53 protein-coding genes (2 of these 53 cut by a window edge) are annotated in these 57,245 nt (G+C 74.2%); 29 read left to right on the top strand and 24 right to left on the bottom strand.

Features of this window, described 5'->3' with window-relative positions:
* From QOZ88_RS03620 to QOZ88_RS03595, 6 genes are all read right to left on the bottom strand, one after another.
* Positions 1-1,094: the 5' portion of an ABC transporter substrate-binding protein gene (locus QOZ88_RS03620; RefSeq protein WP_305998426.1), read on the bottom strand. It extends 19 nt beyond the left edge of the window; 1,094 of the gene's 1,113 nt are visible here — the first part of the coding sequence; its start codon is at positions 1,092-1,094; the stop codon falls past the left edge of the window.
* Positions 1,095-1,595: a periplasmic substrate-binding domain-containing protein gene (locus tag QOZ88_RS03615; RefSeq protein ID WP_244523843.1), complete on the bottom strand. Its 501-nt coding sequence runs from the start codon at positions 1,593-1,595 to the stop codon at positions 1,095-1,097.
* Positions 1,592-1,714: a hypothetical protein gene (locus tag QOZ88_RS03610; protein ID WP_305998425.1), complete on the bottom strand. Its 123-nt coding sequence runs from the start codon at positions 1,712-1,714 to the stop codon at positions 1,592-1,594. Before QOZ88_RS03610 ends, QOZ88_RS03615 begins: the two co-directional genes overlap by 4 nt.
* A gap of 293 nt (positions 1,715-2,007) precedes the next feature.
* A complete protein-coding gene (locus QOZ88_RS03605) occupies positions 2,008-2,169 on the bottom strand; it encodes a zinc ribbon-containing protein (RefSeq protein WP_091929701.1) in 162 nt (53 codons plus the stop codon).
* A 110-nt stretch (positions 2,170-2,279) separates the two neighbouring features.
* Entirely contained in the window at positions 2,280-2,627 is a 348-nt protein-coding gene (locus QOZ88_RS03600) for a DUF1622 domain-containing protein (RefSeq protein WP_305998424.1), read from the bottom strand.
* The gene (locus tag QOZ88_RS03595) at positions 2,624-3,022 is read right to left on the bottom strand and encodes a DUF1622 domain-containing protein (protein ID WP_305998423.1); all 399 of its coding nucleotides are present in this window, start codon (positions 3,020-3,022) and stop codon (positions 2,624-2,626) included. Before QOZ88_RS03595 ends, QOZ88_RS03600 begins: the two co-directional genes overlap by 4 nt.
* Positions 3,023-3,082: 60 nt before the next feature.
* Here QOZ88_RS03595 and QOZ88_RS03590 point away from each other — a divergent pair, with 60 nt between their 5' ends.
* On the top strand, positions 3,083-3,547 hold the full coding sequence (locus tag QOZ88_RS03590) for an SRPBCC family protein (RefSeq protein ID WP_305998422.1): 465 nt from the start codon (positions 3,083-3,085) through the stop codon (positions 3,545-3,547).
* Between the two features lie 226 nt (positions 3,548-3,773).
* Here QOZ88_RS03590 and QOZ88_RS03585 read toward each other — a convergent pair whose 3' ends face one another.
* Positions 3,774-3,941, bottom strand: coding sequence for a hypothetical protein (locus QOZ88_RS03585; protein ID WP_305998421.1), 168 nt, complete (start codon positions 3,939-3,941; stop codon positions 3,774-3,776).
* Here QOZ88_RS03585 and QOZ88_RS03580 point away from each other — a divergent pair.
* The 4 genes from QOZ88_RS03580 (at position 3,940) to QOZ88_RS03565 (ending at position 7,505) form a co-directional block, all read left to right on the top strand.
* On the top strand, positions 3,940-4,812 hold the full coding sequence (locus tag QOZ88_RS03580) for an alpha/beta hydrolase (protein ID WP_305998420.1): 873 nt from the start codon (positions 3,940-3,942) through the stop codon (positions 4,810-4,812). The two genes, QOZ88_RS03585 and QOZ88_RS03580, sit on opposite strands and share 2 nt — an antisense overlap.
* A gap of 97 nt (positions 4,813-4,909) precedes the next feature.
* On the top strand, positions 4,910-5,539 hold the full coding sequence (locus tag QOZ88_RS03575; protein WP_305998419.1) for an AAA family ATPase: 630 nt from the start codon (positions 4,910-4,912) through the stop codon (positions 5,537-5,539).
* A 50-nt stretch (positions 5,540-5,589) separates the two neighbouring features.
* A complete protein-coding gene (locus QOZ88_RS03570) occupies positions 5,590-6,618 on the top strand; it encodes an LLM class flavin-dependent oxidoreductase (RefSeq protein ID WP_305998418.1) in 1,029 nt (342 codons plus the stop codon).
* A gap of 53 nt (positions 6,619-6,671) precedes the next feature.
* The gene (locus QOZ88_RS03565) at positions 6,672-7,505 is read left to right on the top strand and encodes an HpcH/HpaI aldolase/citrate lyase family protein (protein WP_305998417.1); all 834 of its coding nucleotides are present in this window, start codon (positions 6,672-6,674) and stop codon (positions 7,503-7,505) included.
* A 23-nt stretch (positions 7,506-7,528) separates the two neighbouring features.
* Here QOZ88_RS03565 and QOZ88_RS03560 read toward each other — a convergent pair whose 3' ends face one another.
* Together QOZ88_RS03560 and QOZ88_RS03555 are read right to left on the bottom strand one after the other, a co-directional pair.
* Entirely contained in the window at positions 7,529-9,127 is a 1,599-nt protein-coding gene (locus QOZ88_RS03560; RefSeq protein WP_305998416.1) for a tetratricopeptide repeat-containing diguanylate cyclase, read from the bottom strand.
* Positions 9,128-9,197: 70 nt separating this feature from the next.
* The gene (locus QOZ88_RS03555) at positions 9,198-10,832 is read right to left on the bottom strand and encodes a glycoside hydrolase family 13 protein (RefSeq protein ID WP_305998415.1); all 1,635 of its coding nucleotides are present in this window, start codon (positions 10,830-10,832) and stop codon (positions 9,198-9,200) included.
* A gap of 156 nt (positions 10,833-10,988) precedes the next feature.
* On the opposite strand from QOZ88_RS03555, the gene QOZ88_RS03550 reads away from it, so the two are divergent.
* The 5 genes from QOZ88_RS03550 to QOZ88_RS03530 all read left to right on the top strand — a co-directional run bounded on the left by QOZ88_RS03550 (position 10,989) and on the right by QOZ88_RS03530 (position 18,351).
* Entirely contained in the window at positions 10,989-12,218 is a 1,230-nt protein-coding gene (locus tag QOZ88_RS03550) for a saccharopine dehydrogenase family protein (RefSeq protein ID WP_305998414.1), read from the top strand.
* Between the two features lie 51 nt (positions 12,219-12,269).
* Positions 12,270-12,851, top strand: coding sequence for a DNA-directed RNA polymerase subunit alpha C-terminal domain-containing protein (locus QOZ88_RS03545; protein ID WP_305998413.1), 582 nt, complete (start codon positions 12,270-12,272; stop codon positions 12,849-12,851).
* A gap of 12 nt (positions 12,852-12,863) precedes the next feature.
* Positions 12,864-14,480 carry a bifunctional 3'-5' exonuclease/DNA polymerase gene (locus tag QOZ88_RS03540; protein ID WP_305998412.1) on the top strand — a complete coding sequence of 539 codons (1,617 nt, stop codon included), beginning with the start codon at positions 12,864-12,866 and terminating at the stop codon, positions 14,478-14,480.
* A 556-nt stretch (positions 14,481-15,036) separates the two neighbouring features.
* Positions 15,037-15,915, top strand: coding sequence for a hypothetical protein (locus QOZ88_RS03535; protein ID WP_305998411.1), 879 nt, complete (start codon positions 15,037-15,039; stop codon positions 15,913-15,915).
* Positions 15,916-16,476: 561 nt separating this feature from the next.
* Positions 16,477-18,351: a protein kinase domain-containing protein gene (locus QOZ88_RS03530; RefSeq protein ID WP_305998410.1), complete on the top strand. Its 1,875-nt coding sequence runs from the start codon at positions 16,477-16,479 to the stop codon at positions 18,349-18,351.
* 6 nt (positions 18,352-18,357) lie between these two features.
* On the opposite strand, the gene QOZ88_RS03525 is transcribed toward QOZ88_RS03530, so the two are convergent.
* Genes QOZ88_RS03525 through QOZ88_RS03515 form a run of 3 tightly spaced genes read right to left on the bottom strand, consistent with a single transcriptional unit; the run spans position 18,358 to position 20,436 of the window.
* The gene (locus QOZ88_RS03525) at positions 18,358-18,513 is read right to left on the bottom strand and encodes a hypothetical protein (protein WP_170852522.1); all 156 of its coding nucleotides are present in this window, start codon (positions 18,511-18,513) and stop codon (positions 18,358-18,360) included.
* Positions 18,514-18,560: 47 nt separating this feature from the next.
* Entirely contained in the window at positions 18,561-20,024 is a 1,464-nt protein-coding gene (locus tag QOZ88_RS03520) for a protein adenylyltransferase SelO (RefSeq protein WP_305998409.1), read from the bottom strand.
* A gap of 43 nt (positions 20,025-20,067) precedes the next feature.
* Positions 20,068-20,436, bottom strand: a complete 369-nt coding sequence (locus tag QOZ88_RS03515) for a WhiB family transcriptional regulator (RefSeq protein ID WP_454970306.1) — start codon at positions 20,434-20,436, stop codon at positions 20,068-20,070.
* Between the two features lie 209 nt (positions 20,437-20,645).
* Between QOZ88_RS03515 and QOZ88_RS03510 the strand changes: the two genes are divergently transcribed.
* On the top strand, positions 20,646-21,521 hold the full coding sequence (locus QOZ88_RS03510; protein WP_305998408.1) for a mechanosensitive ion channel family protein: 876 nt from the start codon (positions 20,646-20,648) through the stop codon (positions 21,519-21,521).
* On the opposite strand, the gene QOZ88_RS03505 is transcribed toward QOZ88_RS03510, so the two are convergent.
* From QOZ88_RS03505 to QOZ88_RS03490, 4 genes are all read right to left on the bottom strand, one after another.
* Positions 21,522-23,423 carry a helicase-related protein gene (locus QOZ88_RS03505; RefSeq protein WP_305998407.1) on the bottom strand — a complete coding sequence of 634 codons (1,902 nt, stop codon included), beginning with the start codon at positions 23,421-23,423 and terminating at the stop codon, positions 21,522-21,524.
* 189 nt (positions 23,424-23,612) lie between these two features.
* A complete protein-coding gene (locus QOZ88_RS03500; protein ID WP_319946869.1) occupies positions 23,613-24,935 on the bottom strand; it encodes a DUF222 domain-containing protein in 1,323 nt (440 codons plus the stop codon).
* Between the two features lie 407 nt (positions 24,936-25,342).
* Positions 25,343-27,538 carry an MMPL family transporter gene (locus QOZ88_RS03495; protein WP_305998406.1) on the bottom strand — a complete coding sequence of 732 codons (2,196 nt, stop codon included), beginning with the start codon at positions 27,536-27,538 and terminating at the stop codon, positions 25,343-25,345.
* Positions 27,539-27,544: 6 nt separating this feature from the next.
* Entirely contained in the window at positions 27,545-28,144 is a 600-nt protein-coding gene (locus QOZ88_RS03490) for a TetR/AcrR family transcriptional regulator (RefSeq protein ID WP_305998405.1), read from the bottom strand.
* A gap of 314 nt (positions 28,145-28,458) precedes the next feature.
* Here QOZ88_RS03490 and QOZ88_RS03485 point away from each other — a divergent pair, with 314 nt between their 5' ends.
* From QOZ88_RS03485 to hypE, 14 genes are all read left to right on the top strand, one after another.
* Entirely contained in the window at positions 28,459-28,788 is a 330-nt protein-coding gene (locus tag QOZ88_RS03485; RefSeq protein ID WP_305998404.1) for a hydrogenase maturation nickel metallochaperone HypA/HybF, read from the top strand.
* A gap of 1 nt (position 28,789) precedes the next feature.
* Positions 28,790-29,557 carry a hydrogenase nickel incorporation protein HypB gene (hypB, locus tag QOZ88_RS03480; protein ID WP_305998403.1) on the top strand — a complete coding sequence of 256 codons (768 nt, stop codon included), beginning with the start codon at positions 28,790-28,792 and terminating at the stop codon, positions 29,555-29,557.
* A gap of 168 nt (positions 29,558-29,725) precedes the next feature.
* Positions 29,726-31,228 (top strand): hypothetical protein, encoded by a 1,503-nt coding sequence (locus QOZ88_RS03475; RefSeq protein WP_305998402.1) that lies wholly within the window; start codon positions 29,726-29,728, stop codon positions 31,226-31,228.
* Positions 31,225-31,773, top strand: coding sequence for a hydrogenase maturation protease (locus QOZ88_RS03470; protein ID WP_305998401.1), 549 nt, complete (start codon positions 31,225-31,227; stop codon positions 31,771-31,773). The genes QOZ88_RS03475 and QOZ88_RS03470 overlap by 4 nt, the downstream gene beginning before the upstream one ends.
* Positions 31,774-31,806: 33 nt before the next feature.
* Entirely contained in the window at positions 31,807-32,352 is a 546-nt protein-coding gene (locus QOZ88_RS03465; RefSeq protein ID WP_305998400.1) for a hemerythrin domain-containing protein, read from the top strand.
* A gap of 46 nt (positions 32,353-32,398) precedes the next feature.
* The gene (locus tag QOZ88_RS03460; protein WP_305998399.1) at positions 32,399-33,463 is read left to right on the top strand and encodes an NADH-quinone oxidoreductase subunit B family protein; all 1,065 of its coding nucleotides are present in this window, start codon (positions 32,399-32,401) and stop codon (positions 33,461-33,463) included.
* 43 nt (positions 33,464-33,506) lie between these two features.
* Positions 33,507-35,303: a nickel-dependent hydrogenase large subunit gene (locus QOZ88_RS03455; protein ID WP_305998398.1), complete on the top strand. Its 1,797-nt coding sequence runs from the start codon at positions 33,507-33,509 to the stop codon at positions 35,301-35,303.
* Complete coding sequence (locus tag QOZ88_RS03450; RefSeq protein ID WP_305998397.1) at positions 35,296-35,991, top strand: hypothetical protein; 696 nt, start codon at positions 35,296-35,298, stop codon at positions 35,989-35,991. Before QOZ88_RS03455 ends, QOZ88_RS03450 begins: the two co-directional genes overlap by 8 nt.
* Positions 35,988-36,593 (top strand): DUF5947 family protein, encoded by a 606-nt coding sequence (locus QOZ88_RS03445; protein ID WP_305998396.1) that lies wholly within the window; start codon positions 35,988-35,990, stop codon positions 36,591-36,593. Before QOZ88_RS03450 ends, QOZ88_RS03445 begins: the two co-directional genes overlap by 4 nt.
* A 12-nt stretch (positions 36,594-36,605) precedes the next feature.
* Complete coding sequence (locus QOZ88_RS03440; RefSeq protein WP_091929507.1) at positions 36,606-36,830, top strand: hypothetical protein; 225 nt, start codon at positions 36,606-36,608, stop codon at positions 36,828-36,830.
* A gap of 152 nt (positions 36,831-36,982) precedes the next feature.
* Positions 36,983-39,418, top strand: coding sequence for a carbamoyltransferase HypF (gene hypF / locus QOZ88_RS03435; protein ID WP_305998395.1), 2,436 nt, complete (start codon positions 36,983-36,985; stop codon positions 39,416-39,418).
* Positions 39,419-39,423: 5 nt separating this feature from the next.
* Positions 39,424-39,726 carry a HypC/HybG/HupF family hydrogenase formation chaperone gene (locus tag QOZ88_RS03430; RefSeq protein WP_305998394.1) on the top strand — a complete coding sequence of 101 codons (303 nt, stop codon included), beginning with the start codon at positions 39,424-39,426 and terminating at the stop codon, positions 39,724-39,726.
* On the top strand, positions 39,723-40,829 hold the full coding sequence (gene hypD / locus QOZ88_RS03425) for a hydrogenase formation protein HypD (RefSeq protein WP_305998393.1): 1,107 nt from the start codon (positions 39,723-39,725) through the stop codon (positions 40,827-40,829). The genes QOZ88_RS03430 and hypD overlap by 4 nt, the downstream gene beginning before the upstream one ends.
* A complete protein-coding gene (gene hypE / locus QOZ88_RS03420) occupies positions 40,822-41,889 on the top strand; it encodes a hydrogenase expression/formation protein HypE (protein WP_305998392.1) in 1,068 nt (355 codons plus the stop codon). Before hypD ends, hypE begins: the two co-directional genes overlap by 8 nt.
* Before the next feature lie 205 nt (positions 41,890-42,094).
* Here the strand turns inward: hypE and QOZ88_RS03415 are convergent, their stop codons facing one another.
* The 6 genes from QOZ88_RS03415 to QOZ88_RS03390 form a co-directional block, all read right to left on the bottom strand.
* Positions 42,095-42,544 carry a PPC domain-containing DNA-binding protein gene (locus QOZ88_RS03415; RefSeq protein ID WP_305998391.1) on the bottom strand — a complete coding sequence of 150 codons (450 nt, stop codon included), beginning with the start codon at positions 42,542-42,544 and terminating at the stop codon, positions 42,095-42,097.
* Positions 42,545-42,611: 67 nt separating this feature from the next.
* On the bottom strand, positions 42,612-43,724 hold the full coding sequence (locus tag QOZ88_RS03410) for an enolase C-terminal domain-like protein (protein WP_305998390.1): 1,113 nt from the start codon (positions 43,722-43,724) through the stop codon (positions 42,612-42,614).
* Positions 43,721-46,816, bottom strand: coding sequence for an FAD-binding and (Fe-S)-binding domain-containing protein (locus tag QOZ88_RS03405; RefSeq protein WP_305998389.1), 3,096 nt, complete (start codon positions 46,814-46,816; stop codon positions 43,721-43,723). Before QOZ88_RS03405 ends, QOZ88_RS03410 begins: the two co-directional genes overlap by 4 nt.
* A gap of 10 nt (positions 46,817-46,826) precedes the next feature.
* Positions 46,827-48,623 (bottom strand): thiamine pyrophosphate-requiring protein, encoded by a 1,797-nt coding sequence (locus tag QOZ88_RS03400; RefSeq protein ID WP_305998388.1) that lies wholly within the window; start codon positions 48,621-48,623, stop codon positions 46,827-46,829.
* A gap of 108 nt (positions 48,624-48,731) precedes the next feature.
* Positions 48,732-50,552, bottom strand: a complete 1,821-nt coding sequence (locus tag QOZ88_RS03395) for a glycoside hydrolase family 15 protein (protein WP_305998387.1) — start codon at positions 50,550-50,552, stop codon at positions 48,732-48,734.
* A gap of 19 nt (positions 50,553-50,571) precedes the next feature.
* Positions 50,572-51,600, bottom strand: a complete 1,029-nt coding sequence (locus tag QOZ88_RS03390; RefSeq protein WP_305998386.1) for an SDR family oxidoreductase — start codon at positions 51,598-51,600, stop codon at positions 50,572-50,574.
* Between the two features lie 351 nt (positions 51,601-51,951).
* Here QOZ88_RS03390 and coxB point away from each other — a divergent pair, with 351 nt between their 5' ends.
* Genes coxB through QOZ88_RS03370 form a run of 4 tightly spaced genes read left to right on the top strand, consistent with a single transcriptional unit; the run spans position 51,952 to position 56,505 of the window.
* Complete coding sequence (gene coxB, locus QOZ88_RS03385; protein ID WP_305998385.1) at positions 51,952-52,578, top strand: cytochrome c oxidase subunit II; 627 nt, start codon at positions 51,952-51,954, stop codon at positions 52,576-52,578.
* The gene (locus QOZ88_RS03380; protein ID WP_305998384.1) at positions 52,575-55,130 is read left to right on the top strand and encodes a cbb3-type cytochrome c oxidase subunit I; all 2,556 of its coding nucleotides are present in this window, start codon (positions 52,575-52,577) and stop codon (positions 55,128-55,130) included. The genes coxB and QOZ88_RS03380 overlap by 4 nt, the downstream gene beginning before the upstream one ends.
* A complete protein-coding gene (locus tag QOZ88_RS03375; protein WP_305998383.1) occupies positions 55,127-55,597 on the top strand; it encodes a hypothetical protein in 471 nt (156 codons plus the stop codon). The genes QOZ88_RS03380 and QOZ88_RS03375 overlap by 4 nt, the downstream gene beginning before the upstream one ends.
* A complete protein-coding gene (locus QOZ88_RS03370; RefSeq protein WP_305998382.1) occupies positions 55,588-56,505 on the top strand; it encodes a cytochrome c oxidase assembly protein in 918 nt (305 codons plus the stop codon). The genes QOZ88_RS03375 and QOZ88_RS03370 overlap by 10 nt, the downstream gene beginning before the upstream one ends.
* Here the strand turns inward: QOZ88_RS03370 and QOZ88_RS03365 are convergent.
* Both QOZ88_RS03365 and QOZ88_RS03360 read right to left on the bottom strand, forming a co-directional pair.
* Positions 56,471-56,941 (bottom strand): heme-degrading domain-containing protein, encoded by a 471-nt coding sequence (locus QOZ88_RS03365; protein WP_091929516.1) that lies wholly within the window; start codon positions 56,939-56,941, stop codon positions 56,471-56,473. The genes QOZ88_RS03370 and QOZ88_RS03365 overlap by 35 nt on opposite strands.
* A gap of 9 nt (positions 56,942-56,950) precedes the next feature.
* Positions 56,951-57,245, bottom strand: partial view of a putative quinol monooxygenase gene (locus QOZ88_RS03360; RefSeq protein WP_305998381.1) — the 3' portion only. Its footprint extends 53 nt past the window's final position; 295 of the gene's 348 nt are visible here — the last part of the coding sequence; its start codon lies off the right edge, out of view; its stop codon occupies positions 56,951-56,953.

Raw genomic sequence — 57,245 nt, 5'->3', positions numbered from 1 at the left:
CTCCGGCGGACGGACGTGTCGGCCAGCTCGAACGTCGTCGCGTACGGCGTGAAGTGCACGCGCTCGTTGACCGCGTAGAGCACCTGCGGCGCGACGAGGAACAACGCGAGCGCCTGGTCGGTCACGTACCGGTCCAGTCGGTTGGCCGCCAGCACCTGCCGCACCTGCGAGCGCTGCGCGGTCAGGCGCCCGAACAGCCGCTCGAACTCCGGGTCGACCGGCCCGGCGCGGAACTCGCCGGACCGGCCGGCGAACGCCCGGTGCAGCTCCAGCGGGGGGACATCGACGGACTGCGACCCCTGCTCGAGCAGCAGGACGTCCCAGTCGCGGGGCAGCTTGGCCGCCTGCCGGCGCCGGGCATCGCGCTGCTCCTCGGCACTGCGCAGCACCCGGACCTCGACCGCGAGACCCAGCACCGTGTGCCACTGGGCGGCGACCGCGTGGGCCACCGCCTCGCAGTCCGCCATGGCGGCCAGCCGCAGCGGGCGCCGTGCACCGCCCGACTCCTGCCACAGCCGGGCCGCCCGGGACGGGTCGTACGGGTACGGCCGCAGCCGCCCGGGCGCCCGGTGCAGGGTGGTGAGCGCCGTCGGCGGGGTGAGACCGGCCAGCGGCCGGGCGTGCCCGCCGAACAGGTCGTGCACCAGCGCGGCGCGGTCGACGGCCAGGTTGAGCGCGCGCCGGGCACGGACGTCGGCCAGCGGCAGGCCGTCGGCGCCGCGGTCGATCGCCCCGGCCAGCGCCCGCACGGCGTTCACGGCCACCAGCCGGGCGTGCCGTGAACGGCGGACACGGACGGCCTCCCGGTGCGGGACCTCGGTGACGATGTCGACCTCGCCGACGGTGTCGCACACGAGGTCGAGCGCCCGGGAGCGGTCGAGGTCGTTGCGGAACTCGACCTCGCGCACCCGTGGCCCGCGGACCCGGTCCCAGTAGTGCGGGTTGGCGCGCAGTCGCACGGTGGGGGAGCGGTCCTGGGTCTGCAGCCAGGTCTGGTCCTCGCCGTCGGTGACCACCGGCTCGGTGGCGATGAGCGAGCGGCCCTCGACGAGGGTGAACGGTCCGGAGGCCCACGGCCCCGGTGCGTCGATCACCTACCAGTGGCCCTCGCCGGTCTCGTCGCGGGCGTAGCCGAATCCGAGGTCGCGCCAGAACCGCTCGCTCATGACGTGCGTGGCGCGCAGCTTGCCCAGCACCAGCCCGTCGGGCTCGGGGAGATGCAGCCGCACGGTGCGCTCGTCGACGACCTCCGCACGGGTGCGCGGGTCGATGTTGAAGTGGGTGCCGGGTGGGTGCGGGGAGTGCCACCGTGCCTGCTCGGTGTACGCGCGGTGCACCGAGCGGGCGTCGAGGGCTGTGCCGTCGGCGAACCGCTCGCCACGGCGCACCCGGATCTCCAGGGTGCGGTTCCCTCGCCAGCGGTAGGAGCTCATCGCCGCGGGACGGACCTTGCCGCGCCGGGTGACCCGGACCGGCTCCTCGACGGTGTTGTAGGTGATGTACAGCCAGTTGAGCGGGTTCGGGTCCACCACGCGCAGCGTCCCCCGCGGCTCCGGCCGGGCGCGCCCGGCCAGCCGTTGCAGCAGGGCGTTCACGCCGGCACCCCGACGTCGCGAGCCGTGTCGTGGACCGACGGGTCGTCGGAGTCGACGACGGTGTGGCCGACGTCCTCCGGGAGGAACGGGCGGAGCCCGGGGGCGACGTCCGGAGGCATGGCCGCGTTCCTACCCGGGACGCCGGCGGTCACGCGCGCGAGGAAGCCGATCGGCCCGACCGGCTCGCCGCCGGGGCCGGCGTCAGACCGTGCGGCAGTCCTCGCCCGTGACCCGATCCTCCTGCGGGTCGCGGACGTGCGGACGAGCCGCGCCCAGGTCGTCTCGCCGACCGGGGGCAGGCATCGGGACGAGCCGGGCACGACCTCGGTCACCCGCACTGCTGCACCGGCGGGCACCACCTGACAGCGGTCCTGGCCCTCCATGTGTCGTCCTCAGGTCGTTCGAGCGGGCGTCAGCTCTTGTTGCCCGGCTCGTTCCGCCGGGTCTCGAACGTCTTGTGGCCGTTCGGGCACGGAGGGATCTCGTCGCCCTGGGTGACGTGGACCTTCTCGCTGCAGGAGGCGCAGTAGAAGTCTCCGGTCTTCTGCGCCTTCTCACCGGCGTGCGCGGCCATGGCCGTTCCTCTCGGGTCGGGGCGGGATCCGGACCGGTGTGCCCAGCCGGGGCCCGGTCACACGTGCCGGCCGGCCCGCTGACCGACCGGTCCCCGGCCGACGACGACCGTCACCGCCGCCAGGCCGGACGGAGCAGGTGACGGGCGGAGTCGTCGTAGCGCTGTCGCGGCCGGTCCGGTCGCCGCTTCCTGGTCTCCTTCCAGGACCGCGCTCCCAGCCGCAGGCCGTAGGTCACCAGGTGGCGGATCGCGACGACGATCGCGACGGTGGCGATGGTCCGCCAGCCGGGGTCGCCCACGAGCCGGAGCAGGCCGGCGGCCACGAGCAGGTCGAGGAGGATGCCCAGGGCGAGCGCCGGGCGGCGCGTGACGGCCAGGGCGAGACCGCCCGAGACCAGCGCGATCGCCGCGACGACCTGGGACATCGTGCCGGTGACCGCGGCCAGCGTCGAGCTCACACGGTGCGCCCGGTGCGCCGGTGGTCGGTCGGGTCGCCCGAGGAGTCGTCCCCGTCCTCGCCGATCTGCCGGCGCTCCTCGGCGATCTCCTTGCCCAGGAAGTAGTTCAGCGCCGTCCGGATCGCGGCGATGGCGGCCAGCTGACCGATCTCCTCCCAGCTCGGTGCCACCGCCGTCTTGAGGATGTCTGCCGCCAACTGGAACTCCAGGCCCAGGGCCAGGAAGCGGCCCAGCGTCAGCCGGACGGGGACGAAGGCCCGCGTGCTCCGGTCGCGGAGACCGACCCAGAGGAACAGCAGGAACGCCCAGACCGCGCCGATGATGATGACCGCGGCGCCGCAGGCCTCCACGATGATGACCAGGACGTTCACGATCTCCTGCAGCAATTCCTCCACGCGGCGCCGCATACCCGGGGTGCGTCGTCGGGCACGCATGACGATTGCGAGACTGCGCCGATGAGCGAACTGCGCCACTCCGCCTCGGTCGTCGTCGCACGTGCCCCCGATGAGGTCTACGACCTGGTCTCCGACGTGACCCGCACCGGCGAGTGGAGCCCGATCTGCCAGGAGTGCTGGTGGGACGAGGGCGCCGCGGGGCGGGTCGGCGACCGGTTCACCGGGCGCAACGCCACCCCCGAGCGCTCCTGGGAGACCCGCTCGCAGGTGGTCGCCGCCGACCGCGGCCGCGAGTTCGCCTGGGTCGTCGGCGCCGGCTTCGTGCGGTGGGGCTTCCGCATGGCCCCCGTCCCCGGCGGCACGGAGCTCACCGAGTCGTGGGAGTTCCTGCCCGCGGGGCTGGCGATGTTCGCCGAGCGCTACGGGGAGCGGGCGGACGAGCAGATCGCCCTGCGCACCCGGCAGGCGCACGAGGGCATCCCGGTGACCCTCGCGGCGATCCAGCGGATCGCCGAGGCGGGCTGACGCGCCGGCGCCCCGAGGTCAGCCCGGCACGCCGGCGCGCCCGGCGAGCCCGCCCCGTGGCCGGTCGGCGGTCGCGGCGGCCACCAGCAGCCCGGCGACGACGGCGCCGGTGGCGTTCAGGCCGGCGAGCCCCACGACGAGCCGGCGCCCTCCGGCGTGAGCGTCAGGGCGCCGACCACGACGAGGGCCGCGCCGAGGAGCAGCGGGAGGACTGCGCGGCGGCCGTTCACGCGGCGCTCCTGTGCGCCGTGGCCGCGGTGGAGTCGAAGAGCAGTCCGGTCGCGTCGTCGTCCATGCCGCCACGGTCGGCCGCCGGGCTGTGCACGGGCTGGGTACCGGCTGCACGTCCTCCGTGGATGTGCCCGGCGACCGCGCGGCCGTAGCCTCCCGGCATGCCGGACCAGACCTCCACGATCCCCTCCGCCCACGACGTCCCCCTCACCGTCTACCGGTGGGACCCCGCCGGCCCGGTGCGCGGCGTCGTGCAGCTCACCCACGGCATGGGGGAGCACCTGCTGCGCTACGAGGCGCTGGCAGCCGCGCTCACCGGGGCCGGCTGGGTGGTCGTCGGGCAGGACCACCGCGGTCACGGCGCGACCGCCCGCGACGGCGCGTGGGGCGACCTGGGCCCCGGCGGCTGGGACGAGCTGGTGCGCGACATCGGCCGGGTGAGCGACTCCGTGCGGGCCGAGCTCCCCGGCGCGCCGCTGGTGCTGCTCGGGCACAGCATGGGCTCCTTCGCCGCGCAGCAGCACGTGCTGGACCACTCTGCGGACCTCGCCGCGCTGGTGCTCTCCGGCACCACGGTGCTGGACCTGCTCGAGCCCGCCGTGGACCTGGACGGGCCGACCGACCTCTCGGCGTTCAACGCGCCGTTCCAGCCGGCCCGCACCGACTACGACTGGCTCTCCCGCGACGAGGCGCAGGTGGACGCCTACGTCGCCGACCCGCGGTGCGGCTTCGGGCTGGCGACCGCGGACAGCCGGCAGATGTTCGTGGCCGGGCGCCAGCTGGCCGACGCCGAGCGGCTGCGCGGTGTGCGCGCCGACCTGCCGGTGTACGTGGTGGTGGGCGACGCGGACCCGCTGAACGGCGAACTGGCGCTGGTCCGGGTCCTCGTCGACCGGCTGCGGGAGGCCGGGCTGCGGGACGTGACGCTGCAGGCGTACCCCGGCGCCCGGCACGAGGTGTTCAACGAGACCAACCGCGACGAGGTCGTGCGGGACCTGCTGGCCTGGCTCGACCGCGTCGTCCCCGCGGGCTGACCGCACCGGGAGTCGTCCACAGCCGACGTCCAGGCGGCTCCCCGGGAAGACGCATCCCGCTCGGGGAGACTCGCCTCCCGAGCACCGAGGAGGCGGCGTGGTCAGCAGCACGGTCCCGTCGGCAGCCGGCCGTCGCGGGACGCCGCCGGAACGGTCCGGCCGCGCGCTCCTCGTCGTCGGCGGGCTGCCGGGCAGCGGGAAGACCACGCTGCTGCGTCGCCTGCTCGCCCACGACGGCCCGGCCGGGACCGCCCTGGACTCCGAGGACGTCGCCGGCCGGCTGCGCCGCGCCGCTCCCGGTGTCCCGTACCGCCTGCTGCGGCCGTGGGTGCACGCCTGGCACCGGTGGCGCGTCCTGCGGGCGCTGGGCGGCGACGCCCCGCTCGTGGTGCTCACCGATCCCTGGACCAGCCGGAGCTGGCGGGGGCTGGTGGTGCGGGCGGCCCGCTGGTCGGGCCGGTCGCTGCGGCTGGTGCTCCTCGACGTGCCGCCGCAGCTCGCCCGGGAGGGGCAGCGGGCGCGCGGCCGGGCGGTCCCCGAGGGCCGGATGCGCCGCCACGCGACCCGCTGGCGCCGGTATCTCGCGCGGGTGGGGGCCACGCCGTCGGCCGGGGATGCGGTGCTCGTCGTCGACCGGCGGGCGGCCGGCGAGCTGACCTGGGCGGCGGCGCTGGGGGAGGAGCGCCCACCGGCCGGGAGCGGCGCCCCCCGCTGCGGTGTTGACTGAGCCGCGGGGCCGGCCGGTCCCGTCCCGAACCGAGCTCCCGGAGGACGGCCATGCACGTCGGCGTCGACAGCTTCGTCGCGGCGGTGACCGATCCGCGCACCGAACGGCTGATCGGCCCGGAGGAGCGCATGGCGCACCTGCTCGAGGAGATCGAGCTCGCCGACCGCGTCGGCCTGCACTCCTTCGGCATCGGTGAGCACCACCGCAGCGAGTACTACGACTCCGCGCCGCCGGTGATCCTCGGCGCCGCGGCGGCGCGCACCTCGCGCATCCGGCTGGGCAGCGCCGTCACCGTGCTCAGCGCCGCCGACCCGGTGCGGGTCTTCCAGCAGTTCGCCACCCTCGACCTGATCTCCCGGGGGCGGATCGACCTGGTCGTGGGGCGCGGCTCGTTCACCGAGGCCTTCCCGCTGTTCGGGCTGAGCCTGGCCGACTACGACGAGCTGTTCGCCGAGAACCTCGACCTGCTGCTGCGCATCCGGGAGTCCGAGCACGTCACCTGGTCGGGGAAGCACCGCCCGCCGCTGACCGGCCAGGGCGTCCACCCGCGCCCGCTGCAGGACCCGTTGCCCATCTGGGTGGGCGTGGGGGGCACGCCGGAGTCCTTCGCCCGGGCCGGCCTGCTCGGCCTGCCGCTGATGGTCGCGATCATCGGCGGCGAACCCCGCCAGTTCGCCCCGCTGGTCGACCTGTACCGCCGGGCGGGGGCGCACGCCGGTCACCCGCCGGAGGCGCTGAAGGTCGGGCTGCACGTGTTCGGCTTCGTCGCGGGGAGCACGCAGGCCGCCGCGGACACGATCTACCCCGGCTGGCACGAGATGTTCGCGAAGGTTTCCCGCGAGCGGGGGTTCGCCACCCCGACCCGGGCGCAGTTCGACGCCACCAGCGGGCCGGACGGCGCCTTCTTCATGGGCGACCCCGGCACCGTGGCCGCCAAGCTGCGGCGGGTCTCCGAGCAGCTGGGGGGCGTGGACCGCGTGGCGCTGCAGATGACCAACCCGCGGCTGGCGCACGAGGACCTGATGCAGGGCATCGAGCTGCTGGGCACCGAGGTGGCCCCGCAGGTGGCCGGGGCCTGACGCCGCCCCCCCGAGCGGTGGCCGGGGAGCATCCGTACGAGGATGGGGGCGTGGTGAGACGAACGAAGGTCGGTCCCGAGGACGCGCGCTCCTGGCTGCTGGTGAACGGCGCCCGCACGGAGCTGTTCGACGTGGCGCACCAGTCGCGGGCGGATGCGGTGGTGCTCGACATCGAGGACGCCGTCGACCCGGCGCGGAAGGCGGAGGCCCGCGAGGGCGTCGTCCAGTGGCTCTCCCGGGAGGACCGCAGCGCCTGGGTGCGGATCAACGACCGCGCCACGCCGTACTGGGCCGACGACATGGCGGGGCTGGCCGGGCTGCCGGGGCTGCTCGGCGTCATGCTCGCCAAGGCCGAGGCCGCCGCGCACGTGACGGAGACGTTCGACCGGCTCGGTGGTGCCACGCCCGTCCTGGCGCTGGTCGAGTCGGCCCTCGGCATCGAGGAGGCGGTGAACATCGCCCGCGCCCGCGGAGCCTTCCGGCTGGCGTTCGGCAGCGGCGACTACCGCCGGGACACCGGCACCAGCGCCGACGAGCTGGCCATGTCCTACCCGCGGACCCGCCTGGTGCTGGCCAGCCGCATCGGGAACCTCCCCGGTCCGATCGACGGGCCCACCGTGAGCAGCAGCCTGCCCGTGCTGCGGGAGCAGAGCGCCGTCACCGTCTCCCTCGGCCTGACCGGGAAGCTCTGCCTGGACATGGACCAGTTGCCGGTCATCAACGAGGTCATCAGCCCCGCGCCCTCCGACGTCGCCTGGGCGCGGGACTTCCTCGCCGACTTCGACGCCCGCGGCCAGGTGATCCGGGACGGCAGTGACCTGCCCCGGCTGGGCCGCGCCCGCAAGATCGAACGGCTGGCCCGCGTCTTCGGCGTCGAGCCCGTCTGACCCCCGCGCGGCGGCCACCGGTCTCAGGCGGCGACCACGACGCGGTCGCGCCCCTGCCGCTTGGCCGCGTACAGGGCGGCATCGGCCCGGCCGAGGGCGTCCGCCGGCGTGGTGCCGCCGTGGGCCGAGCCGATGCTGACGGTCACCGGCAGCCCGGCGGTCAGCTCGTCCCAGGGGTGCGCACCGATCGCCCGGCGGACCGCCTCCAGCTGCCGCACCGCGGTGCCGGGGTCGGTGCCGGTCAGCACGAGCAGGAACTCCTCGCCGCCGAGCCGGGCGACGAACGAACCGCCTGGGTCGGAGTCCCGCCGGCCGTGCTCCTGGAGGAGTTCCGCCACGGTGCGGAGCACCCGGTCGCCCACCTCGTGGGAGCAGGTGTCGTTGATCCGCTTGAAGTGGTCGAGGTCCAGCAGCGCCACGGTCACCTCGCCCGGGTGCGCGGCCAGCAGGCGCGGCAGCTCGTCGTCGACGTAGCGGCGGTTGTAGAGGCCGGTGAGCGGGTCGCGCAGTGACAGCTCGCGGTACCGCCGGCTCTGCCGGCGGGCCTCGGTCGTCTCGTACATGGCCTGCAGCGCCCGGGCCCGGGCATCGCGCTCGGCCGACTGGAGCTCCATGAGCTCGTCGCAGTACAGCCGGTGCTCCTCGTACGCCGCCCGGAAGTCCCCGGCGGCGGCGTGCAGCTCGGCCTGCTCCCGGCGGGCGCGCACCCGGATGGACGTCAGCCCGTGCCGCTCGCAGCGGCGCACGCACTCGTCGAGGCTCTCCTGGGCTTGGGCGTGGTGCCCGCGGCGACGGCGGATCTCGGTGAGGGTCAGCAGGAAGTCGGCGCCCGCGTCACCGTCCAGGGAGGCGTCGAGCACCTCGGGGTGCAGACCGGGCAGCATGGCGGCCTCGGCGTCCTCGAGACGGTCCAGCTCCAGCAGTGCCCGGCCGACGGTGTCCAGCCGGCCGACGCGGAGGGGGACGCCGTGCCGCGCCGCCAGGTCCTGCAGCTTCGCGCTCCAGAGCAGCGCGTCCTCGAAGCGGCCGGAGAGGATCTCGCAGTAGCTGCGGTTGTTGAGCACCAGCAGTTGCCGGTCGACGTCGCCGATCTCCTCGGCGAGCTGCAGCACGTGGTCGTAGCGGTCACGGGCGGCGAGGTCGCCGTGGAGCCCGAGGCAGTCGGCCAGCCGGGCGTGGTGGTCGATCCGCGTCTGCGCCCGGACGTCCTCGTCGAGCAGCTCGACGGCGCGGACGGCGTGCTCCAGCGCCAGGGACAGGTCACCCAGCTCCTGGAACACCGCGGCCAGGACGAAGTGGCTGCGCGCCAGCGGATAGCGGGCTCCGTGGTCGGCGGCCCAGCGGTGGATCTCCTCGGCCAGCCGGCCGGCCTCGGCGACGTCGCCGCGGCGCCGCACCAGGTCGGCCTGGACCAAGCGGGCGCGCCGTTCCAGTTCGGGCAGCCCGACCTCGCGGGCCTCGGCGAGCGCCAGCTCGGCTCGCTGCTCCAACCCGTCCTCGTCGAACCGGGAGCGGTCCTCCAGCTCGGCGATCTCCGTCCACAGCGCCAGGGCGCCGGCGTCCGCAGGAGCCGGTGCGGGTACGCCGGAGCCGGGGGAGGATCGTTCCGCCACTCTGGTCACCAGACCCCATCGGACGGTCGCCGGGGCAACTTTCGCGTCCCGGCACCCGACCTGCCCCGTACGGGGGAGGTCAGCCCTCGGCGAGCCAGATCGCGGTGTGCGGGGGCAGCGCCACGGTGGCCGGGGAGCGGCGCACGTGCGTGTTCGAGGCCAGCAGGACGGTGCCGCGGGTGCGCACCAGCGTCGTCCCGCTGCCCATGTTCACCACGCAGCGGACCACGCTGCCGTCGTCGGCGGTGCACCGCACGGTGAGGACGTCGCCCCGCGTGCTGACCGTCGCCCGGCCCGAGCCCAGCGCCGGGTGCGCCTCGCGCAGCGCCAGCGCGCGGCGGTACAGGGTCAGCATCGAGCCGCCGTCGCGGGACTGGCGGGACACCGCGTACCGGTCCCACTCCGCCGGGATCGGCAGCCAGGGCTCGGCGTCGGCGCCGGCGGAGAAGCCGACCCCGGGCGAGGGGTTCCACGGCATGGGCACGCGGCAGCCGTCGCGCCCGCCGCGGGCGCCTCCGCTGCGGAAGAAGATCGGGTCGCGCTTGGCCTCGTCCGGGACGTCGGCCTGCGGGAGGCCCAGCTCGTCGCCGGCGTAGACGTAGGCCGATCCCGGGAGGGCCAGCATCAGCAGCGCCGCGGCGCGGGCGCGGGCGGTGCCCACCGCGCCCCCGCCGAAGCGGGTGACCTGCCGGTCCTTGTCGTGGTTGCCCAGCACCCAGGAGACGGGAGCGCCCACCTCGCCGAAGGCGTCCAGCGCGCTGCGCACGCCGTCGGCGAACGCCTCGGTCGACCACGCCGACTTCAGCAGCCGGAAGCTGAACGACTGGTGCATCTCGTCGGGGCGGGAGTAGAGGGCCACCTCGCGCGGGTCGGCCAGGCAGACCTCGCCGACGAGCATGGTGTCGGGATACTCGTCGCAGATCGACCGCCAGCGCCGCCAGACGTCGTGCACCTCGGGCTGGTTCCAGGTCATCGCCTGCTCGGGGCCGTGGCCGAAGAGGGTGGGGGAGTAGGCACCCGGGTTGTCCCGCAGGCCGGCGTCCTTGAACAGGCCGTAGGCGACGTCGACGCGGAAGCCGCTGACGCCGCGGTCGAGCCAGAAGCGCAGCGTCCGCTCGAAGTCGGCGGCGACGGCGGGGTCGCGCCAGTTGAGGTCGGGCTGCTCGGGGGCGAACAGGTGCAGGTACCAGCGGCCGTCAGGGGTCCGCGACCACGCCGGCCCGCCGAAGAGCGACTGCCAGTTGTTCGGCGGCTCCTCCGACGGGGGCGCGAAGTGGTAGCGCGACGCCTCGGGGCAGTCCGGGTCGGCCAGCGCGGCCTGGAACCAGGGATGCCGGTCGGAGGTGTGGTTGGGGACGACGTCGAGCACGACCCGCAGGCCCAGCGCGCGGGCCTCGGCGACCAGCGCCTCGAGGTCGGCGACGTCGCCGTACTCGGGGTCGACGGCGCGGTAGTCGACGATGTCGTAGCCGCCGTCGGCGCCCCCGGAGGGGTAGTGCGGGTTGATCCACACCGCGTCAACGCCCAGCCACGACAGGTACGGCAGCCGGGAGCGCAGGCCGGCGAGATCACCGACGCCGTCACCGTTCCCGTCCGCGAACGAGCGCAGGTAGACCTGGTACACCACCGCCGACCGCCACCACGGGGACGTCGACGACCGTTCCGCGACCTGCCGACGGGTCGCGGTCCGCACCGATGCGAGCCGCACTGCCATGCGACCTCCATCGGCACGTCCCCGCGCTTCCTCGAGCACGTGAGAGGTCGGAGTGACCCCTGTTCCGGGTCGTGACCTCCCCGAGACGTCCCGGTGCCCCGCCCGCCCGGCGGAGCCCGGGGGGACACGTGCCCCCGGGCAGGACAGGATGGCGGCATGGCAGAAGACGCACGGACCTACGACCTCGTCGTCTACGGGGCGACCGGCTTCGTCGGCCGGCTGCTCGCGGGCTACCTCGCCGAGCACGCCCCGCCCGAGATCCGGATCGCGCTGGCCGGGCGGTCCCGGGAGCGGCTCGAGGAGGTCCGGCGTGCGCTGCCCTCCGGCGGCCGGGACTGGGCGCTGGTCGAGGCGGACTCGACCGATCCCGCCTCCCTGGACTCCCTCGCCGGCGCCACCCGCGTGCTGGTGACCACGGTCGGCCCCTACGCCCGGTACGGCCTGCCCGTGGTGGAGGCGTGCGCCAAGGCCGGCACGCACTACGCCGATCTCACCGGGGAGGTGCTGTTCGTCCGGGACGCGATCGAGCGCTGCGATGCCGTCGCGAAGGAGACCGGCGCGCGCATCGTGCACGCCTGCGGGTACGACTCGATCCCCTCGGACCTCAGCGTGTTCCTGCTCGGCCGGCAGGCCGCGGCCGACGGCGCGGGCGGGCTGCGCGATGTCCAGTTGATCGCCGCCCTCCGGGGCGGCTTCAGCGGCGGGACCATCGACTCGATGCGCGCGCAGGTGGAGGCGCTGCAAGCCGATCCGGCACGGCGCCGGGTGGTGGGCGACCCCTTCGCGCTGAGCCCCGACCGCGCGGCGGAGCCGGACACCCGCCAGCCGCGGGACGCGGGGATGCCCGCGCAGACGCCGGACGGGCGGTGGACGGCGCCCTTCGTCATGGCGCCCTTCAACACCCGCATCGTGCGGCGGAGCAACGCCCTCCAGGACTGGGCCTACGGGCGGGGGCTGCGCTACGGCGAGGTCATGGGGACGGGGCGTGGCCCGCTGGGGGCGGTGACCGCCGCGGGGATCAGCGCAGGGCTGCTCGCGACCGTGTCGGCCATGAGCCTCGCGCCGACCCGCGCCCTGCTGGACCGGGTGCTGCCGGCGCCCGGCACCGGCCCGGGCGAGTCCGTCCGGGAGAACGGCTGGTTCCGCATGGTGGTCGACGCCACCGCCGAGGACGGACGCCGCTACCGGGCGACCGCCGCGGGTAGCGGCGACCCGGGCTACAAGGCCACCGCCGTCATGCTGGGCGAGGCCGCCCTCGCGCTCGCCCTCGACGGGGACCGGCTGCCCGACCGGGCCGGCTCCCTCACGCCGGCGACGGCGATGGGCGAGGTGCTCGTCGAGCGGCTGCGCGCGGCCGGGCACACCTACGAGGTGGCGGCGGTCTGATCCGACCGCCACCGCAGCGGTGGCGGGAGGGCATCGCTAGGGTTGGCCGACATGCCGACCAGCGCACCGGGACAGCCCGCGGGGACGATCCGGGAGCTCGGGCTGCCCGCACGGGCGGTCACCGCGCTGACCCGTGCCGGGATCACCGAGGCCGGGGAGCTCGCCGCCCTGACCCGCCGGGAGCTCGGCGCCGTCCCCGGGCTGGGCCCCGGGCTCGTCACCGCGATCCGGGCCGTCGTCCCCGAGCCGCCCGCGCGGCTGCCGGGTGCCGGCACGCGGCCGGGCGACGGGGGCGGCGACGCCGCCCCCGACGAGGAGGGGCCGGTGGCGCCGGCCATCCCGTCGTTCGACTCGCTGCGGGGTCCGCGGCGCCGGTCGGCGGTCGACCTCCTCGTCCCCGCGGCGCCCGGCCCGCCGCCCCCGCCCGGCCCCGTGGCGCCCCCGCCCGGCCCGCCGCCCCTGCCCGCCGCCCGTCGTCCGTCGCCCGGTGTGGGCGGGCCGCCCACCGCCGTCCGTCCCCCGGACTACGCCGACCTGCTCCGCCTCGGGGTGCACGTCACCCGGGTGGTCCTCGGCGCTCCGGTGCGCTGCCTGCACCGGCTGCTCGGCCGCGGCGGCCCACCCGCTCCGTAGGCCCGGACGCAGGTGGAGCGGATCCTGCTCCGGCGCGGCGCCGGCGCGGTCGAGGCCGTCGAGCTCGGTGCCGACGGGGCAGCCGGCCGCAGCACCCGGCTCCACGCCGCGGCGGTCGCCGGGTTCGCGGCGGAGCGCGAGGGCGGCGCGACGCCGGTCCGCTGGGTGTGGGACGACACGACCCGCTGGTACCCCGCGCTGCTGACGGCCGGGGTGCGCGTCGAGCGCTGCACCGACCTGCGGCTGGGCCACGCGATCCTGCGGCGGTCCCCGTTCGCCGCGCAGGACCTGCTCGCCGGGGAGGACACGCCGGGCTGGGACGCGCTGCAGCCCGGCCCGCCGCCGGACCCGGCCCTGTTCCCGCTCGCCGACCCGGCCGACCTGCTCGACCCGGTGGCCGAGCACCGGCGCCAGCAGGCGGTGCTGGCCGCCTCGCCGCAGCGGGACCGGCTCGCCCTGCTGCTGGCCGCGGAGTCCTCCGGGGCGCTGGTCGCCGCCGAGCTGACCCACACCGGCCTGCCCTGGCGCGCCGACGTGCACGCGCGCCTGCTCACCGGCCTGCTGGGTGCGCGCCCGGGGGCGGGGAGGCGCCCGGCGGTGCTCGAGCGGCTGCTGGAGGAGGTCCGCGCGGCGTTCGGCGCGCCGGCGCTCAACCCGGACTCGCCCGGAGAGCTGCTCCGGGTGCTCCAGCACGCCGGGCTGCCGGTCCCCGACACCCGGTCCTGGACGCTGGAGCAGCTCGACCACCCCGGCATCCCGGCGCTGCTGGAGTACCGGAAGCTGTCCCGGTTGCTGGCGGCCAACGGCTGGGCCTGGCTGGACACGTGGGTGCGCGACGGCCGGTTCCGCGCCGTCTTCGTGCCCGGTGGGGTGGTGACCGGTCGGTGGGCCTCCTCCGGGGGTGGGGCGCTCTCGGTGCCCACGGTCGTCCGGCCCGCGGCGGCCGCCGACGAGGGCTGGCGGTTCGTGGTCGCCGACGTCGCGCAGCTCGAGCCGCGGGTGCTGGCCGGGATGAGCGGGGACGACGCCATGGCGCAGGCCGCCCGCGCCGCCGACCTGTACGCGGGGATGGTCGCCGCGGGCACCGTGGCGACGCGGGCCGACGCGAAGCTCGGCATCCTCGGCGCGATGTACGGCGGCACCCGCGGCGAGAGCGGGCGCATGATGCCCCGGCTGGCCCGCCGCTACCCCCGGGCCATCGGCCTGGTGGAGGAGGCCGCCCGCGCCGGTGAGCGCGGCGAGGTGGTGCACACCCTGCTCGGGCGGGGATCGCCGCTCCCCGGGGTGTGGCCGCACGAGGAGGGCGACCGGGCCCGCCGCGCGTGGGGCCGCTTCACCCGCAACTTCGTCGTCCAGGGCACCGGGGCCGAGTGGGCGCTGTGCTGGCTGGCCGACCTCCGCAACCGGCTGTGGCGGCTGGGCGGGGAGGGCGACGTGGAGGCGCGGCCGCACCTGGCGTTCTTCCTCCACGACGAGGTGGTCGTGCACACGCCCGAGCACCTGGCGGACGAGGTGGCCGAGGCGGTCCGAGCTGCGGCGTCGACCGCCGGCCGGCTGCTGTTCGGCGCCTTCCCGGTGGACTTCCCGCTCGACGTCGCCGTGGTCCGGTCCTGGGCCGACGCCGGCTGAGCTCCCGCGCGCGCTACACCACCGACCGGGGGTCCGCGCCGCCGCGACACACATCACGTCCTGGAAATCAGCGCCTGCGAATTGTCACGACTGCATAACGGCGGTTACCGTGGCGGGGCCCGGCCGGTCGTTCTCTCCCCACCAGGGGAGGTCCGCCGGGCGCCGCCGAGCCGTCCTCCGGGGCGGGCCGGGGACCCACCGCAGCACTGGGGTGAATCGCGCGCCGGGCACGTCCCGTCGCGGGTATGCACCTGCTTCCCCCACCGTCAGCTGACCCGGTAGGCGGCACCACGGAAGAAATGGAGAGCCGCCGCATGGCGCGCCCCTGCACCGCCGCACGACCCTGCGCCCGCCGGCACCGCCGCCTCCGGGCGCGTCCGCGGATCTGATCGCACGCGCTGCCCGGCGTCGCGCCGGTCGCCCGCCGTCGGCCCGCACCGGCCTCCCCGCCGGTGCCCGACGGCCCCGCGACCCGCGCCCGGGCCCGCTGTCCGCATCCTCCGCGCCCCGCCCCCGGCGACCGGTCGCGCCCCACATCCCGGAGCACCCGAACACCATGGATCCCCGCACCACCACCACCGGCCGACGCGGCCCGCTCGCCCTCCGCCGCCGTCCGCCCGCGGCCGTCCGCCGGCCCGCGCTCTACCTCGGCGTCGCGGTCACGGGCGCCGTGCTGGTGAACAGCCTCGTCGGCGTCGAGCCGACCGCCCAGGCCGAGGCCGGCACCTCCGAGTCGGTCAGCGTCGCCGAGGAACTGGGCCTCTCCGCGCAGTCGGGTCCCATCGACGTGACCGAGGACCTCGCCCCGCTCGAGGACCTCGCGGCCAGCCGGAGCACCCGGGAGGCCGACCAGGCCGCGGCGCAGCAGGCCCAGGCCGCGGCCGACCAGGCCGAGCTGGACCGGCAGACGGCCGAGGCGGAGGCCCTGGCCCGCGCCGAGGCCGAGAAGAAGGCGGCGGAGGAGGCCGCTGCCGCCGCGGCGGCCGCCGAGCAGCAGGCGGCGGCGGCTCCGGCGAGCCCCACGCAGCAGGCCCGGGCGGCGGCGACGGCGGCCGCCTCGGTGGCGGCCACGGCCGTCGCGCGGATCAGCAACACCGCCGGCAGCGTCCGCTCGCAGACCCAGTCCGCGGCCGACGCCGTGGTCAGCAACGTGCCCGGCGCCGCGGGGATCACCCTGGGCGGCACCCGGGCCAGCGCCGCCGACCCGGGCGGGCACCCCTCCGGTCTGGCGCTGGACTACATGGTGATGTCGAACGCCGCCCTCGGGGACGCCATCGTCGAGTACCACCGCGCGCACTGGGCCGAGCTCGGCGTGGACTACCTCATCTGGCAGCAGCGGATGCTGTCCTCGCCCGGGGGGTCCTGGCAGGCCATGGAGAACCGCGGCAGCGCGACGGCCAACCACATGGACCACGTGCACGTCAACTACAACTGAGCACGCCCGCGGCGGCTCCCACGTGAGCCGGCCGACCACGGAGAGCGGTAGCCCGCGCATGGCCGGCCCGATCGGCACCCACGGCCACGCGGGGACGTAGGCCGTGGTCCGCCGGGCCTCGATGGCCGCCGCCACGGCCCGGACCCCGGTCGGCGTGACCACCACGGAGCGGGTCCGCTGCTGCACGTGCTGGTTCATCTCCGAGCGGATGCAGCCGGGTGGACCACCACACGTCGACATCGGGGACGCGCCCGCTGGGCAGGCCTTCGGCGAGCGAGGCGACGCCGGCCTCGGTGGCGGCGGAGACGGCGGGCACCGCATCGGCGTCCGTGACGTCCGGTGCGGCGGTCTCCACCCGGCGGCCGGTGGCCGAGCGGATCTCCGCGGCCAGGGCGTCGAGCCGGACGAGACCCCCGCGGCGCCGCCGCGAGCGGCACCGCTCATCGCAGCCGATCGGGCCCTGCGGGGTTGAATGCCGGCCCGGGCGGGCACCCCCGGGGCGCACGGGCACGGGACGACGCGCGGGGAGGCCCTCGCGGTACGCACACGAGGAGATCGGGAGTGACCACGGCCGAGACCAGCCGACGCTGCCTGGACGGCCGCTACCAGCTCCACGAGCTCATCGCGGTCGGTGGCATGGGCGAGGTCTGGCGCGCGCGTGACCTGCAGCTCCACCGCACGGTGGCGGTCAAGGTGCTGCGCAGCGAGTTCGCCGACGACCCGGTCTTCGTCGCCCGCTTCCGCTCCGAGGCCCGGCACGCGGCCGGGCTGAGCCACCCCAACATCGCCGCCGTCCTCGACTACGGGGAGACCACCGCCGCCGACACCGGTGAGAGCCTGGCCTACCTGGTGATGGAGCTCGTGGAGGGCTCGTCGCTCTCGGCGCGGCTGGCCGAGGAGGGCGCGCTGGACACCCGCGCCACCCTCTCGCTGCTGCGGCAGGCGGCCGCCGGCCTGGCCGAGGCACACCGGGCGGGTGTGGTGCACCGCGACGTGAAGCCGGCCAACATCCTGCTCGGCCCGGGCGACACGGTGAAGCTCACCGACTTCGGCATCTCGTGGTCGGCGGGGAGCGCACCGATCACGCGCACCGGGCAGGTCGTCGGCACCGCCCAGTACATGTCGCCCGAGCAGGCCCGGGGCGAGCACGTCAGCCCGGCCAGCGACGTCTACGCGCTCGGCCTCGTCGGCTACGAGTCCCTGGCCGGGCACGCGGCCTTCGACGGTGACAACCCGGTGACCGTCGCGCTCAAGCAGGTGCAGGAGACCCCGGAACCGCTCCCGGCCGAGCTGCCCCCCGACGTCCGCGCCCTCATCGACGCCGCCCTGGTGAAGGACCCCCGGGACCGCCCGCGCGACGGCGACGCCTTCCTCTCCGCGATCGAGGAGACCATCCGGCGGCCGTCCGGGGAACCGCCGACCCGGTCCGTGGTGCGCGCGCCGGTGCGGCGGGAACGCCGGGCGGAGCAGCGTCGCCGCGAAGCCGCGAAGCGCCGGGCCGCCCCGGTCACCCGCCCGCAGGCCGCGACGGCGGTCCGCCGGCCGGCGCTCGTGGTGCTGCTGCCGCTGGTGGCGTTCCTCCTCGGCGCCGGTGCGCTCACCCTGGGTCCCGGTCCCGGCACGGAGCCCGGGACCGCTGCCGGCGCCGTCTCCGGCCCGTCGGCCGGGGCGGGTGTGGTGCTGGAGCCCGGGGCCTACCTCGGCCGACCCGCCGCGGAGGTCGCCGGGGAGCTCGGGGCCCTCGGTCTCACGGTGCGGCAGGTGCAGGACCCGACGACGGAGCGCCCCCCGGGGACCGTGACCGGCCTCGAGCCGGCGGGCATCCTGCTGCGTCCGGGCGACGTGGTCCGCCTCGCCGTCGCGGTGCGGCCGGGCGCGACGCTCCCGGAACTGGTCCCCGTCACCGGTGGCGGCGCCACCCCGGTGGGGCGCCCCCGGCCCGTGGCGCCCGCCCCCGCGGTCCCGGCCGACGAGCCGGCGCCGGCCGGCACGACGGCCCCCGCGGTCCCGGCCGATGGCGGCGCGGGCCCGGTCACCGACGACCCCCCGGCGCCCCCGGAGGACGGCGGGACGACCAGCGAGCCGACCACCCCGCCGGAGGACGCCACGGGCACGCCGACCACCCCACCCGGCGACGGCGGCACGACCAGCGAGCCGACCACCCCGCCGGAGGACGCCACGGGCACGCCGACCACCCCACCCGGCGACGGCGGCACGACCAGCGAGCCGACCACCCCACCCGGCGACGCCGGCACGACCAGCGAGCCGACCACCCCATCCGGTGACGGCGGCGGGGGCGAGGTGACCGCACCGCCCGCGGACGAGGACGAGTCCGACGAAGCCGACGAGGACGACGAAGCCGACGAGGACGACGACGAGGTGGCGGTCACCGAGCGCGAGGGGGCCGGTGGGGTGTCACCCGCCGCCCGGGTCTGAGCCCTCTCAGAGCAGCCGATCGAGGTCGTCCGGTCCTGGTCCGGTACCGCCGGAGTCGGGCAGCGGTGAGGACTCGGGGACGTCGTCGTCCGGAGGTTCGGGGGTCACCGGACCCTCGGCGTAGAGGGTGTCGGGGTCCTGGGGATCCATCTCACGCGGCACGGACCGCGACTACCCGGGGTGACCGCGGCGAACCCGGCCGCGGGAGCTCAGGTGCCGCAGAACGTGCGGTACGCCCCGAAGTCCTGCGGGGCGGGCGCCGCGAAGCGCTCGAGCCCGGGCCGCTCGTCGAACGGGGTGGTCACGGCCTCCAGGAGCCGGCCGACGGGTGCGAGGTCGCCGTCGGTCGCCGCGTCGAGGGCCTCCTCGACGAGGTGGTTGCGCGGGATGTAGGCGGGGTTGACGCGGTTCATCGCCGCGGCGTCGGGGTCGAGCGCCCGCCAGCGGTCCAGCCAGCCGTCGATGCCGGCCAGGTCGAGGAAGAGCAGGCGCAGCTGCTCGACGTCGCCCCGGGCGGCCGCCCCCAGCGAGCGGAAGGCCGAGGTGAGGTCGACGTGGTCGCGGGCGAGCAGGCTGAGCAGCTCCTCGGCCAGCTCCCGGACCACCGCGTCGTCGGTGCCGGCGGGCAGGCCGAGCTTCGCGTGCATGCCGGCGGTCCACGCGGCCTGGTAGCGCGGGGCGAACCCGCGCAGCGACTCGACGGCGAGCGACACCGCCTGCTCCTGGTCGGCCGACAGCAGCGGGAGGAGCGCCTCCGCGAGCCGCGCCAGGTTCCACTCGGCGGCCACCGGCTGGTTGCCGTAGGCGTACCGCCCGCTGTGGTCGATCGAGCTGTAGACGGTGGCCGGGTCGTAGGCGTCGAGGAAGGCGCACGGACCGTAGTCGATGGTCTCGCCCGAGATGGTCGTGTTGTCGGTGTTCATGACGCCGTGCACGAACCCGATCAGCATCCAGCGGGCGATCAGTTCGGCCTGGGCGGCCACCACCGCGTCGAACAGGGCGAGGTAGGGGTTCTCGGCGCCGGCGGCGTGCGGGTGGTGGCGGGCGATGGCGTGGTCGGCCAGGCGGCGCAGCAGGTCGGCGTCGCCGAACACGGTGGCGTACTGGAAGCTGCCCACCCGCAGGTGGCTGCTGGCCACGCGCGCGAGGACCGCACCGGGCAACAGCGTCTCGCGGTGCACGGCGCGGCCGGTCGCCACGACGGCCAGGGCGCGGGTCGTCGGGATGCCCAGGGCGTGCATCGCCTCGCTGACCACGTACTCGCGCAGCATCGGGCCGACCGCGGCCAGGCCGTCACCCCCGCGGGCGAAGGGCGTGCGGCCCGAGCCCTTGAGGTGCAGGTCGCGCAGCGATCCGTCGGCGCCGGTGAGCTCGCCGAGCAGCAGCGCGCGGCCGTCGCCCAGGCGCGGGGTGAACCCGCCGAACTGGTGCCCGGCGTAGGCCTGCGCCACCGGGTTGGCCCCGTCGGGGGGCTGGGTGCCGACCAGCAGCCGGACGCCGTCGGGGCCGCGCAGCGCGGCGACGTCGAGGCCCAGCTCCGCGGCCAGCGGCTCGTTGAGCAGCAGCAGCCGGGGGTCGGGCGCCTCGTCGGCCCGCCAGGGGACCGCCAACTCCGGGAGGGCCCGCGCGAAGCGGTCGTCCAGGGACACGGTCCGAGCCGGCGCGGAGGTCACGCCTCCGAGGGTACGAGCCGGCCGGGACACCGGCTGGGGACGATCAGGCGCTGATGATGTCGCGGCGCTGCAGCCGGACCCGGCGGCGCTCGCGCTCCGAGAGGCCGCCCCAGATGCCGAAGCGCTCGTCGTTGGCCAAGGCGAACTCCAGGCACTCGGCGCGCACCGGGCAGCCGGTGCAGACGCGCTTGGCGTCCCGGGTGGAGCCGCCCTTCTCCGGGAAGAACGCCTCCGGGTCGGTCTCGGCGCACAGCGCGTCCAGCCGCCACGAGTCGTCGGACTCCACCGGGGCCGGCCAGGCGGCGGCGTCGAGCGGCGGGAAGGCGGTGAAGGCGTCGACGGGGGCGCGGTGCTCGGCGTCGGTCGCGGAACCGGGGACCAGGGTGAGCAGGGGGCGGGAGAAGGAAGGCACGGGAAGCTCCTCGGAGGACGGTCGTGGCAGGCGCGGTGACGGGCTGGTACGGCCTGCTTGCTGCCTGTGACGTTACGGAGCCGAGGCCGGATCGGCACTGGCAGAACCCGTACGAAACCGTCTCGTCCGATTGGGCAGATGTGTGGCTACCCGACCCGCCGGTGGGTCCCGGACAGGCGGGACCCTTGCACGCTGCCTAGCCTCCGGGGGTGTCCGGAGTGCACCTGACCTTCCCCCTGGCGGGCGAGGACCCCGTCGTCACCGATCCGGTCTCGTGGCAGCAGGGCGTCCAGGCGCTGGTCGTACTCGTCCTGGGCATCGTCCTGGCCGCCGTCGTCCGCCGGGGGATGGTCCGCGCCATCGACCGCGAGGGCAGCCGCCACGTCGGCGTGGTCGTCGGCCGCTTCGCCGGCGTGGTGATCGCCGCGGTGGCCGCCGTCTACGCCCTCGACCTGCTCGGCGTGCGCATCGGCCCGCTGGTGGGCGCCCTCGGCGTCGGCGGGATCGCGATCGCCTTCGCCGCGCAGGACATCCTGCAGAACTTCATCGCCGGCGTCCTCCTGCAGGTCCGCCGTCCCTTCCGGGTGGGGGAGCAGATCGGCAGCGGCGACCACGAGGGGACCGTCGAGGACGTCAACCTGCGCACCACCGTGCTGGCCACCTACGACGGGCTGGTGGTGTACCTGCCGAACGCCGAGGTGCTCAAGCAGCCGATCGTCAACTACACCCGGACGCCGCTGAGCCGCACCTCGCTGACCGTCGGTCTGCCCTACGACGCCGACCTCGAGCGGGCGCGGCAGGTGCTGCTGACCGCCTGCCTGGACACCGCCGAGGTGCAGGCGAGCCCGCCGCCCGAGGTGTGGGTGGAGGAGTTCGCGGACTCCTCGGTCAACGTGGCGGTCCGCTACTGGCACCCGGCCGACATCGCCAGCCGGTGGCGGGTGCGCAGCGCGGTCGCCGTCTCGGTGAAGTCGGCGCTGGACGCGGCCGGCATCTCCATCCCCTTCCCGCAGCGGGTGCTCTGGTTCCCCGAGGGCACGGGTGCAGGAGGACCTGCGGGGGACGGGAGCGGAGGACCCGGCTGATCAGCCGCGGCGGGCGCGTCCGCGGGGACCGCCCTGCCGCCCGCCGAGCGCCCGGCCCGCCGCCCGGCCCGCGGTCCGCCGGCCCCCGCCGACGGGCCGGCGCTCGCGCTCGCTCTCGCGCCGGCCGGCCGGCGCGCTGCAGGGCCGGCAGGTGGTGAACCAGGGTGCGATCGCGTTCCCGCACTCCACGCACTTCCCGGACCGGCCCAGGGCGATGGCGTCGGGGAGCAGTTCGGTGATCATCTCCGCACACTCCTCCTCGACCCACGCGGCGTCCTCGCTGTCCAGGCCGGCGACGCCGGGGAACTGGCGCAGCAGGGTCTGGGCGTCCCGGGCGGCCGCCGCCGCCTGCTCGTACTCCTCGACGGTGCCCCCGCGCGGGACATCGGGCAGCACGGTCTCCGGCGGGACCGGGAGGCCGACGGCGTGCTGCAGGGCGGCCCGCGCGAGCACCAGCCAGCGGGTGCGCCGCGGCGGGTTGTAGTCGATGGCGAGGTTCACCAGCCGCCACACGGTGTTCAGGTCGCCGGCCGCGCCCAGCGGGCCGCGCAGCAGCGGGAGCAGGGCGTGCACCCGGAGGACGAGGCTCGTGACGTCGTCGGCGGTCATCGCCTGGTCACGGGTCGCGGCCCGGGCCCAGGCCATCCAGCGGGTCAGCGCCTCGGGGAGGTCGACCGCCTCGAAGGCACCGAGGTCCTCGAGCTCGGGCCGCAGCCGGGGGGCGCGCTTGGGGAGGTCGCTCATCTCGTCGCCCCGGGCGACGGCGGCACCGGCGCCGACCAGCGCCGCCACCGGCTTGAGCCCGCTGACGCCGATCAGGATGCCGGCGGCGCCGTGGCCGGTGAGGCCGTAGCGTCCGGCCCGCCCGGCGATCTGGGCGGCCTCCCAGGTGCGCAACGGGCGCATCTCCTGGCCGTCGTACTTGGTCGTCTCGGCGAAGAGCACGGTGGTGGCCGGCACGTTGATGCCGTGGCCGATCACGTCGGTGGTGACCAGGACGTCGAGCTCGCCGCTGGTGAACCGCTCGATCACCTCGCGCCGGGTGGCCGGGGGCAGCGCCCCGTAGAGGACGCCCACCTTGCCCGGGCGGTGCTGGTCGAGCTCGGCGGCGACCGCGTAGACGGCCTTGCGGGAGAAGGCGACGACGAGGGTCTGCGGCCGCACGCTCGCCGGCCGCACCGGCGCGCGGAGGACGTCCAGCCGCGACAGCCGCTTGTGGTTGACGACCTCGACGTGCTCGGCGTCGGAGATCAGCGGCTTCAGGACCAGGTACGCCTCGGCCGCGGAGATCAGGTGCATCCGGCGGTATTCGCCGGTGAGCAGGAGCCGCGCCCAGTGGTGCCCGCGGTCGGGGTCGGTGACCCAGTGGGCCTCGTCGAGCACCAGCATCTCGCCGCGGTCGGGGGCCTTCTCCACGGTGCAGCACACGATGGGCGCGAAGGGGTCGATCTCCTCCTCACCCGTCGACAGGCCCACGGTGCCCTCGGGCAGCTGCGCCGAGAGCTTGGCGTAGGCCTCGTGCGCGAGCTGCCGGAGCGGGGCGGCGTAGACGCCGGAGCCGGTCGCGGCCAGGGCCTGGAGGGACTCGTAGGTCTTGCCGGAGTTGGTCGGACCGAGGTGGAAGACGACTCCCTCCGGCCGGGTGGCGCGGGCGGGCAGCTCCGGTGCAGCGCCTTCCACCCAGCTCTGCTGGGCACGCTTCTCCTCGCGGGCGGCGGCGCGGTCGGTCTCGCAGGCGGCGGCCCGCTTCTCCTCGCGGGCGGCGGTGCGGTCGGTGCCGAGCGCGAGGGCGCGGTCGGTCCCGTGGGCGGCGGCGCTGTCGGTTCCGCGCGCCGCGGCCAGGCGGGTGGCGGATCGGTTCCGCCGGCGGGCGGGCGCGGGCTGGTGGTCGTGCTCGGGCAAGCGTGATCCTCGAGGGCTCGGGGGCAGGTGCGCGCCTCTGCCGAGCCGCGTCGTCACCTGAGCCAACACCGAGGGCCACCGATCCATGCCCGCGGGGGTCGTCAGCGGCTCGGGCGAACGGCACGCAGGGACGGACCGGCCCGATGATGCCGGGCATCGCGGGAGCGCCACCTGAGCGAACACGTCTGCTCAGGCACTCACGAGTGCCCGTCCGGTGGCCGACCTGCCGATGCTGCTCAGCCGGCGCGAGAGTTGGCGGGTTGGGCGGTGATGCGGGGGAGGATGAGGATCTCGGTGCCGTCGGGGCGGTAGGTGTGCCATCGGCCGTCGGGTTGGCGTTCGATCCGGAAGCCGTGGTGGATCTTGGTGTGGTGGCGTTCGCACAGGAGCGCGCAGTTGGCGGGGTTGGTCTGGCCGCCGTCGATCCAGTGGACGAGGTGGTGGACGTCGCACCAGTGGGCGGGGGGGTGGCAGCCGGTGCTCTGCACACTCAACGACGCCGCAGCCGCCGTCGCGGGCCTCCAGGGCGCGGCGCAGCGGGGGTGGGGAGAGGCGTTGGCGGCGGCCGTAGTCCAGGACCTCGCCGTCGGGGCCGATGACGATGCGGCTGATGCCGCCGTCGCAGGCCAGCCAGCGGGCGCGGGCGGCGGAGATGATGGTGCCGAAGCCGGTCTGGGCGGCGCCGGGGCCGGCCGCGGCCGGGTCGATGAGATCCTCGAGGTCCACCCGGACCACCACGTGTGGTTTGTGGGTGCGCAGGATCGGCAGACCGCCGGCGGCCAGGGCGTTGTCGCACAGCTGGACGAGGGCGTCGGCGGACTGCTGAGCCCGGGTGCGCGTGTCCCCGGCGGGCCGGGAGGCCTGCACGATCGACTCGATCGCGGTCTGCAGCTTCTCCCCGCCCACGGCGTCGAGCTCGAACCGGCCGCTCACGCTGCCGTCGGCGTGCTTGACCAGGGTGAACGACCGGCCCTCGGTGGGGTCGGGTTCGGGCCCGTCGGGGTCCAGCCGGGCCAGGTAGTGGGCCACGACCTGCCGTAGCTCCTCGTGCGGGCGGGTGGCGGCGACCTCGGCCAACGCGGCGTCGACGCCGGCGAGGTCGACCTCCTGGGCTGCGGCGGCGGCCAGCTTGCCCGGTGCGGCCACCGGGGCGATCACGGCCAGCGCCTCGGCGGGCACCGCCCCGGTCGCGGCCGCTGCGGCGACCGCGGGCAGGGCTTCCAGGGCGCGCCCGGCGGCGACCAGCCGCTTGGCGGCGGGGTCCGGCAGCCGGGCGTGCCCGCGCAGCCAGGAGGCCATCGTCTTCTGCCCGTCGTGCTCGGCGGCGCCGGTCAACTCGCCCTGGCGGACGGTGCGGGCGATCTCGGCGGTCAACCGGTTCCCGGCCACCAGCAGGAGGCCCAGGCGGTCGATCAGCTGCGGCCCGAACGCAGCGGTCAGGTCCTGGGCGGCCAGGTCGTCCAAGGCGGCGGCCAACCGGTCGATCGCATCGGCCGCACCTGTCGAACACATGTGCGAATACTACCGCCGGTCGGCGACACCCGCAGCACGAATCCGCAGGTCAATGTCCTTGTCCACAGATCGTGGGCGCGACTTGACAGCAGGCCCGCGTCGTCCGCCGCCAGGCTGGATCGGCGGACCGGATCGCGCGGAAGAGGTCGGCCTGCCCGACCGGTCCGGGGGAGCGCAACAGGCCTGCAGGTTCCGGACGCCGGTCGGTGGCGCAACCTGCACGTTCCGGACGCCGGTCGGTGGCGCACCTGCACGTTCCGGACGACGGTCGGTGGCGCACCTGCACGTTCCGGACGACGGTCGGTGGGGCGCCTGCCGTCCGGACGCGGAGCGCCCCGCCTGCTTCCCGGACGCGGAACGGCCCGCCTGCACGAGCAGGCGGGCCGTCCGGCGGTGCGTGGTGCGGATCAACGCGGTGCGGCGCCGACCGCCTCCCGGTCGTGCGCGGGGCCCGACTTCTCCAGCGCTGCGCCCTCGACATCGAGCACCGGCAGCCACTGCAACCAGCGCGGCAGCCACCAGGCCCGGTGACCCAGCAGCGCGAGGGCGGCGGGCACGAGCACCATGCGCACCACGAAGGCGTCGAACAGGATGCCCGCGGCCAGGGCGAACGCGATCGACTTGATCGTGGGCTCGCCCGCCGGCACGAAGCCGGCGAAGACCGAGAACATGATCAGCGCGGCCGCGACGACGACCGGTGCCGCCTGGCGGAACCCGGTGCGGATCGCCTCCAGCGGCGCGGCGCCGTGGCTGTGCGCCTCGTGCATCCGGGAGACCAGGAAGATCTGGTAGTCCATCGCCAGGCCGAACAGGATGCCGATCACCAGGATCGGCGTCAGGCTGATCAGCGGTCCCGTCACCTCCAGGGCGACCAGGTCGGCCAGCCAGCCCCACTGGAACACCGCGACGGCGGCGCCGAGCGACGCGCCGACGGTGAGCACGAAGCCGAGGACGCCGACCAGCGGCACCAGCAGCGAGCGGAAGACCAGGACCAGCAGCACCAGCGCCAGGCCGACGACGAGCAGGAGGTACACCGGCAGCGCCTCGTTGAGGCTCTCCGCCACGTCGACGCTGACCGCGGTGGCGCCGGTGACCGAGGCCTCGACCCCGTCGAGGTCGGCGAGTTGCGCGCGCAGGTCCTCGACGAGCTGCTCGGTCTCGGCCGTGGCCGGGCCCGACCCGGGGATGACGTTGAGCAGCGCCGCGGTGCCGTCGGCGTTGGGCATCGGCGGGGTCACCAGGGCGACGTCGTCCACCTCGGCGATCGTGGCGCTGGCCGAGGCCGCGGCCTCGGGTGCCCCGTCGCCCTCGAACAGGATGGTCAGCGGCCCGAGGAAGCCCTCGCCGAAGCCCTCGGCGAGCAGCTGGTCGGCCCGGGCGGCCGTGGAGTCCTCGGCCGGCTCCTGCACCAGCGTCGTCCGCATGGAGAAGAACGGGATGGCGATGACGCCGAGCACCACCACGGTCAGCAGCAGGGAGACCACGCGGTGGCGGGTCACCGTGGCGGCCCAGCCGGCGAGGAAGCCGCGGCGACCGGCGTCCCCCGGCTCCATCCAGGGGGAGGAAGCGGCGTCCGTGACGGCGCGCTGGCGGCGGGGCAGCGCCCGGCGTCCCAGGTAGCTCAGCGCCGCCGGCACGAGGGTGATCGCCACCAGGACGGCGACGACGATCGTCGCGGCCGCGGCGATGCCCATCTGGGTGAGGAAGGGGATGCCGACGACCGAGAGCCCGAGCAGGGCGATGACCACGGTCAGCCCCGCGGTGACCACCGCCGACCCGGCGGTGCCGACGGCGGTGGCGATCGCGGTGCCCACGGGCGACCCGTGCCGCAGCTCCTGCCGGAACCGGGTCACGATGAACAGCGCGTAGTCGATGCCGACGGCGAGGCCGAGCATCGCCGCGAGGATCGGGGTGGTCGAGGAGAGCTCGGCGAAGCCGGTGGCGACGGTGACGCCGAGGACACCGATGCCGACGCCGACGACGGCGGTCAGCAGGTTCATGCCGGCCGTGACGAGCGAGCCGTAGGTCACCGCGAGGACGACGAGCGCGACGACGACGCCGATGACCTCCGAGGGGCCGCCGACGTGCGGCGGCTCCTGGATCGCCTGGCCGGTCACCTCGACGGTCAGCGCGCCGTCGCCGGCCGCCTCGACCGCCTCCAGCAGCGCGTCCCGCTGCTCCGGGGTGACCTCGCCCAGCCCGCCGGCGAAGGTCACCGTGCTGTAGGCGGTGGTCTGGTCGGCGTTGACCGCGGGTGCCGCGGGGTCCAGCGGGTTGCTCGCCCCGGCGACCCCGGGCAGTCCGTCCAGCTCCGCAACCAGCTGCTGGATCGCGGCCGCGTTCTCCGGCGTGGTCAGCGTTCCGCCGTCGGGTGCGGCGACCACGACCCGGGCCGAGGCCCCGCCGGCGCTGCCGAACTCCTCGTCGATCCGCTCCAGGGCGGTGGTCGACTCCTGGCCGGGGATGTTGAAGGCGTCGGACGTCTCACCGGCGAGGGTGGCCGCGCCCGCTCCGCCGGCGACGAGGACCACCAGCCAGACCAGGAGCACCGGGAGCCGGCGCCGGTGCGCGAGGGCCCCGAGTCGGGACAACAAGACAGCCATGCGGGATCAGGCCTCCACCTGGTGGTGATCGGGAAGAGCGACGCCGGGCCGGGAGTGGCCGAGGGCGTCGAAGCAGGTCGCGATGATCGAGGCGCGCCACCTCGTCGTGTCGTCCTCCTGGTGGGCGGTGAGGCTGAGGACCGCCAGCGCGGCGAGCGCGCCCAGCACCCGGATCGCCCGCTCGGAGGCGGGCGCCCCGGGATCGACGCCGAACGCCTGCAACGCCGCTGCTCCGACGGCCTCGAGCTCCGGGGCCTGGCGGTTCTGGTCGCCCTGCGTGATCGGCGCCAGGAGCAGCGCCACCATCCCCGGGTGGGCGAGCGCCACGTCGACGAGCACCTCGAGGGCGCGCCGGTCGCGCTCAGGCCCCGGCGGCAGCTCGCCGACGGAGCCGAGCACACGCTGCCCGAGGACACCGGCCTGGGTCAGCACGGAGCGGTACAGCGTCTCCTTGCTCGCGTAGTGGTGCAGCAGCCCCGCCTTGGACAGGCCGACCGCGTCCGCGACGTCCTGGACCGAGGTCTTGGTGAAGCCGCGGCGCGCGAAGAGAGCGGCAGCCTGGTCGAGGATGCCCTCGTCGATCTGCTGCCGGAAGGGAGGTGCCACGCGCCCAGCGTACGGATGACCGACCAGATCGGTAGGTGTACCGACCAGATTGGTAGGTAACCTTCCTCACGATACGAGCCCGACGCCGTCCGACGTCGACGACGAGCCCCACGGCGCAGCGGACATGGCCTCTCTCCACGTGCTGCTCGACGTCATGGCTCACCGAGAATCCGCGGCTCGTGGTGAGCGGCGTCCGGCCGCTTCGTCCTGGAAGCCAGGCGCCAGGGCGGGTAGCCCTCCGCCGGCCCGGGCTTGCGCCCGCCCCGCATGAGGGCTAGGACGAGTCTTGCGGCACGACCCGCAGGGGGTGCGCAGTGCACGAGCTCGCGATCAGCCAGGCCGTGGTGGACGCCGTCCGGGAGCGGACCGGCGACCAGCGCGTGCGGTCCCTCCGGCTGGTCGTGGGCAGGTTGTCGGGTGTCGTGCCCGATGCGCTGCGGTTCTCCTTCGAGCTGGTCGCCGAGGGGACGCCGCTCGAAGGTGCCGACCTGGTGATCGAGGAACCCGGGGGCCGGGCGCGGTGCAGGAGCTGCGGTACGGAGTTCGGTACCGAGGACCTGGTCGTGCTCTGCCCGTGCGGCAGCGCCGACGTCGCCGTGACCGCCGGCTCCGAACTGCTCGTCCGCTCGGTGGAGGTGGCCTGAGATGTGCGGCACGTGTGGCTGTGAGGACGATGCCGGCGTCCGGCTGACGACGTTGCCCGACGACGCAGCTCACCCCCATCCGCACGGTCCGTCGGGGGACACCGGTCGCACCGTCGTCCTCGAGGCGCGTGTGCTGGCCAAGAACGAGGACCTCGCCGTGCGGAATCGTCGCTCGCTCGCCGGGCGGGGGATCGTCGTGGTCAACCTGATGAGCTCTCCCGGCTCGGGGAAGACCACGCTGCTCGAGCGCACGGTGCGGGAACTGGGCGTCCAGTGGCCGGTCGCCGTCATCGAGGGGGACCAGGAGACGCACCTGGACGCCGAACGCATCCGGGCGACCGGCTGCCCCGTGGTGCAGATCAACACCGGGGCGGGCTGCCACCTCGACGCGGACATGGTCCGCCGCGGCCTGGAGGCGCTCGATCCGCCGGACTCCTCGCTCGTCCTCGTCGAGAACGTCGGCAACCTGGTCTGCCCGGCCTTGTTCGACCTCGGGGAGACCGCCCGGGTGGTGGTGATGTCGGTGCCGGAGGGCGACGACAAGCCGGTGAAGTACCCGCACATGTTCCGCACCGCCGACCTGGTCCTGATCAACAAGGCCGACCTGCTGCCCTACGTCGACTTCGACCCCGAGCGCTGCGCCCGACAGGTCCGGTCGCTCCATCCCGCGGCGGAGGTCCTGCAGATCTCGGCTACCCACGGTGACGGGATGCCCGCCTGGTACGACTGGCTCCGTGCCCTCCGGCCGGGCCTGCTCCCTCCCGGTTGACAGACCTCGACGGTCGGGTGTGTGCTCGACGTCACATCCACGAATCGAGCGGCAGCCCACAGGGGTGAAGCGGATGCGGGACGTCGGTCTTCACGCTCCGCGGTGCCTGCGGCCCCGGCCACCCGACCCGGTCGCTGGGGAACATCTGATCGCGGAAGCCGTCGCGCGGTGAGCGCGGCGGCCCGGCAGGACGGCCTGCCGCCGGAGGGCGGCCAGGCTCCCGTGACCCTGCTGCGGTCGTCCATCGCTCCCGGCGCCGCAGTGGTCGCGCCGTCGGGGCTGGAGCACGCCGTGGCCGTCGCCGACGCCGTCCTCTACGAGGGCTACCTCCTCTACCCGTACCGGCGGTCCTCGCCGAAGAACCGGGTGCGCTGGCAGTTCGGCGTGCTGGCCCCGCGTGACTTCGTGGCGGCGGCGGGCGCGGCCGACACCAGCGTCGCCGGCTCCGCCGACGCCTGGTACCAGCAGACCGACTGCCTGCTGGAGCCGCGGTCCGGTTCCGAGGTCCGCTCGGTGCGGGTCCTGCTGCGCTTCCTGCAGGTGCAGCACCGTGCGGTCGAGGCGCCGACGCCGGACGGCGGCTGGGCGGAGGTCGATGCGCTCGACGTCGACGGGCAGCGGCACCTCACCTTCGACGAGGCCGTGCCCCGCGAGTTCGAGGTCGACTGCGGGCTGGACGAACTGCGCGATGCGCCGCGGACGTGGCCGGCGACCGCTCCCGGCGGCGAGGAGATCGAGGAGCTGCGCAGCGGGTCCGGCGTCACGGTCGGCCGGATCGTGCGGCGCCGCCGGCCGGTGCAGGCGGCGATGCGCCTCGAGCTGTCGCCGGCGGAGGCACCGTTCCCTCTGCACCGGCTGCGGCTGGTCGTCGAGAACACCGCGGAGGCGCGGGAGATCGCCTCGCGACCGGATGCGCTGCGGGTCTCGCTGGTGGCCGCGCACAGCCTGCTGGCGCTCCGGGGGAGCCGCTTCGTCTCGCTGCTCGAACCGCCGGTGTGGGCCGCCGTCGCCGCAGGGGAGTGCCACAACGTGCACACCTATCCGGTCCTGGCCGGCCGGGACGGCGGGCGGGACGTCGTCCTCTCCTCGCCGATCATCCTCTACGACCACCCGCAGATCGCCCCGGAGAGCCCCGGCCCGCTGTTCGACTCCGGCGAGATCGACGAGATCCTGTCGCTGCGCACGATGACGCTGACCGACGAGGAGAAGCGCGAGGTCCGCGCGACCGACCCGCAGGCGGCGGCGCTGCTGGATCGCGTCGACCACCTCCCGGAGGAGATCCTCGCCCGGCTGCACGGGGCGGTGCGGTCGCTGCGGCCGGTCCGACGAACGGCGCCCGCGGTCCGGCCGGAGGAGCGGGCCTGGTGGGAGCCCGGGGCGGATGACGACGTCCGCCCGGAGACCGACGACGTCCTCGTCGACGGCGTGCGCGTGTCCCGAGGATCGCGTGTGCGGCTGCGCCCCCGCCCGCACGGCACCGACGCGCACGACGTCTTCCTCGCCGGGCGCACGGCCCGGGTCGAGGCCGTCCTGCTCGACGTCGACGGCACCCGGTTCGTGGCGGTCGTGCTGGAGGACGACCCGGGCGCCGACCTGTTCGACTGGTACGGCCGGCACTACCAGTTCGCGCCCGAGGAGATCGAACCGCTGCCCGGGGACGGCCCCCGATGAGCGCGGGCCGCGTGCTGATCGCCGGCATCGGCAACGTCTTCCTGGGGGACGACGGCTTCGGCGTCGAGGTGGCCACCCGCATCGACCGCGCCGACCTGCCGGACGGCGTCGACGTCGTCGACTACGGGATCCGCGGCGTGCACCTGGCCTACGAGCTGCTCGACGGCCGGTACTCGACGGTCGTCCTGGTCGACGCCGTCCCGCTCACCGAGCCGCCCGGCACCCTCGCCGTCCTCGAGGTCCCGCTCGGCGACGGCGGCCGGCGACCCGACGTCCTCGCGGTGCCGGCGGTCGACGCGCACGGGATGAGCCCGCTGGCGGTCATCGACCTGCTGCGCGGTCTGGGCGGGACCGCCGGCCAGGGCGGTCCGGTCGAGCGGGTGCTCGTGGTCGGCTGCCGCCCCGGCGTGCTCGAGGAGCGCATGGAGCTGTCCGAGCAGGTGCGGGCCGCGGTCGAGCCCGCGTGCCGGCTGGCCGTCGACGTCGTCCGGGACCTGCTGCCGCGACCGCACGACCGGGAAGGAGCCGCCGCCGAGGTCGCCTGACCGACGTCCGCGACGCACGAGGGAAGGACGGCGATGGACGCCATCGAACTGCTCAGCCACGACCACCGGATGGTCGAGCAGCTGTTCCGCGACTACTCCGCCGCGGCCTCCGACGCCCAGCGCCGCGGCGTGGTCGAAGTGCTCGTGCGGGAGCTGTCCAAGCATGCAGCCCTGGAGGAGCTGATGTTCTACCCGCTGGCGAAGCGGGTGCTGCCCGACGGGGACGCCGTGATCAGCCGGCGCCTGGACCGGCACGCCGCGGTCAAGCGCCAGCTGATCGACCTCGACCGGCAGGGCGAGGGCGACGAGCGGACCGACGGGGCCATGGCGACGCTGCGGGAGATCGTCACCGCGCACGTCCGGGAGGACGAGGACGAGCTCATGCCGAGGCTGCGCCGGGAGCTCGACGAGCAGGCGCTGGCCGAACTGGGGGCCGAGCTCGACGCGGCCAAGCAGAAGGCGCCGACCCGGCCGCACCCGGCCGCCCCGGACGAGCCGCCGCTGCTGACTATCGCCGCGCCGGTCGCGGCGATCTACGACCGGTTGCGGGACCGGCTGCAAGGCAGGCCCCGCACGTGAACGCGCACCCAGGGACGACAGGGAACCGGCGAGGGAGGAGCACGCGATGAGCGAGATGGCCACAGCGACCCGGCCGGCGGCGGAGGGCTTCGACGAGGTGCACATCCTCTGGATCTCCGAGGGGATGAGCTGCGACGGCGACACCGTGTCGATCACCGCGTCGAGCCAGCCGTCGATCGAGGACGTCGTCACCGGCATGATCCCCGGCCTGCCGACGGTCCACCTGCACAACAAGGTGCTGTCCCCGACCGTCGGTGGCGAGGAGTTCCTGGCCCCCTTCCGGGCGGCGGCCCGCGGCGAGCTCGACGCACCGTTCATCCTGGTCATCGAGGGATCGATCCCGAACGAGAAGATCAACGGCGAGGGCTACTGGACCTCGTTCGGCAACGACCTCGAGACCGGTCAGCCGCTGACCCTCAACTGGTGGATCGACCAGCTGGCGCCCAAGGCGTGGGCGGTCGTCGCGATCGGCACCTGCGCCGCCTACGGCGGCATCCACGCCATGGCCGGCAACCCGACCGGCTCCATGGGGCTGGCCGACTACCTGGGCTGGGACTTCAAGTCCGCCGGGGCGCTGCCGATCGTCAACATCCCCGGCTGCCCGGTGCAGCCGGAGAACTTCATGGAGACGCTGACCTGGGTGCTCTACCACGCTGCGGGGTCGGCGCCACCGCCACCGCTGGACTCGTTGCTGCGACCGCAGTGGCTGTTCGGGAAGACCGTGCACGAGGGGTGCGACCGCGGCTCGTACTACGAGCAGGCCGACTTCGCCAAGGACTACAACTCGCCCAAGTGCCAGGTGAAGATCGGCTGCTGGGGACCGGTCGTCAACTGCAACGTGCCCAAGCGCGGCTGGATGAACGGCGTCGGCGGGTGCCCCAACGTGGGCGGGATCTGCATCGCCTGCACCATGCCCGGCTTTCCCGACAAGTTCATGCCGTTCATGGACATGCCGCCCGGCGGCAGCCTGAGCTCGATGCTCGGCAAGCCCTACGGCGCCTTCGTCCGCCGGATGCGCGGCATCACCAACGCGACCGCCAACCGCGAGCCGAAGTGGCGGCACAACGGAGACGTCCTCACCACCGGCTACGACCCGCGGTACCGCCCGTGAGAACCGAACTCGACCGGACAGCCCACGACCCGAGGAGCAGGACATGACGACGACGGAGCGACGCCCCGCCGCAGCAGAGCCCGGGCAACTCGTCGAGATGTCCTGGGACCCGATCACCCGGATCATCGGCAACCTCGGCATCTACACGAAGATCGACTTCGCCAACCAGCGGGTGGCCGAGTGCCACAGCACCTCGTCGCTGTTCCGCGGCTACTCGGTCTTCATGAAGGGCAAGGACCCGCGGGACGCCGGATTCATCACCAGCCGGATCTGCGGCATCTGCGGCGACAACCACACCACCTGCTCCGTGTACGCCCAGAACATGGCCTACGGGATCAAGACGCCACCGATGGCCGAGTGGATCATGAACCTCGGCGAGGCGGCCGAGTACCTGTTCGACCACACGATCTTCCAGGACAACCTCGTCTTCGTGGACTTCTGCGAGGCGATGGTCAAGGACACCAACCCCAGCGTGCTGGCGCGGGCGGAGAACACCGAGGCACCGCACGCCGGCATGCACGGCTACCGGACGATCGCCGACATCATGCGCGCGTTCAACCCGTTCGAAGGCGACGTGTACAAGGAGGCGCTGAAGGTCAGCCGGACCACCCGGGAGATGTTCTGCCTGATGGAGGGCCGGCACGTGCACCCCTCCACGGTCTATCCCGGCGGGGTGGGCACGATGCCCGAGCCGACGCTGTTCACCGACTACCTGAGCAAGCTGATCTCGATCCTGGACTTCTGCAAGAAGGCGGTCGCGCTCAACGACGACGTCTTCGACTTCTGGTATGAGGCCCTGCCCGGCTACGAGGAGGTCGGTCGGCGGCGCGTACTGCTCGGCTGCTGGGGCGCCTTCCAGGATCCGGAGGTCGTCGACTACTCGTACGAGAACATGAACGAGTGGGGCAAGGCGATGTACGTGACCCCGGGCATCGTCATCGACGGGAAGCTGCTCACCACCGACCTGGTCGACATCAACCTGGGGATGCGGATCCTGCTCGGCAGCTCCTACTACCAGGACTGGGTCAACGAGGAGCCGTTCGTCACGCACGACCCGCTCGGCAACCCGGTGGACATGCGCCACCCGTGGAACCAGACGACGCTCCCCGCCCCCGGCAAGCGGGACTTCGGCGACAAGTACAGCTGGGTGATGAGCCCACGCTGGCTGCACCCGGACACCGGCGAGCACCTCGCGCTGGACACCGGCGGTGGCCCGTTCGCCCGCCTGTACACGACGGCGCTGGCCGGGCTCGTGGACACCCCGTACGTCAAGTCCACCGGGCACAGCGTGCAGATCAGCCTGCCCAAGAGCCACGAGCTGCCCGAGCAGACGATCGAGTGGACGATCCCGAAGTGGTCCAACGCGCTCGAGCGGGACCGGGCCCGCGTCTACTACATCGCCTACACCGCGGCCATGGCGATCTACTTCCTCGAGCAGGGCATGGCGCGGATGCGCGCTGGCGACACCAAGGTCTTCCAGGACTTCGAGGTGCCCGACGAGGCGATCGGCGTCGGCTTCCACGAGGCCGTCCGCGGCGTGCTGTCCCACCACCTGGTGATCAAGGACGGCAAGATCGCCAACTACCACCCCTATCCGCCCACCCCGTGGAACGCCAGCCCCCGCGACATGTACGGCACGCCGGGCCCGTACGAGGAGGCGGTGCAGGACATGCCGATCTTCGAGGAGAACGGGCCGGACGACTTCCGCGGCATCGACATCATGCGCGCGGTGCGCAGCTTCGACCCGTGCCTGCCGTGCGGCGTGCACATGTACCTCGGCGAGGGACGCACGCTGCAGAAGCTGCACTCGCCGATGTTCGGAGCCGGCAATGGTGGCTGAGCCCGCTCTGACCGATCACGCCGCGACCGATCATGCCGTGGCCGGCGCGGCGGACGCGGCGGTCGCCGGGCTGTTCGCCGCTGCCGGCGTGCCGCCGCCGGACGAACAGTCACCGGCAGGGCACCCGCTCGGCGACGCGGAGGTCGAGCAGCGCCTCGCCGACCTCGACGAGCTGCTCGGTCGGGTGGAGGAGATCCCGGGCCCGGCCGGCGAGCTGGCCCTCGAAGCCGTCGCCGCGCTGGCGGAGGTCTACGGTGCGGCGCTCACCCGGGCGATGGCCTACGCATCCGGCGCAACGAGTTCCACGGGGACGCCGCTCGTCGAGGCCTTCACCGGAGACGACCTGCTCGGACACCTGCTGGCGCTGCACGGCATCCACCCGGCCCCCGTCGAGGAGCGGATCGCCCGGGCGCTCGACGAGGTCCGGGCCGAGGTCGGATCGAAGGGCGAGATCACGCTCCTCCGCATCGGCGCCGGCGTGGCGGAGGTGCAGGTCGTCGAGGAGGGCGGGAGCGGGTGTGGCTGTTCGTCGGCGGCCGCCCCGTTGGGCGACGTCGTCCGGGACGCGGTGCTGGCGGCCGCGCCGGAGCTGTCGGAGGTCCGGGCGGTGACGATCGAAGCGCCCCGCCCGGCCACCTTCATCCCGCTCGATGCGCTGCTGCGCTCGCCACCTCAGCGGGTGCCGTGACGAGCGCCGGAGCACTGGAGCGGGTCGTCCGCCGGTCGTCGAGCACACCGGCCGAGAACACCGAATGCTGCGACATGTGCGGGCTCGCCGTGCCGGAGCAGCACCGGCACGTCCTCGACCAGCAGGCCGGGGAGCTGATGTGCACCTGCCAGGCCTGCACGTTGCTGTTCCAGCGCGATGCCGCCGGCCGTGGGCACTACCAGCTCGTCCCGGAGACCCGGCTCCGGCTGGCCGACCTGTCGCCGAAGGAGCTCGGCGTGCCGGTGGGTCTGGTCTTCTTCGTCGTGCAGTGCGACGGATCGGTGCTCGCGAACTATCCCAGTCCCATGGGTCCGACCCGGTCGGAGGTCGACGCCGGCACGTGGCAGGCCCTGCAACAGCGCTGCCCGGAGCTGGCCGGCTTGGCTCCCGGTGTGCAGGCGCTGCTGCTCGACACCGCCCGCGGCGCCGACGAGCACTGGCTGGTCCCGATCGACGACTGCTACCGGCTGGTCGCCGTGATCAAGCGGGAGTGGAGGGGGCTCTCCGGCGGCAGCACGGTCTGGCCGGCGATCCGGGAGTTCTTCGACGGGCTGGCCGAGCCGCGGCGCAGCACCTACTGACAGGAGAAGCCGATGACGACCGAGAACAGGCCGGCCGGGATCCGGGTCGGCAAACCCGATGCCCGGCCCGACACGGGGTCCCACACCAAGGGGGTGAAGCAGGGCAACCACGGCCCCTACGAGGGTCAGACCGGGCACCATCCGGACGGCACGGCCGACGCGCGCCGCTCCACCGGGATCAACCCGAAGAAGCACGACGCGATCCTGCCGATCATGCCCAACCTGCCGCCCGGTTGATCGCGGCACGAGCCCGGACGGGGGCGGCACCGAGGTCAGGAGGAGACCATGTACATACCGAAGTGGGTGCTGCTGTTCCCGCTGGTGGTGGCCGTCGGGTTGCTGTGGAAGGAGTTCCCTGCGCTGGTCCGCTACGTGAAGATCGAGCGGATGTGAGCCGTGGTCCGTCGCCCGCGTCCGCGGCGGCGTGCGGCGGTGCTGTCGACCGGGACAGCGGGGTGGTCACCGGCGTGCGGATCGGGCCGTCCGGTCCGGCGCCGGTGCCCGGTCCCGCCCGGTCGCGCCGCAGGTTCGTCGTCCACGGCATCGTCCAGGGCGTGGGTTTCCGGCCTTTCGTGCATGCGCTGGCCACCGAGCTCGGGCTGGCCGGAGCGGTGCACAACGACAGCGGCGGGGTCGTGGCCGAGGTCGAGGGCACGCCGACCGCGGTGGCCGCCTTCGCCGCACGATTGCGCACCGAGCCGCCACCGCTGGCCGTCGTGGAACGGGTGCTGGAGACACCGGTGCCGCCGTGCGGCGACAGCGGCTTCCGGATCGACGCCTCGGCGCATTCGTCGGCAGGCCGCACCCTGGCGTCCCCCGACGTGGCCACCTGCGACGACTGCCTCGCCGAGCTGGGCGACCCGGCCGACCGGCGCTACCGGCACCCGTTCCTCACCTGCACCCACTGCGGCCCGCGGTTCACGATCACCACTGATCTGCCGTACGACCGGGCGAACACCACCATGGCCGGTTTCCCGATGTGCGCAGCCTGCGCCCGGGAGTACCGCGATCCGACCGACCGCCGCTTCCACGCCCAGCCGATCGCCTGCCCGGACTGCGGGCCCCGCCTGGAGTTCGTGGCGCCGGCGGGCGAGCCGGTGACCGGCACCGAACCCGCGTTGGCCGCGGCCCGCCGGTTGCTCGCCGGAGGCGGCGTGCTCGCCGTCAAGGGGCTCGGCGGGTACCACCTGGCGTGCCGTGCCGGGGACGACGCCGCCGTCGCCGCCCTGCGGGCGCGCAAGCACCGGGGGGCCAAGCCGTTCGCCGTGCTGGTGCGGGACCTCGCCACCGCCGAGCGGCTGACCGTCGTCGACGAGCCGGCCGCACGGCTGCTCACCGACCGCGCCCGGCCGATCGTGCTGCTCCCGCGCCGTACCGGCGCGGGCGAGGTCGCCGACGCGGTCGCCCCCGGCAATCCCGACCTCGGTGTGCTGCTGCCCTACACGCCACTGCACCACCTGCTGCTCGGCGACGGCCCGGACGGCCCCGGCCCGGCCGCGCTCGTGCTCACCTCGGGCAACCTCGGCGGGGAGCCGATCGTCGCCGACGACGACGAGGCGCTGACCCGGCTGGCCGGGCTGGCCGACGGATGGCTGCGGCACGACCGGCCGATCCACGTGCCCTGCGACGACTCCGTGCTGCGGGTGGTGGACGGCGAGGTCGTCCCCGTCCGCCGATCCCGTGGCTACGCACCGCTCCCGGTGGCGCTGCCGGTCTCCGTGCCGCCGACGCTCGCCGTCGGCGCCGACCTGAAGAACGCCTGCGCCGTCGGCAGCGGGCGGCGGGCCTGGCTGTCCGGCCACATCGGCGACATGGACGACCTGGCCACCTGGCAGGCCGCCACCGCGGCCGAGCGCCACCTGGAGGAGCTGACCGGCGTCCGGCCGCAGCGGCTGGTCGCCGATGCCCACCCCGGCTACCGGAGCCGGGCCTGGGCGCACGAGCACGCGGCCGGACGGCCGGTGGACACGGTGCAGCACCACCACGCCCACGTCGCCGCGCTGATGGCCGAGCACGGGTACGACGGCAGTGCGGCGGTCGTCGGGATGGCCTTCGACGGCACCGGCTACGGGACCGACGGTGCGGTGTGGGGGGGTGAGGTGCTGGTCGCCGACTACGCGGGGTTCGACCGGTTCGCCCACCTGGGCTACGTACCGCTGGCCGGCGGCGACGCCAGCGTGCAGCGCCCGTACCGGATGGCGCTGGCGCACCTGGCCGCCGCCGGGGTGCCCTGGGACGACGACCTCCCCCCGGTGGCGGCCTGCCCGGGCCGCGAACGTCTCGCGCTGGCGCACCAGCTGCGGACCGGGCTCGGCTGCGTGCCCACCTCCAGCATGGGCCGGCTCTTCGACGCCGTCGCCTCTCTGGCCGGGGTCCGCCACGTCGTGGACTTCGAGGCGCAGGCAGCCATCGAGCTCGAGGCGCAGGCCCGTTGCGTCCCCCCGGGTGAGCAGGGTTACCGGTTCGGCGTCGTCGACGGCGAACCGGTCGTCGCGGACCCGGGGCCGGTCGTCCGTGCGGTCGTCGAGGACGTGCGGGCCGGGGTGCCGGCCGGGGTGATCGGGGCCCGTTTCCACGCCGCGGTCGCCGGCCTGGTCGTCGTCCTCGCCCGCCGGCTGCGTGCCGAGCGGGGCCTGCCCGCCGTCGGGCTGACCGGCGGTGTCTTCCAGAACGCGCTGCTGCTCTCGGCGACCGGCCGGGCGCTGGCGGCGGACGGTTTCACCGTGCTGCGGCACCGCCTGGTGCCTCCGAACGACGGCGGGCTGGCCCTGGGGCAGCTGCTCGTCGCATCCCGTGCATCCGAGACAGCCCCCGGGACGAGGTGAGGATCGTGTGTCTTGCGGTACCGGGGCGGGTCGTCGCCCGGCACGAGAGGGACGACACCCTGATGGCCGACGTCGACTTCGGCGGCGTCCGCAAGGAGGTCTGCCTGGAGTACGTGCCCCACGTGGCGGTGGACGACTGGGTGATCGTCCACGTGGGCTTCGCGATCCAGCAGCTCGACGAGGCATCGGCGCGGGAGACGCTGGCCGCCTTCGAGCAGCTCGGCATCCTCGAGGAGGAGTTCGGCGACGGCTTCACCGCCGCCGCGCGGCAAGCCGGCGTGCCGGCCGATGAGGAGGTACGGCCGTGAAGTATCTGGAGGAGTTCAGCAACCCCGAGCTGGCCGCCCGGCTGCTCGACCAGATCCGGGCGGTGACCACCCGGCGCTGGGCGCTCATGGAGGTCTGCGGGGGGCAGACGCACTCGATCATCCGGCACGGCATCGACCAGTTGCTGCCCGACCAGATCGAGATGATCCACGGCCCCGGGTGCCCCGTCTGCGTCACGCCGCTGGAGGTGATCGACAAGGCTCTGGACATCGCCGCCCGCCCGGATGTCACCTTCTGCTCGTTCGGTGACATGCTGCGGGTGCCCGGCAGCAGCTCGGACCTCTTCCGCGTCAAGAGCGCCGGTGGCGACGTGCGGGTCGTCTACTCGCCGCTGGACGCGTTGCAGCTGGCCCGGGACAACCCCGACCGCCAGGTGGTCTTCTTCGGCATCGGTTTCGAGACGACGGCGCCGGCGAACGCCATGACGGTGTACCAGGCCAAGCGGCTCGGCGTGACCAACTTCTCGCTGCTGGTGAGCCACGTGCTGGTCCCGCCGGCGATCGCCGCGATCATGGAGTCCCCGTCCTGCCGGGTGCAGGGCTTCCTGGGCGCCGGGCACGTGTGCAGCGTCATGGGCACGGCGGAGTACCCGCCGCTGGTGGAGAAGTACCGGGTGCCGATCGTGGTGACCGGCTTCGAGCCGCTGGACCTGCTCGAAGGGATCCGCCTCGCGGTCCTGCAGTTGGAGAGCGGCCGCTACGAGCTGGAGAACGCCTACCGGCGGGCGGTGCCGGCGGAGGGCAACCCGGCCGCGATGGCGATGCTGCGCGACGTCTTCGAGGTCACCGACCGTGCCTGGCGGGGGATCGGGGTCATCCCGGCCAGCGGCTGGCGGCTGTCGGACGCCTACCGGGAGTACGACGCCGAGGCGCGCTTCGACGTCGGCGGCATCCACACCGACGAATCGGCGATCTGCCGCTCCGGCGAGGTGCTGCAGGGCCTGATCAAGCCGCACGAGTGCGCTGCCTTCGGCAAGGAGTGCACCCCGCGCAACCCTCTGGGTGCCACGATGGTCTCCTCCGAGGGGGCCTGCGCGGCCTACTACCAGTACCGGCGGCTGGAACTGGTGGACAACCGTGGGTGAGCCGGCCGTCGACGCGCGTCCGGACCTGGCTGCGTGGTCCTGCCCGCTGCCGCTGGTCGACTCTCCGAACATCGTCATGGGCCACGGCGGCGGGGGAGCGATGTCGGCCGAACTGGTCGAGCATCTGTTCCTGCCGGCGTTCGGCGCGACGGGGGATCTCACCGACTCCGCCGTCCTCGACGTCGCCGGCATCCGGGTGGCGTTCTCCACCGACTCCTTCGTCGTCCGCCCGCTGTTCTTCCCCGGCGGCTCGATCGGGGACCTCGCCGTCAACGGCACGGTGAACGACCTGGCGATGTCCGGTGCCCGGCCGCTCTTCCTGTCGACCGCCTTCATCCTCGAGGAGGGGACGGCGCTGGCCGAACTCGGTCAGGTGGCGCAAGCGCTCGGAAAGGCGGCCGAGCTGGCCGGGGTCCGGCTGGTCACCGGTGACACGAAGGTCGTCGACGCCGGTCACGGCGACGGCGTCTACATCAACACCGCGGGGATCGGGCTGGTGCCCGAGGGGGTGGACATCCGACCCGGTCGCGCCCGGGTCGGCGACGCGATCCTGGTCAGCGGTGACATCGGGGTGCACGGGGTGGCCGTGCTCAGCTGCCGGGAGGGGCTGGAGTTCGGCACCACGGTCACCAGCGACACCGCGGCGTTGCACGGTCTGGTGGCGGCGATGCTGGAGACGGGCGCGGACGTGCACGTGCTGCGGGACCCGACCCGCGGCGGGCTGGCTGCCTCGCTCAACGAGATCGCCCGGACGGCCGGCGTGGGGGTGGAGATCGTCGAGCGGCAGGTGCCGGTGCCGGCGGAGGTCGCCGACGCCTGCAGCATCCTCGGGCTCGATCCGTTCTACGTCGCCAACGAGGGCAAGCTGGTCGCCTTCGTGCCGCCGCAGGACGCCGAGCAGGTCCTGGCCGCGATGCGCGCCCACCCACTGGGTGCCGGAGCGGCCGTCATCGGTTCGGTGGTCGAGCCGCACCCTGGGATGGTCGTCGCGCGAACCGGGCTCGGAGGTACCCGCGTGGTGGACCTGCCGGTCGGTGAGCAGCTGCCGCGGATCTGCTGACGGCCCTCCTGCGCGCACCATGGCCGGGTGCGTGCCCGGCGAGCACAGCCCGTGCCGCTCGATGGCCTGCGCGGTGGCCGGGCCCCCCGAGCGGCGTGGGACCGGCCGAAGAGCCGGGTCGGGGCAGGCGATCGAACGATCACCCCGAGGGCAGGCGCGGAGGAGAACGCGCGGGCGCAGCCCGGGAACGCGCGCAGCCGCGTGATCAGCCGGCTCCTGCCGCCGGGTCGATGAGCGCGAGCCCGGATGCGGGATCGTGCCGGCGCTGCAGGTGGGCGGCGCCGGCCGTGACCACGACCTCCAGGGTCGGGCGGACGACGGCGCGCAGCAGGTGGCCGCCGACCGTGGAACCGTCCCGCCGCCCGCAGACCACGTGCCCGTGCACCTGCCACCCGCCCTGCCCGTCGAGCGTGATGTCCCCGGCCAGGGTCAGCACCTCGACCTGGCCGTCGACGGGGATCTCGGCGTACTCCTGCCCGTCGAGGTCGTAGTAGCCCAGCGTCGCCTCGGAGAAGGCGCCGATGGCGGTGAACGAGCTGCCCGGCAGCTCGTGCCCGGTCGCCCACTCGGTCAGGCCGGACACGACCTCCTCGCCCGTCTCGAAGACGAGTGCGTGCTGCACGGGTGGGCCGTCGGTCAGCGTGGTGGCCTTCATGGCGGGGGGATCCCTCCTGCTGCGGGTGTGCGTGCTGTCGGATCGGACGGGGCGTCGGCGTCGCTGGTCATGCGGACCGGTAGCGCTCCGCATCGGGCCGCAGCCGCAGCCCGTTCCCCGGACGGTCGGTCTGCGAGCGCATGCGTCCGCCACGCACCTCCGGGACCCCGTCGAAGAGCATCGGCTCCAGACGGGCGTGGTCGACGAAGTGCTCGACGTGGCGCAGGTTCGGCACGCTCGCGGCGACGTGCGCGTGCAGCGCCGGCGCGCAGTGCGCGCTGACCTCCAGGCCGGCGCCGGCCGCCACCGCGGCCGCTCGCCGGAACTCGGTGATCCCGGCGACGCGGGTGACGTCGAGCTGCATGCAGTCGACGGCTCGGGCGACGCACATCCGCTGGACGTAGGCGAGGTCGTAGGCGTACTCGCCCGCGGCGACGTCGGTGTCCAGCACAGCACGCAGCCCGGCCAGCCCGTCGAGGTCGTCGCTGGACACCGGTTCCTCGAACCAGGTGACGCCGAGGTCGTCCAGAGCACGGCCGACCCGGCGGGCCTGGCCGGGCGTGTATCCGCCGTTGGCGTCGACGAACACCTCGACGCCGGAGCCGACCACATCCCGCGCCCGGCGCACCCGATCCAGGTCCCGGCCGGTCTGCTGCCCCCACGACTCGCCGATCTTGATCTTCACGGCGGACATGCCCAGGTCGCCGACCCAGTGCTCGAGGTGCCGGGCCGACGTGGCCTCGTCCCAGGTGGGGAAGCCCCCGCTGCCGTAGACGGCGACGTCGTCGTGCACCTGGCCGAGGAGCACGACGAGCGGAACGTCCAGCAGCCGGGCGGCGAGGTCCCAGAGGGCGGTGTCGACCGCGGCGACCGCCATGGACACCAGGCCGGGGCGGCCGGCGTTGCGGCACCGGCGCACCATCGCCTCCCAGGCTGCCGGGACGGCCGGCGCCGGCCGTCCGCGGACCACGTCGGCGAGGACGTCGGTGATCAGCGTCGCGCACGCCGCCGGTCCGTACGTCCAGCCCAGTCCGGTCCGGCCGCCACCGGAGACCTGGACCAGCACGCAGGTCGTCGAGTCCCACGTCAGGGTGCCGTCGGCCTCCGGCCCCTCGGTGGGCACGACGAAGACCGAGACGTCGACGGCGTCGACCGTCGGGGTGGACGACGGACCGGTCATCGCCGCAGCGCCCGGATCGCCACCCCGGCCGTGCCGAGGCCGACCGCGGTCACCGTGCCCAGGGCCGCCCACGAGGCCGCCCGTGGGGTCGACGGCCGGTCGGCCCACGTCCGCTCGGGCCGCTCGCCGGGCTGCGCGGCATCCCCGCGCAGCGCCGCGGCCAGCACCTCGGCCAGGTGCACACCCTCCCGGCCCCCGGCGTCCCCCTGCTCGATCTGGATCCGGCAGCTGAACCCGTCGGCGAGCACGACGTCCTCGGGGCCGGCCTTGCGGAGCTCGGGCAGCAGCACCCGTTCGGCGCAGGCCGTCGAGACGTCGTAGTGGCCGCGCTCGAACCCGAAGTTCCCGGCCAGCCCGCAGCAGCCGGAGTCGAGGACGTCGACGTCCATCCCCATCTGCTGCATGAGCTCGACGTCGCGGTCGAACCCCATGACCGCGTGCTGGTGGCAGTGCGTCTGCACGACCGCGCGCCGGCGCAGCTGTGGCGGCTCCCAGCCGGGGGTGTGCTCGGTGAGCAGCTCGGCCAGCGTCACGGTCTGCTGCCGCAGCCGCTGGACGTCGGGATCGTCCGGGTACAGCTCGGCGGCGTCGGAGCGGAACACCGCGGTGCACGACGGCTCGAGCCCGAGCACCAGGGTCCCTGCCTGCACGTGCGGGCGCAGCACGTCGATCGTGCGACGCAGCACCCGCTTGGCGACGTCCAGCTGACCGGTCGAGATCCAGGTGAGGCCGCAGCAGACGGCGTCGGTCGGGACGACGACCCGCCAGCCGGCGTCCTCGAGCACCTCGACGGCGGCCTTCGCCAGCCCCGGCTGGAACGAGTTGCTGAACGTGTCGGGCCACAGCACCACCTCGCCGCGCTGCCCCGTGCCGCGCGGCTCGCGGGCCGCGTACCAGGCCTGGAACGTCTGGTCGGCGAACTGCGGGATCTCCCGCTCCGGCGCGACACCGCCGATGGCCGTGGCGATCCGACGGAGCCCCGGCGCCTGGGTGAGGGCGTTGAGCACCCGAGGGGCCGTGCCGGCCACCCTCGCCACCAGCGGCAGCCAGCCCAGCGTGTAGTGGGCGATCGGACGCAGCCGGCCGGCGTAGTGGTGGGACAGGAACTCGGCCTTGTAGGTGGCCATGTCCACGTTCACCGGGCAGTCGGTCTTGCAGCCCTTGCAGGCCAGGCAGAGATCGAGGGAGTCACGGACGGCTGTCGAGCGCCAGCCGTCGCCGATGGGCGAGTCCGCGTGGCCCTGCAGCATCTCGAACAGCAGCCGGGCCCGGCCGCGCGTGGAGTGCTCCTCCTCGCGGGTGACCATGTACGAGGGGCACATCACCCCGCCCTCGTCGCGCCGGCACCGGCCCACCCCGACGCAGCGCAGCACGGCCCGGTCGAAACTGCCGTCGTCGTGCGGGTAGGCGAAGTGCGTGTCCACCTGCGCGGGCGAGTAGTCGGTGCCCAGCCGCAGGTGCTCGTCGAGCCGGTAGGGGGCCACGACCTTGCCGGGGTTCATCCGGTTGCCGGGGTCGAAGACCGCCTTGAGCCGGCCGAACGCCTCGACCAGCTCGTCGCCGAACATCCTCGGCAGCAGCTCGCCGCGGGCCTGCCCGTCCCCGTGCTCCCCCGAGAAGGACCCGCCGTAGGAGACCACCAGGTCGGCGGCCCGTTCGATGAACTCGCGGAAACGCCGTACTCCGCCGGCGGTCTGCAGGTCGAAGGGGATGCGGGTGTGCACGCAGCCCTGCCCGAAGTGGCCGTAGAGCGAGACCGGGCCGAACTCGAACTCGTCGTACAGCCGCTGCAGGTCGGTCAGGTAGTCGGCGAGGTCGGCCGGGTCGACGGCGGAGTCCTCCCAGCCGGGCCAGGCGTCGGGCAGCCCGGGCACGCGGGCGGTGGCCCCCAGCCCCGCCTCCCGCACCTTCCAGATGTCGGCCTGGTGCACGCCCTGGTCGAACACGGTCGCCGTGGGCCCGCTCTCCCAGCCGCCGGCGAGCTCGGCGAACTCCCGGGCCCGCCCGCCGGCCTCGTCGGGGGTCTCGCCGCCGAACTGGACCAGCAGCCAGGCGCGCGGCCCCTCGGGCAGCAGTGCCAGCGTGTCGGGGTTCAGGTCCTTGGTCTGCTGGAAGCCGATCAGGTGCCGGTCCAGACCCTCCAGGGCGATCGGCTGGTGCTCGACGATCGCCGGCACGTCGCGGGCCGAGGCGGCGACGTCGGGGTAGCCCAGCAGCACCAGCGCGCGGTGCTCGACGACGGGCACCAGCCGCAGCTCGGCGCGCAGCACCGTCACGAGGGTGTTCTCGGAGCCGATCAGCGCCCGCGCGAGGTCGAAGCCCTTCTCGGGCAGCAGCGCCTGCAGGTTGTAGCCCGAGACGCGGCGGGGGATGTCGGGGTAGCGCCGCCGGACCTGCTCGCCGTACCGGTCGGCCAGCTCGCGCAGCTGCCGGTACACCTCGCCCCGCCGCCCGCCGGCCTGCACGATCGCGGCGTACTCCGCGTCGGAGGTGGCGCCGACGGTCATCCGGGTGCCGTCGTAGAGCAGCACGTCCAGCGACACGATGTTGTCGACGACCTTGCCCGTGCGCTGCGCCGTCGCACCGCAGGCGTTGTTGCCGATCATCCCGCCGATCGTGCAGTGGTTGTGCGTCGCCGGCTCCGGGCCGAACTCCAGCCCGTGCTCCTCCAGTTGCGCGTTGAGCCGGTCGAGCACGATGCCCGGCTCCACCACGCAGGTGCGCGCCTCGGGATCCACCGACACCAGCCGGGTGCAGTACTTGGAGAAGTCCAGGACGACGGCGGTGTTGGTGCACTCCCCGGCCAGGCTCGTCCCGCCGCCCCGCGAGAGCACCGGGGCACCGTGGTCCCGGCAGACCGCCACCGCCTCCGCGGCCGCGTCCACCGAGCTCGGGACCACCACCCCGATCGGCACCTGGCGGTAGTTGGAGGCGTCGGTGCTGTACGCGCCGCGGGATCCGGCGTCGAACCGCACCTCGCCGTCCACCCGGGCACGCAGGTCGCGCTCCAGGGCGGTGACGTCGACGCCGGCCGCGGGACCGGCGCCCTCCGGTGGCCGGACGACGGGCGCGGGCAGGTCGACCGAGGTCACCGGCCGCTCCTCAGCCGTCGCCCTTGGAGCCGGGCAGGAACTCCTGCACCTTCTGCTTGACCCCCTGCTTGATGAAGCCGGCGGCGTCCTCGTCGCCCTTGAGCGCCGACTTGGCGGTGGCCATCGCCTGCTCGAAGGTGGCGTGCGGCGGGATCGGCGGGACGTCGGGGTCGCACCGGATGTCGAGCACCGTCGGGCGGTCGGCCGACAGCGCCGCCTCCCACGCCGGTCCGACGTCCTCGGGCTTGTCGACGTTGATGGCCTGCAGGCCGAGCCCGCGGGCGAACGCGGCGTAGTCGATGTCGGGGATGGTCTGCGACTCGGCGAACTTCGGCGCGCCCTCCATCGCCCGCATCTCCCAGGTGACCTGGTTGAGGTCGTCGTTGTGGAAGACGGCGGTGACCAGCCGCGGGTCGGACCACTCCTTGTAGTACCGGGCGATGGTGATCTGCTCGGCCAGCCCGTTCATCTGCATGGCGCCGTCGCCGACCAGGGCGATGGCCGGCCGGTCCGGGTGCGCCCACTTGGCGCCGATGGCATAGGGCACGCCCGGGCCCATCGTGGCCAGCGTGCCCGACAGCGAGCACTTGACCTCGCCGCGGACCTTCAGGTGCCGGGCGTACCAGTTGGCGGCGCTGCCGGAGTCGCTGGTGACGATCGCGTTGGCCGGCAGCCGCTCGGAGAGCTCGTGCACGATCCGCATCGGGTTGACCGGGTCGGCGTCGGTCAGCGCCCGCCGCTCCATGGTCTGCCACCAGTCGGCGACGCCGTCCTCGATGCCCTGCCGCCAGGAGCGGTCGGACTTGCGCTGGAGCAGCGGGATGAGCGCCTGCAGCGTCGCCTTCGAATCGCCCACGACGTTGAGCTCGTACGGGTAGCGCATGCCGATCCAGCTGCCGGACCGGTCGATCTGGATGGCTCGCGCCTGGTCGAGCTCCGGCATGAACTGGGTGTACGGGAAGTTCGACCCGACCGTCAGCAGCGTGTCGCAGCCCATCATCATGTCGTAGCTGGGCTTGGTGCCGAGCAGCCCGATGGCACCGGTGACCCACGGTTCGGTGTCCGGCAGCACGTCCTTGCCGAGCAGCGCCTTGGCCGCACCGGCGCCGAGCAGGTCGGCGACCTGCGTCAGCTCCTCCTGGCAGTCGCGGGCACCCTGGCCGACGAGGAGGGCGACCTTCTCCCCGGCGTTGAGGATGTCGGCGGCCTGGCGGACGGCGGCCGGGTCGGGCTGCGGCTTCGAGGGGGCGATGCCCAGGCTGGAGGGCACCTCCTTGAACTGGTGGCCGGGCGGCTCGTAGTCCAGTTCGAGGACGTCGGAGGGGAAGATCAGCGCCGTCGGAGCCCGCTCGCTGACGGCGATGCGGATGGCCCGGTCGATCAGGTTGGGCAGCTGCTCGGGCACGGTGCACATCTGCACGTAGTCGCTGCAGACGTCCTTGTAGAGGCTGAGCAGGTCGACCTCCTGCTGGTAGCCGCCGCCCATGGCCGAGCGCTCGGTCTGCCCGACGATCGCGACCACCGGGACGTGGTCGAGCTTGGCGTCGTAGAGGCCGTTCAGCAGGTGGATGGCCCCCGGTCCGCTGGTTGCCGCGCAGACCCCGAAGCCGCCGCTGAACTTCGCGAAGCCGACCGCCTCGAACGCCGCCATCTCCTCGTGCCGGGCCTGCACGAACTGCGGGTCGTTGTCCGCGCGCCCCCAGGCCGCGAGCAGGCCGTTGATCCCGTCCCCGGGGTAGCCGAAGACCTGGCGCACGCCCCATTCCCGCAGGCGGGCGAGCAGGTAGTCGGCGACGGTCTGGGCCATGGTGACCTCCACGGTTACGGGTCGAGCGCGGCAACGTCTCGTCGCGCCCTAGCCACCTCGGGGGGGCGGCTAAACAGGGCCTCCAGGCGTGTCACGGGTTCGTCACAGTCACTGTCCGGGGCCGGCCGAGCCCTCCTCCGCGGCGGGGGTGCCGCTGAGGTGCCGTGCCGCGTTGACCAGGCCGACGTGGCTGAACGCCTGCGGGGTGTTGCCCACCTGCCGGCCGGTGCGGGTGTCGTACTCCTCGCCGAGCAGCCCCAGGTCGTTGCGCAGCCCGAGCAGCCGCTCGAACAGCCGCTCGGCCTCCGCGGGACGGCCGATGCCGGCCAGCGCGTCGACCAGCCAGAAGCTGCAGGCCAGGAAGGTGCCCTCGCGCCCGGGCAGGCCGTCCACCGACCCGTCGTCGGCGTCCGTCCGGTAGCGCAGCAGCAGACCGTCCTCGGTCAGCTCCCGCTGGACGGCCTCGACGGTGCCGACGACCCGCTCGTCCCGCCAGTCGAGGAACCCGAACCGCGGGATCAGCAGCAGGGCCGCGTCCAGGCCCGGGGAGCCGTAGCACTGGGTGAAGGTCCGGCGGGCGGCGTCGTACCCCCGGGTGCAGACGTCGGTGTGGATCTCCGCGCGCAGGGCCTTCCACCGGTCCACCGGCCCCTCGAGGCCGTGCCGCTCGACGGCCTGGACGGCGCTGTGGACACCGGCCCAGGCCATGACCTTGCTGTGCACGAAGTGCCGGCGCGGGCCGCGGACCTCCCACAGCCCGTTGTCCGGCCGGTCCCAGTTGCCTTCGAGGAAGTCCAGGAGCCCGCGCTGCAGCCGCCAGGCGTCGTCGATGGTGCTCAGGCCGGCCTCGCGGGACAGGTGCAGCCCGTCGAGGACCTCGCCCCACACGTCGAGCTGGAACTGGCCGGCCGCGGCGTTGCCGATGCGGACCGGCGCCGATCCCTCGTACCCGTCCAGCCACGGCAGCTCCTGCTCGGGAATCCGCCGGGCCCCGTCGAGGGTGTACATGATCCGCAGGTCGGCCGGGTCCCCGGCGACCGCGCGCAGCAGCCAGTCCCGCCAGGCGCGGGCCTCGCGCACGTACCCGGTGCCGAGCAGGGCCTGGAGGGTGAACGTGGCGTCGCGCAGCCAGGTGTAGCGGTAGTCCCAGTTGCGCACGCCACCGAGGTCCTCCGGCAGCGAGGTCGTCGGCGCAGCGACGATGCCGCCGGTGGGTGCGTAGGTCAGCGCCTTCAACGTCAGCAGCGAGCGGCGGACGGCGCCCGGCCAGCGGCCGGTGTAGTCGCAGCGGCCGATCCAGTCGGCCCAGAAGGTCTCGGTGTCCGCCAGCGCCCGGTCGGCCTCCACCGGCCGCGGCCGTGCGGCGTAGGACGGGGCGTGCGTGAGCACGAACGGCACCCGCTCGCCGGCGCTGACCTCGAACTCCGCCCTGCAGGCGCCTCCGGAGTCCTCGAGCGGCACCGGCGTGCGCAGCCACGCGGCGTCCGGGCCGGCGATCGCGACCAGGTCACCGTCCTGCCTGCGCAGCCACGGGGGTACGTGCCCGTAGTCGAACCGCAGCCGCAGCTCGGTGCGCATCCGCACCCGGCCGGTGACGCCCTCGACCACGCGCACGACGTCGGCGGCCTCGCCGCGCACGGGCATGAGGTCGATGACCCGGACGGTGCCGGTGGCCGTCGTCCACTCGGTCTCGAGGACGAGCGAGTCCCCGCGGTACCGGCGCCGGTGGCAGGTGCCCTCGCCGGTCGGGGCGAGCAGCCACCGGCCGGCCCGTTCGTCGTGGAGCAGGGCGGCGAAGCAGGCCGCCGAGTCGAAGCGCGGCAGGCACAACCAGTCGATGGAGCCGTCCCGTCCGACCAGTGCGGCGGTCTGCAGGTCGCCGATCAGGCCGTAGTCCTCGATGCGGCCGCGCGCCGCCGTCCGAAGCATCAACCGGCCGGCCGGTGTCTCACGCCCGCCACCGGAGGGCGGCACCTGCCGCCGCCAGACCGGCGCCGACGGCGGCGAGCACGCCGTGGTGCCGACCCGCCCAGACCTGCGGATCGGAGCTCCAGGCCCGCCCGCTGAAGCTGCCGCGCGCGCCGAAGTCGTGCCCGCCGGGGCCGTCGGCCGGTTCCCACAGGTTGACCGGGTCGTCCGGTCGGGCGTCCTCACCGCGCTGCTGGCCCTGGTAGGCGGTGCGGGCGAGATAGCGGTCGAGGAGCTGCGGGGCGAACCTGCTGCCGAGGATCGTGTAGACGGTCGGGATGCCGATCCACCACGCCCGGCGGCCCGGGTGCTCGCTCGCGTGCACGAGGGTCTGCGCCATGAACTCGGGCTGGTACACCGGCGCCACCGGTTGCGGCCGCTTCGGCAGCCTGTTGAGCACCCAGTCGAACTGCGGGGTGTTCACCCCGGGCAGGTTGACCAGGGTGACGTGCACGTTGCTGCCGTCGTGCCGCAGCTCGGTCTGCACCGCCTCGGTGAAGCCCTTGATGGCGTGCTTCGCACCGCAGTACACGCTCTGCAGCGGGATGCCGCGGTAGCCCAGCGCCGACCCCGTCTGGACGACGGCGCCCCGGTCGCGGGCGCGCATCCGGCGCAGCGCAGCCATCGTGCCGTGCACGAAGCCGAGGTAGGTGACCTCGGTGACCCGCCGCCACTCGTCGGCCGTGATCTCGGCGAACGGTGCGAACGCCGTGCTGAAGGCGACGTTGCACCAGACGTCGATCGGGCCGAGCTCGGCCTCCACGCGGTCGGCGGCCGCCTCGACGGCGCCGGCATCGCTGACGTCCACGGAGATCGTCAGGGGCGTGCCACCGGCGGTGCGGACGTCGTCGGCGGCGGCGGCCAGCCCCGTCTCGCCCCGGGCCAGCAGTGCGACCGCGTCGCCCCGGCGGGCGAAGGCCACCGCGGTGGCCCGGCCGATCCCCCCGCTGGCACCGGTCACCACGACGACCTTCCGGTGGGTGGCGGCTTCTCCGGCGGGCTCGGGCATGTACCTGCTCCTCGTGGACGGGCGGCCGGTGAGGCGCGGCCGAGGCCGTGCCACGGCCTCGGTCCGCACCACGGCAGGGACGTCGAGATCATCCACACCCTCCCGGATGCCGTACGGGCACGCGACCGCAGACCCCGCGCTGCCGGCGGCCCGCCGGGGACCTGGAGGCGTCGACACCGGTTGAGGTCGCTCCCACGGCCTGCGCCCGATACGGTCGAGCGGCTCCGATCTTGGTGGAGGCGGCATGACCTGTGTTCCGTCGGCCGGCGTGCTGCGTGGCTCGCCGCCGTCCTCGGTCCGCGCATCGCCCTCCGGGCGCGCCGGCCGGTCTGCTGGTGCGGCAGGCCGCCGGTGAACGGGGACAGCAGCGGCAGCCTCGATCCGAAAGGCCCTCGGGCGGAGTCGATCGCCGACACCTGGTGGCTGATGCTCGGGCTGGGCGTCGCCGTGTTCGTCCTCTTCGCCGTCCTGCTGGCGATCGGGCTGTTCCGCCACCGGCGCGAGGGGGAGGCGCCGCCCTCGGAGCGGCGCTGGATCGTGGGCGGTGGCGTGGTCCTGCCGGTGCTCGTCCTGGTCGTCGTGTTCGGCGCGACGATCGCCGCGATGCGGACGCTCGCCGAGGACGCCCCGCCCGGAGCGCTGGTCATCGAGGTCACCGGTAACCAGTGGTACTTCGAGGTCGCCTACCCGGACGCCGGGGTCACCACGGTCGACGAGCTGCACCTGCCGGTCGGCCGGCCGGTCGAGTTCCACCTGACGTCGGCGGACGTGATCCACGGCTTCTGGGTGCCGGAGCTCGGCGGCAAGATGGACATGCTGCCCGACGGCGTGAACGTCCTCGTGCTCCAGGCGGACGAGCCGGGGGAGTGGGGCGCCCCCTGCGCGGAGTTCTGCGGGTTGGAGCACGCGAGGATGCAGGTGCACGTCGTCGCGGAGAGCCCCGAGGACTTCGCGGCGTGGATCGAGAGCCAGCAGTGAGCGCAGGCACCGGAGCCAGGGACCCGGGGCGGTACACCCCCGAGGTCACCGACCCCGCGACGGCCGAGGAGCTCGACCGGCTGTGGGACGACCCCCCGGGGTTGCGCGGCCAGCTGACCGGCGTCCAGAACGACCTGGTCGGCAAACGCCTGCTGCTGACCGGGTTCTTCTTCCTGCTCCTCGGCGGCAGCTTCGACTCGCTGGTCATGCGGCTGCAGCTCGCGTTCCCCGAGCAGGAGCTGGTCAGCCCGCAGTTCTACAACGAGCTGTTCACCAACCACGGCTCGGTGACTATGTTCCTCGTCATCCTGCCGATCTTCGAGGGTTTCGCCATCCTCATCCTGCCGTCGATGCTCGGCAGCCGGGAGATGCCCTTTCCGCGTCTGGGCGCCTTCTCCTACTGGACCTTCCTGTTCGGCGGGCTGCTCTACTACAGCAGCGCGCTGTTCCAGCTGGTGCCCGACGTCGGCTGGTTCGCCTACGTGCCGCTCTCCGGGCCGGAGTACTCGCCGGACCTCGCGGTGGACTTCTGGATCCTCGGGCTCGGTGTCGCGGAGGTCGGCGCCATCGCCGCCGGCGTCGAGATCATCATCGGCATCCTGAAGATGCGGGCGCCGGGCATGACCCTCACCCGGATGCCGCTGTTCGCGTGGGCGTTCCTGGTGATGGCGTTCATGATCCTCTTCGCCTTCACCCCGCTGATCATCGGCAGCCTCCTGCTGGAGCTCGACCGCGGGTTCGGCACCCAGTTCTTCGATCCGCAGCAGGGCGGCAGCTCGCTGCTGTGGCAGCACCTCTTCTGGATCTTCGGGCACCCCGAGGTCTACATCCAGTTCATCCCCGCGGTCGGCGTCGTGGCGATGATCATCCCCGTCTTCGTCCGGCACCGTCCGGTCGGCTACCTCTGGTTCGTCGCCTCGCTGGTCGGCATCGGGTTCCTGTCGTTCGCGCTGTGGGCGCACCACATGTTCGCCGTCGGGCTGCCGCCGCTGGTGCTCAGCTTCTTCGCCGCGGCGAGCATGGCGATCTCCATCCCCGCGGGCGTCCAGATCTTCTCCTGGCTGGCCACCATCTGGGCCGGCCGGCCGGTGTGGAAGACGCCGTTCCTCTTCACCATCGGCTTCCTCATCATCTTCGTGATCGGCGGGATCACCGGCGTGATGGTCGCCTCGGTGCCCTTCGACCTGCAGGCGCACGACACCTACTTCGTGGTCGGCCACCTGCACTACGTGCTGATCGGCGGTGTGGCCTTCCCGATCTTCGCCGGCGTCTACTACTGGTTCCCCAAGTTCACCGGCAAGCTGCTGGACGAACGGCTGGGCAAGTGGAACTTCTGGCTGCTGTTCACCGGTGTCAACGTCGCCTTCCTCCCCATGCACCAGGTCGGTCTGATGGGGATGCCGCGCCGCGTCTACACCTACGCGTCGGGTCAGGGCTGGGACATCTTCAACCTGATCTCGACGATCGGGGTGCTCATCATCGTGCCCGGCATCGGGATCTTCGTGTGGAACGTGGTCCGCACGATCCGGCGCGGGGAGCCGGCCGAGGCCAACCCGTGGGGCGCCGACACCCTGGAGTGGGCGCTGCCGTCACCCGGCAAGCAGCACAGCTGGACGGAGTTGCCGATCGTGCGCAGCCGGCACCCGCTGTGGGATCAGGAGCGGCTCGACCGGGGCGACCCGCAGCTGATGCACTTCGTGCGCGGGCTCGGGCAGTGGCCGCTGAAGTGGCGGGCGGCGGTGGTGGTGGGCACGGCGGACGCGCGCCCCGTGGAGGTGTTCCGGGTCTCCAACCCCTCGATCTGGCCGCTGGTCACCGCGATGGGCGTGGTCCTGATCTTCCTGAGCGAGCTGGTGAAGCTGCGGTGGGGGGCCGGCGTCGGTGCGCTCATCATCATCGCCGCCGTCATCGCCTGGAACTGGCCGCAGCCCCCGCCGATGACCCCGGACGAGGAGGACGAGTTCGAGCGCGAGTACGGCGTCCCGGTGAACGCCCACGGCAGCGTGATCGTCGCGCGGACCGGGACCCTGCTCGCCATCCTCTTCGTTGCGGTGGCCTTCTCCGCCCTGCTGCTCAGCTACTTCTACCTCCGGCTGGAGAACCCGCAGTGGCCGGCGGCGGGCGTCGGCGACCCGCCGCTGCTCCAGGCGTCGATCGCCGCGGCGCTCGTCGTGGTGAGCGCGGCAGGTGTGCCGTTCGCGCGCCGGCAGATCGCCGGAGGGGACATGCGCGGTTTCCGGGGCGGGCTGTACGGCGCGCTGGTCCTCGCCGGTGGTGGGGTGGCGCTCCAGGTCACCGACCTGGTGCAGCTCGAGGTGGGGTGGACGGCCCACGCCTACGGCTCGATCTTCTACACCCTGGCCGGCTTCGTGCTCGTGGTCGCGGCGGCCGCGCTCATCATGCTGACGATGGTGGTCTTCTGGGCGTCCCGGGGCACCTACACCTATCGACGGCACGCCCCGATCGCGAACGTGGCCCGCTTCTGGGTGGCCATGGCCGTGATCTGGGTGGTCGGCTTCGGCACCCTCTACCTCGGGCCGGTGCTGACGTGACCACCCCGGATCCCGGGCGGGCCCGACCCCTCGCCCCGGAGGAGACGGCCACGGCCGGCGGCGGCACGCCCGCCCCGGTCGACGTCTCGGTCGACACCCGGGCGGTGACGGCGGTCGTCGTCTTCCTCGCCGGCCCGGTGATCAGCTCCGTCCACTTCATGCTGGTCTACCTGGTGACGGAGGCCGGCTGCACCGGCGACGGACCGGGGCTGGACGCCTTCGACCCGCCGGTACCGACCGTCGTCACGCTCGTGGCGACGGTGGTGGCCGCGCTGGCCTGCGTGGCCACCGCGTGGTGGGCCTACGCCCGGTGGCGGGCGCTGCGGCGCGCCCGCCCCGAGGCGGACGTCGAGGAGCTCGTCGACCGGCGGCCGCTCGCCTTCGGCGGCTTCCTCCTCTCCCTGCTGGGCCTGGCCACCGTGCTGTTCGTAGGACTGCCCGCACTGTTCCTGGGGGCGTGCGCGTGATCCTGGCCCATGCCGACGAACCGCTGGCACCCCACGACCTGTGGTGGGCGTGGCACGCCGACCCGCTGACCCTCGGGGGTCTCCTGGTGGCGGCCGTGGTCTACCAGCGCGGCCGGTCCTCGAACAGGGCGGCCGAGGCCTGGCGGCCGAGGTGCTTCGGTGCCGGGCTCGTCGCGCTCGCCGTCGCGCTACTGTCACCGGTCGACGCGCTGGGGGGCGTGCTGGCGTCGGCGCACATGGTCCAGCACCTGCTGCTCACCCTGGTCGCCGCACCGTTGCTCGCCATGAGCGCACCGGGCGGCACGCTCCTGCGCGGCAGCCCGGACGTCGTGCGCCAGGCGATCCTGCGGTGGCGCCGACGCCGGGGGCTGGCCGCCGGGGTGCACGCACTCCGGCACCCGGTCCCGGCCTGGCTGCTGCACGTCGGGGCCCTCTGGGCCTGGCACGCCGGCGTGCTCTACGACGCGGCGCTGGAGAACCCGGTGATCCATGCTGCCGAGCACGGGACCTTCCTCGTCACCGGGGTGCTGTTCTGGCGGACCGTCGTCGGCGTCCGGGCGGCGCGGGTCCCGGCCGGGCTGGGCGTGCTGCTGCTCTTCGGGATGTCGATGTCGAGCGCGCTGCTCTCGCTGCTGCTCGTCTTCGCCCGGACCCCGTGGTACTCCGGCTACGCGACGACGACCCAGGTGTGGGGCCTCGAGCCGCTGGCCGACCAGCAGCTGGCCGGCGCGATCATGTGGGTCCCCGCCGGCATCGTCTACGTCGTCGCGGCCCTCGCGCTGCTCGTCGCCTGGATCCGCGGCACCGAGGACGGCGGGACGCCGCCACCGCTGCGGTCCACCGGACCCGTTCCCGCGTCACGGCCGGGAGGGATCACCGCCGGAGGTGCTCCCGCAGCGTCTCGGTGACCATCCGGTGGTCCTCCAGCTGGGGGAGGCCGGAGACGGCGACGACGCCCACCGCCCCGACGTCCCGGACCAGCATCGGGAAGGCGCCGCCGTGCGCCGCGTAGAGCTGCGGGTCCAGCCCGAACTCTGCCTCGAAGGTGGTGCCCCGCTCGATGCTGTCCTGGCGCACGTGGAGCGAGCTGTGCCCGAACCGGTGCACGACCCGCGACTTCCGCTCGATCCAGGAGGCGTTGTCCGGCGTGGCCCCGGGGAGCGCCACGGAGAAGAGCCGGTGGCCGTTGCGGGTGATCTCGACGGCGACCGGTGCGGCGTCGCGGCGCGCGGCGGCCACCAGCGCGCAGCCGAGCACCCAGGCGTCCTCGTTGGTGAACGAGGTGAGCTGGAGCTCCTGCTCCTCCGCGGCGAGCTCGGCGAGGGTGGGGAAGGGCTGCGTCATGGGTCCTTCCTACCGTCCGGCGGGTTCCGCCGGACGGCCCCGTGAGCCGTTCGCACGGGCGAGGCCCACGGAGGGTCCGGCCTCCGCGACGTCGTGGAAGGACATGACCGGTTCACCGGTCACCAGGCCGGGCGCCACCCGGAGGAACTCCCGCGTGTGGTCGTGGGTCATGTGCTCGTCCAGAGCGGCCCGGTCCGCCCACACCTCGATGCTGAGGATCCGATCGTCGTCCTCCAGGTCCGCGGCGAAGGAGTACGCCAGGCAACCGCCGTCGGTACGGGTGGCGGCGGCCATCGTCCTGGCG

It is taken from the genome of Blastococcus carthaginiensis, assembly GCF_030731085.1.
GTDB classification, from domain to species: Bacteria; Actinomycetota; Actinomycetes; order Mycobacteriales; family Geodermatophilaceae; genus Blastococcus; species Blastococcus carthaginiensis.
The sequence above is the reverse complement of the archived record's forward strand: the minus strand, read 5'-3'. Positions and strand labels throughout refer to the sequence as shown.

Bases quoted from the DNA above. Each gene is read 5' to 3' on its own strand.
- QOZ88_RS03470 (WP_305998401.1), top strand. From the start codon at position 31,225: ATGAGCGCGGGCCGCGTGCTGATCGCCGGCATCGGCAACGTCTTCCTG.
- QOZ88_RS03495 (WP_305998406.1), bottom strand. From the start codon at position 27,538: ATGGCTGTCTTGTTGTCCCGACTCGGGGCCCTCGCGCACCGGCGCCGG.
- QOZ88_RS03390 (WP_305998386.1), bottom strand. From the start codon at position 51,600: ATGCCCGAGCCCGCCGGAGAAGCCGCCACCCACCGGAAGGTCGTCGTG.
- QOZ88_RS03395 (WP_305998387.1), bottom strand. From the start codon at position 50,552: ATGCTTCGGACGGCGGCGCGCGGCCGCATCGAGGACTACGGCCTGATC.
- QOZ88_RS03570 (WP_305998418.1), top strand. From the start codon at position 5,590: ATGCACGTCGGCGTCGACAGCTTCGTCGCGGCGGTGACCGATCCGCGC.
- QOZ88_RS03550 (WP_305998414.1), top strand. From the start codon at position 10,989: ATGGCAGAAGACGCACGGACCTACGACCTCGTCGTCTACGGGGCGACC.
- QOZ88_RS03415 (WP_305998391.1), bottom strand. From the start codon at position 42,544: ATGAAGGCCACCACGCTGACCGACGGCCCACCCGTGCAGCACGCACTC.
- QOZ88_RS03410 (WP_305998390.1), bottom strand. From the start codon at position 43,724: ATGACCGGTCCGTCGTCCACCCCGACGGTCGACGCCGTCGACGTCTCG.
- QOZ88_RS03465 (WP_305998400.1), top strand. From the start codon at position 31,807: ATGGACGCCATCGAACTGCTCAGCCACGACCACCGGATGGTCGAGCAG.
- QOZ88_RS03440 (WP_091929507.1), top strand. From the start codon at position 36,606: ATGACGACCGAGAACAGGCCGGCCGGGATCCGGGTCGGCAAACCCGAT.
- QOZ88_RS03580 (WP_305998420.1), top strand. From the start codon at position 3,940: ATGCCGGACCAGACCTCCACGATCCCCTCCGCCCACGACGTCCCCCTC.
- QOZ88_RS03460 (WP_305998399.1), top strand. From the start codon at position 32,399: ATGAGCGAGATGGCCACAGCGACCCGGCCGGCGGCGGAGGGCTTCGAC.
- QOZ88_RS03585 (WP_305998421.1), bottom strand. From the start codon at position 3,941: ATGCCGGGAGGCTACGGCCGCGCGGTCGCCGGGCACATCCACGGAGGA.
- QOZ88_RS03365 (WP_091929516.1), bottom strand. From the start codon at position 56,941: ATGACGCAGCCCTTCCCCACCCTCGCCGAGCTCGCCGCGGAGGAGCAG.
- QOZ88_RS03545 (WP_305998413.1), top strand. From the start codon at position 12,270: ATGCCGACCAGCGCACCGGGACAGCCCGCGGGGACGATCCGGGAGCTC.
- QOZ88_RS03455 (WP_305998398.1), top strand. From the start codon at position 33,507: ATGACGACGACGGAGCGACGCCCCGCCGCAGCAGAGCCCGGGCAACTC.
- QOZ88_RS03535 (WP_305998411.1), top strand. From the start codon at position 15,037: ATGGATCCCCGCACCACCACCACCGGCCGACGCGGCCCGCTCGCCCTC.
- QOZ88_RS03605 (WP_091929701.1), bottom strand. From the start codon at position 2,169: ATGGCCGCGCACGCCGGTGAGAAGGCGCAGAAGACCGGAGACTTCTAC.
- QOZ88_RS03610 (WP_305998425.1), bottom strand. From the start codon at position 1,714: ATGCCTCCGGACGTCGCCCCCGGGCTCCGCCCGTTCCTCCCGGAGGAC.
- hypB (WP_305998403.1), top strand. From the start codon at position 28,790: ATGTGCGGCACGTGTGGCTGTGAGGACGATGCCGGCGTCCGGCTGACG.
- QOZ88_RS03590 (WP_305998422.1), top strand. From the start codon at position 3,083: ATGAGCGAACTGCGCCACTCCGCCTCGGTCGTCGTCGCACGTGCCCCC.
- QOZ88_RS03400 (WP_305998388.1), bottom strand. From the start codon at position 48,623: ATGGCCCAGACCGTCGCCGACTACCTGCTCGCCCGCCTGCGGGAATGG.
- QOZ88_RS03555 (WP_305998415.1), bottom strand. From the start codon at position 10,832: ATGGCAGTGCGGCTCGCATCGGTGCGGACCGCGACCCGTCGGCAGGTC.
- QOZ88_RS03500 (WP_319946869.1), bottom strand. From the start codon at position 24,935: ATGTGTTCGACAGGTGCGGCCGATGCGATCGACCGGTTGGCCGCCGCC.